This is a genomic window from Arthrobacter sp. C152 (assembly GCF_054890965.1).
The window spans coordinates 1-57,671 of the sequence record NZ_JBTZSU010000014.1; the positions used below are offsets into that span (position 1 = coordinate 1).

The 57,671-nt window shown below is 68.5% G+C and carries 45 protein-coding genes and 2 tRNA genes (1 of these 47 running past the window's edge); 14 read left to right on the plus strand and 33 right to left on the minus strand.

What is annotated here, in order from left to right; genetic code table 11:
• Window positions 1-80 precede the first annotated feature (80 nt).
• The 7 genes from ACYSM9_RS11585 to ACYSM9_RS11615 form a co-directional block, all read right to left on the minus strand.
• The gene (locus ACYSM9_RS11585) at window positions 81-1,796 is read right to left on the minus strand and encodes an ABC transporter ATP-binding protein (protein WP_461857109.1); all 1,716 of its coding nucleotides are present in this window, start codon (window positions 1,794-1,796) and stop codon (window positions 81-83) included.
• Window positions 1,793-2,809: an ABC transporter permease gene (locus tag ACYSM9_RS11590; RefSeq protein ID WP_461857110.1), complete on the minus strand. Its 1,017-nt coding sequence runs from the start codon at window positions 2,807-2,809 to the stop codon at window positions 1,793-1,795. The genes ACYSM9_RS11585 and ACYSM9_RS11590 overlap by 4 nt, the downstream gene beginning before the upstream one ends.
• Before the next feature lies 1 nt (window position 2,810).
• The gene (locus ACYSM9_RS11595) at window positions 2,811-3,902 is read right to left on the minus strand and encodes an ABC transporter permease (protein WP_461857111.1); all 1,092 of its coding nucleotides are present in this window, start codon (window positions 3,900-3,902) and stop codon (window positions 2,811-2,813) included.
• A gap of 127 nt (window positions 3,903-4,029) precedes the next feature.
• Complete coding sequence (locus ACYSM9_RS11600) at window positions 4,030-5,664, minus strand: ABC transporter substrate-binding protein (RefSeq protein ID WP_461857112.1); 1,635 nt, start codon at window positions 5,662-5,664, stop codon at window positions 4,030-4,032.
• Between the two features lie 238 nt (window positions 5,665-5,902).
• Window positions 5,903-7,033, minus strand: a complete 1,131-nt coding sequence (gene mnmA, locus ACYSM9_RS11605; protein ID WP_461857113.1) for a tRNA 2-thiouridine(34) synthase MnmA — start codon at window positions 7,031-7,033, stop codon at window positions 5,903-5,905.
• Window positions 7,034-7,148: 115 nt separating this feature from the next.
• Window positions 7,149-8,378 (minus strand): cysteine desulfurase family protein, encoded by a 1,230-nt coding sequence (locus ACYSM9_RS11610; protein ID WP_461857114.1) that lies wholly within the window; start codon window positions 8,376-8,378, stop codon window positions 7,149-7,151.
• A 9-nt stretch (window positions 8,379-8,387) separates the two neighbouring features.
• A complete protein-coding gene (locus ACYSM9_RS11615; protein ID WP_461857115.1) occupies window positions 8,388-9,062 on the minus strand; it encodes a helix-turn-helix transcriptional regulator in 675 nt (224 codons plus the stop codon).
• 87 nt (window positions 9,063-9,149) lie between these two features.
• Between ACYSM9_RS11615 and ACYSM9_RS11620 the strand changes: the two genes are divergently transcribed.
• The gene (locus ACYSM9_RS11620) at window positions 9,150-9,569 is read left to right on the plus strand and encodes a hypothetical protein (protein ID WP_461857116.1); all 420 of its coding nucleotides are present in this window, start codon (window positions 9,150-9,152) and stop codon (window positions 9,567-9,569) included.
• 90 nt (window positions 9,570-9,659) lie between these two features.
• Here the strand turns inward: ACYSM9_RS11620 and ACYSM9_RS11625 are convergent, their stop codons facing one another.
• The gene (locus ACYSM9_RS11625; RefSeq protein ID WP_461857117.1) at window positions 9,660-10,349 is read right to left on the minus strand and encodes a hypothetical protein; all 690 of its coding nucleotides are present in this window, start codon (window positions 10,347-10,349) and stop codon (window positions 9,660-9,662) included.
• Between the two features lie 209 nt (window positions 10,350-10,558).
• On the opposite strand from ACYSM9_RS11625, the gene ACYSM9_RS11630 reads away from it, so the two are divergent.
• The 4 genes from ACYSM9_RS11630 to ACYSM9_RS11645 all read left to right on the plus strand — a co-directional run bounded on the left by ACYSM9_RS11630 (window position 10,559) and on the right by ACYSM9_RS11645 (window position 13,667).
• Entirely contained in the window at window positions 10,559-11,509 is a 951-nt protein-coding gene (locus tag ACYSM9_RS11630) for a J domain-containing protein (RefSeq protein WP_461857118.1), read from the plus strand.
• Between the two features lie 21 nt (window positions 11,510-11,530).
• Window positions 11,531-11,998, plus strand: a complete 468-nt coding sequence (locus tag ACYSM9_RS11635; protein WP_461857119.1) for a tRNA (cytidine(34)-2'-O)-methyltransferase — start codon at window positions 11,531-11,533, stop codon at window positions 11,996-11,998.
• 183 nt (window positions 11,999-12,181) lie between these two features.
• Window positions 12,182-12,790: a sigma-70 family RNA polymerase sigma factor gene (locus ACYSM9_RS11640; RefSeq protein ID WP_461857120.1), complete on the plus strand. Its 609-nt coding sequence runs from the start codon at window positions 12,182-12,184 to the stop codon at window positions 12,788-12,790.
• A 1-nt stretch (window position 12,791) separates the two neighbouring features.
• Window positions 12,792-13,667: an anti-sigma factor gene (locus ACYSM9_RS11645; RefSeq protein WP_461857121.1), complete on the plus strand. Its 876-nt coding sequence runs from the start codon at window positions 12,792-12,794 to the stop codon at window positions 13,665-13,667.
• A 65-nt stretch (window positions 13,668-13,732) separates the two neighbouring features.
• On the opposite strand, the gene ACYSM9_RS11650 is transcribed toward ACYSM9_RS11645, so the two are convergent.
• The 4 genes from ACYSM9_RS11650 to ACYSM9_RS11665 form a co-directional block, all read right to left on the minus strand.
• Window positions 13,733-14,512: a PIG-L deacetylase family protein gene (locus tag ACYSM9_RS11650; protein WP_461857122.1), complete on the minus strand. Its 780-nt coding sequence runs from the start codon at window positions 14,510-14,512 to the stop codon at window positions 13,733-13,735.
• 4 nt (window positions 14,513-14,516) lie between these two features.
• Window positions 14,517-15,470: an electron transfer flavoprotein subunit alpha/FixB family protein gene (locus ACYSM9_RS11655; protein WP_461857123.1), complete on the minus strand. Its 954-nt coding sequence runs from the start codon at window positions 15,468-15,470 to the stop codon at window positions 14,517-14,519.
• A gap of 13 nt (window positions 15,471-15,483) precedes the next feature.
• On the minus strand, window positions 15,484-16,275 hold the full coding sequence (locus ACYSM9_RS11660) for an electron transfer flavoprotein subunit beta/FixA family protein (RefSeq protein WP_461857124.1): 792 nt from the start codon (window positions 16,273-16,275) through the stop codon (window positions 15,484-15,486).
• A 226-nt stretch (window positions 16,276-16,501) separates the two neighbouring features.
• Complete coding sequence (locus ACYSM9_RS11665; RefSeq protein WP_461857125.1) at window positions 16,502-18,166, minus strand: S1C family serine protease; 1,665 nt, start codon at window positions 18,164-18,166, stop codon at window positions 16,502-16,504.
• A gap of 282 nt (window positions 18,167-18,448) precedes the next feature.
• Here ACYSM9_RS11665 and ACYSM9_RS11670 point away from each other — a divergent pair, with 282 nt between their 5' ends.
• The 3 genes from ACYSM9_RS11670 (at window position 18,449) to ACYSM9_RS11680 (ending at window position 22,971) form a co-directional block, all read left to right on the plus strand.
• The gene (locus tag ACYSM9_RS11670) at window positions 18,449-20,503 is read left to right on the plus strand and encodes a TPM domain-containing protein (protein ID WP_461857126.1); all 2,055 of its coding nucleotides are present in this window, start codon (window positions 18,449-18,451) and stop codon (window positions 20,501-20,503) included.
• A gap of 108 nt (window positions 20,504-20,611) precedes the next feature.
• Window positions 20,612-21,400, plus strand: a complete 789-nt coding sequence (locus ACYSM9_RS11675) for a PspA/IM30 family protein (protein WP_461857127.1) — start codon at window positions 20,612-20,614, stop codon at window positions 21,398-21,400.
• Between the two features lie 143 nt (window positions 21,401-21,543).
• Entirely contained in the window at window positions 21,544-22,971 is a 1,428-nt protein-coding gene (locus ACYSM9_RS11680) for a cryptochrome/photolyase family protein (protein WP_461857128.1), read from the plus strand.
• 9 nt (window positions 22,972-22,980) lie between these two features.
• On the opposite strand, the gene ACYSM9_RS11685 is transcribed toward ACYSM9_RS11680, so the two are convergent.
• From ACYSM9_RS11685 to ACYSM9_RS11705, 5 genes are all read right to left on the minus strand, one after another.
• Window positions 22,981-23,913 carry a cytochrome b/b6 domain-containing protein gene (locus tag ACYSM9_RS11685; protein ID WP_461857129.1) on the minus strand — a complete coding sequence of 311 codons (933 nt, stop codon included), beginning with the start codon at window positions 23,911-23,913 and terminating at the stop codon, window positions 22,981-22,983.
• A gap of 139 nt (window positions 23,914-24,052) precedes the next feature.
• Window positions 24,053-24,126, minus strand: a tRNA-Met gene (locus ACYSM9_RS11690).
• A 165-nt stretch (window positions 24,127-24,291) separates the two neighbouring features.
• Window positions 24,292-24,365, minus strand: a tRNA-Met gene (locus ACYSM9_RS11695).
• Window positions 24,366-24,483: 118 nt separating this feature from the next.
• Complete coding sequence (locus tag ACYSM9_RS11700; protein ID WP_461857130.1) at window positions 24,484-27,468, minus strand: UPF0182 family membrane protein; 2,985 nt, start codon at window positions 27,466-27,468, stop codon at window positions 24,484-24,486.
• A 184-nt stretch (window positions 27,469-27,652) separates the two neighbouring features.
• Window positions 27,653-28,840: a YlbL family protein gene (locus ACYSM9_RS11705; protein WP_461857131.1), complete on the minus strand. Its 1,188-nt coding sequence runs from the start codon at window positions 28,838-28,840 to the stop codon at window positions 27,653-27,655.
• Between the two features lie 136 nt (window positions 28,841-28,976).
• On the opposite strand from ACYSM9_RS11705, the gene ACYSM9_RS11710 reads away from it, so the two are divergent.
• Window positions 28,977-30,404 (plus strand): zinc-dependent metalloprotease, encoded by a 1,428-nt coding sequence (locus ACYSM9_RS11710; RefSeq protein WP_461857132.1) that lies wholly within the window; start codon window positions 28,977-28,979, stop codon window positions 30,402-30,404.
• 38 nt (window positions 30,405-30,442) lie between these two features.
• On the opposite strand, the gene ACYSM9_RS11715 is transcribed toward ACYSM9_RS11710, so the two are convergent.
• From ACYSM9_RS11715 to nudC, 3 genes are read right to left on the minus strand one after another with little or no spacing between them, the layout of a single operon-like run.
• Entirely contained in the window at window positions 30,443-31,114 is a 672-nt protein-coding gene (locus ACYSM9_RS11715; protein ID WP_461857133.1) for a M48 metallopeptidase family protein, read from the minus strand.
• A complete protein-coding gene (locus ACYSM9_RS11720; RefSeq protein ID WP_461857134.1) occupies window positions 31,111-33,246 on the minus strand; it encodes an ATP-dependent DNA helicase UvrD2 in 2,136 nt (711 codons plus the stop codon). The genes ACYSM9_RS11715 and ACYSM9_RS11720 overlap by 4 nt, the downstream gene beginning before the upstream one ends.
• Window positions 33,247-33,301: 55 nt before the next feature.
• Window positions 33,302-34,324: an NAD(+) diphosphatase gene (gene nudC, locus ACYSM9_RS11725; RefSeq protein ID WP_461857135.1), complete on the minus strand. Its 1,023-nt coding sequence runs from the start codon at window positions 34,322-34,324 to the stop codon at window positions 33,302-33,304.
• A 142-nt stretch (window positions 34,325-34,466) separates the two neighbouring features.
• Between nudC and ACYSM9_RS11730 the strand changes: the two genes are divergently transcribed.
• Window positions 34,467-35,828 carry a macrolide 2'-phosphotransferase gene (locus tag ACYSM9_RS11730; RefSeq protein ID WP_461857136.1) on the plus strand — a complete coding sequence of 454 codons (1,362 nt, stop codon included), beginning with the start codon at window positions 34,467-34,469 and terminating at the stop codon, window positions 35,826-35,828.
• A 74-nt stretch (window positions 35,829-35,902) separates the two neighbouring features.
• Here the strand turns inward: ACYSM9_RS11730 and ACYSM9_RS11735 are convergent, their stop codons facing one another.
• From ACYSM9_RS11735 to ACYSM9_RS11745, 3 genes are all read right to left on the minus strand, one after another.
• Window positions 35,903-39,391 carry an ATP-dependent helicase gene (locus ACYSM9_RS11735; RefSeq protein WP_461857137.1) on the minus strand — a complete coding sequence of 1,163 codons (3,489 nt, stop codon included), beginning with the start codon at window positions 39,389-39,391 and terminating at the stop codon, window positions 35,903-35,905.
• The gene (locus ACYSM9_RS11740) at window positions 39,388-42,570 is read right to left on the minus strand and encodes an ATP-dependent helicase (protein ID WP_461857194.1); all 3,183 of its coding nucleotides are present in this window, start codon (window positions 42,568-42,570) and stop codon (window positions 39,388-39,390) included. The genes ACYSM9_RS11735 and ACYSM9_RS11740 overlap by 4 nt, the downstream gene beginning before the upstream one ends.
• A gap of 146 nt (window positions 42,571-42,716) precedes the next feature.
• Window positions 42,717-43,133 carry an MGMT family protein gene (locus tag ACYSM9_RS11745; RefSeq protein WP_461857138.1) on the minus strand — a complete coding sequence of 139 codons (417 nt, stop codon included), beginning with the start codon at window positions 43,131-43,133 and terminating at the stop codon, window positions 42,717-42,719.
• Window positions 43,134-43,196: 63 nt separating this feature from the next.
• Here ACYSM9_RS11745 and ACYSM9_RS11750 point away from each other — a divergent pair, with 63 nt between their 5' ends.
• From ACYSM9_RS11750 to ACYSM9_RS11765, 4 genes are all read left to right on the plus strand, one after another.
• Entirely contained in the window at window positions 43,197-43,907 is a 711-nt protein-coding gene (locus ACYSM9_RS11750; protein ID WP_461857139.1) for an exonuclease domain-containing protein, read from the plus strand.
• Between the two features lie 331 nt (window positions 43,908-44,238).
• Window positions 44,239-45,192 carry an ABC transporter substrate-binding protein gene (locus ACYSM9_RS11755; protein ID WP_461857140.1) on the plus strand — a complete coding sequence of 318 codons (954 nt, stop codon included), beginning with the start codon at window positions 44,239-44,241 and terminating at the stop codon, window positions 45,190-45,192.
• Window positions 45,193-45,204: 12 nt separating this feature from the next.
• Window positions 45,205-45,969, plus strand: coding sequence for an amino acid ABC transporter permease (locus ACYSM9_RS11760; protein WP_461857141.1), 765 nt, complete (start codon window positions 45,205-45,207; stop codon window positions 45,967-45,969).
• Window positions 45,966-46,703 carry an amino acid ABC transporter ATP-binding protein gene (locus tag ACYSM9_RS11765; RefSeq protein WP_461857142.1) on the plus strand — a complete coding sequence of 246 codons (738 nt, stop codon included), beginning with the start codon at window positions 45,966-45,968 and terminating at the stop codon, window positions 46,701-46,703. The genes ACYSM9_RS11760 and ACYSM9_RS11765 overlap by 4 nt, the downstream gene beginning before the upstream one ends.
• A gap of 143 nt (window positions 46,704-46,846) precedes the next feature.
• Here ACYSM9_RS11765 and hemL read toward each other — a convergent pair whose 3' ends face one another.
• The 10 genes from hemL to hemE form a co-directional block, all read right to left on the minus strand.
• Window positions 46,847-48,178, minus strand: coding sequence for a glutamate-1-semialdehyde 2,1-aminomutase (gene hemL / locus ACYSM9_RS11770; protein ID WP_461857143.1), 1,332 nt, complete (start codon window positions 48,176-48,178; stop codon window positions 46,847-46,849).
• A gap of 34 nt (window positions 48,179-48,212) precedes the next feature.
• Complete coding sequence (locus ACYSM9_RS11775; protein WP_461857144.1) at window positions 48,213-49,286, minus strand: LLM class flavin-dependent oxidoreductase; 1,074 nt, start codon at window positions 49,284-49,286, stop codon at window positions 48,213-48,215.
• The gene (hemB, locus tag ACYSM9_RS11780) at window positions 49,283-50,266 is read right to left on the minus strand and encodes a porphobilinogen synthase (protein ID WP_461857145.1); all 984 of its coding nucleotides are present in this window, start codon (window positions 50,264-50,266) and stop codon (window positions 49,283-49,285) included. Before hemB ends, ACYSM9_RS11775 begins: the two co-directional genes overlap by 4 nt.
• Window positions 50,267-50,321: 55 nt before the next feature.
• Complete coding sequence (locus ACYSM9_RS11785) at window positions 50,322-51,188, minus strand: uroporphyrinogen-III synthase (RefSeq protein ID WP_461857146.1); 867 nt, start codon at window positions 51,186-51,188, stop codon at window positions 50,322-50,324.
• A gap of 7 nt (window positions 51,189-51,195) precedes the next feature.
• Complete coding sequence (hemC, locus tag ACYSM9_RS11790; protein WP_461857147.1) at window positions 51,196-52,194, minus strand: hydroxymethylbilane synthase; 999 nt, start codon at window positions 52,192-52,194, stop codon at window positions 51,196-51,198.
• Window positions 52,191-53,453, minus strand: coding sequence for a ferrochelatase (locus tag ACYSM9_RS11795; protein ID WP_461857148.1), 1,263 nt, complete (start codon window positions 53,451-53,453; stop codon window positions 52,191-52,193). Before ACYSM9_RS11795 ends, hemC begins: the two co-directional genes overlap by 4 nt.
• A complete protein-coding gene (gene hemQ / locus ACYSM9_RS11800; RefSeq protein ID WP_461857149.1) occupies window positions 53,450-54,151 on the minus strand; it encodes a hydrogen peroxide-dependent heme synthase in 702 nt (233 codons plus the stop codon). The genes ACYSM9_RS11795 and hemQ overlap by 4 nt, the downstream gene beginning before the upstream one ends.
• 115 nt (window positions 54,152-54,266) lie before the next feature.
• The gene (locus ACYSM9_RS11805; protein WP_461857150.1) at window positions 54,267-55,112 is read right to left on the minus strand and encodes a hypothetical protein; all 846 of its coding nucleotides are present in this window, start codon (window positions 55,110-55,112) and stop codon (window positions 54,267-54,269) included.
• Window positions 55,113-55,218: 106 nt separating this feature from the next.
• The gene (gene hemG / locus ACYSM9_RS11810; protein WP_461857151.1) at window positions 55,219-56,673 is read right to left on the minus strand and encodes a protoporphyrinogen oxidase; all 1,455 of its coding nucleotides are present in this window, start codon (window positions 56,671-56,673) and stop codon (window positions 55,219-55,221) included.
• A 4-nt stretch (window positions 56,674-56,677) separates the two neighbouring features.
• Window positions 56,678-57,671, minus strand: partial view of a uroporphyrinogen decarboxylase gene (hemE, locus tag ACYSM9_RS11815; RefSeq protein ID WP_461857152.1) — the 3' portion only. 101 nt of this gene lie beyond the right edge of the window; 994 of the gene's 1,095 nt are visible here — the last part of the coding sequence; its start codon lies beyond the right edge, outside the window; its stop codon occupies window positions 56,678-56,680.

Genomic DNA, 57,671 nt, shown 5'->3' on the forward strand with positions numbered 1-57,671 from the left:
CCCCCCCCCCCCCCCCCTCCCCCCCCCCCCCCCCCCCCCCCCCCCCCCCCCCCCCGCCCCTCAGGTGTCTGCCGGCGTTATCAGGTGCCCAGCAGGGCGCGGTGCTCCTCGCGCCGCTTCGCCTGCTCCGCCGGATCCGGGACCGGGAGGGAGGCGATCAGGCGGCGCGTGTAGTCGTGCTGCGGGTTGCCCATGACCTGGCTGCCGATCCCCTGCTCCACCATCTTTCCCTTGTACAGCACCCCGACCCAGGAGGAGAGGATGTCCACCACGGCAAGGTCGTGGCTGATGAACAGGCAGCCGAAGCCGAACTCCTCCTGGATGTCCTTGAACAGCTCCAGGACCTTCGCCTGCACAGAAACGTCGAGGGCCGACGTCGGCTCATCCGCTATCAGCAGCCGGGGGTTCAGGCTGAGCGCCCGCGCCAAGGACGCCCGCTGGCGCTGGCCGCCGGACAGTTCATGCGGGTACCTTCCCGCGTACGACGCCGGCAGCTGCACTGATTCCAGCAGCTCACCGACGCGTTTGCGGGCCTGCGCCTCGCTTGGCCGGGTGTGGATCAGCATGGGTTCGGCGATGCATTCCCCGATGGTCAGCTGTGGGTTGAACGACGCGGCCGGGTCCTGGAACACGAAACCGATGTCCTTGCGCAGCGGCTTGAAGGTGCGTTCACGCAGGTTCAGCATCTCGTACCCGAGCACCTTGAGGCTGCCGCCGGTGGTGCGGTTCAGCCCGGCGATGGCCCGTCCGATGGTCGTCTTCCCGGATCCCGATTCACCCACGAGCCCGAAGACCTCGCCCCGGGACAGCGTGAAGCTGACCCCGTCCACGGCTTTGAAGGCCGGAGTCCCGAGCCTGCCCGGGTACTCGATGACCAGGTTGTCCGCCGCGACGAGGATTTCTTCCTCCTGGTGGGGCCGTGCGGTGAGGCCCTCGGAGGCCGAGTTGCGGCCCAGGTGCGGCACTGCGGCGAGCAGCCGGCGGGTGTAGTCCTGCCGGGGCTCGGCGAAGAGTTTCCGGGCGGGGGCCTCCTCCACGATGTCGCCCTGGTACATGACCACCACCCGGTCGGCGAGGTCTGCCACGACCCCCATGTTGTGGGTGATCAGCACGATCGAGGTGCCGTATTTGTCGCGGAGGTCACGGAGGAGTTCCAGGATTTCGGCCTGGACCGTTACGTCAAGGGCGGTGGTGGGTTCGTCGGCGACGATGAGCCCGGGGTTCAATGCCAGGGCCGCCGCGATCACCACGCGCTGCTTCTGTCCGCCGGAGAACTGGTGCGGATAGTAGTTGACGCGGTGTTCGGGGTCCGGGATGCCCACCTTTCCGAGGGCCTCGATGGCGCGCGCCTTGGCTTCCTTCGCACTGACGCGCCCGCCGCCGTCGCGGGCGGCATGGGCCCGGATGCCTTCGGCAATCTGCCAGCCCACGGTGAATACCGGGTTCAGCGCGGTGGACGGTTCCTGGAACACCATGGCGACGTCGCGTCCGCGGATCTGCCGCAGGCGTGCGGCGCTGAGGCTGATCACGTTGGTGCCGTTGATGAGGACCGCCCCCGAGCTGCTGGCAGTTTCCGGCAGCAGGCCCAGGATCGTTTTGGCCGTGACGGTCTTGCCGGAGCCGGACTCCCCCACGATGGCCAGCACTTCGCCGGCCCCGACCTCAAGGCTGACATCCTTCACGGCATGGACGTCACCGGTGTCGCTGGCGAAAGTGACCTGAAGGTGGTCGATGTCGAGAACCGGACGGCCGGCATCGGGTGTTGGGTCCGATGGCGGGTCGATGTGGACGGTCATGAAGTCCTCACTTCTGAAGTGCCGCCCGCGGTGCCGGCGGGCGCCGGGGAGCTGCCGCCGGCGGCGCGCTTGCGGCCGCGGAGGCGGGGATCGTTCAGGTCATTGATGCTCTCGCCCACCAGCGTCAGCCCGAGGACTGTCCAGACAATGGCGAGGCCGGGGAAAAGCCCGGTCCACCAGATGCCCGAGGTGGTGTCCGCGAGCGCCTTGTTGAGGTCGAAGCCCCATTCGGCCGCCGAGCTCGGTTCGATGCCGAACCCCAGGAAGCCAAGTGCGGCCAGGGTCAGGATGGCTTCCGAGGCGTTGAGCGTGAAAATGAGCGGCAGGGTGCGGGTGGCATTGCGGTAGATGTGCCGGGTCATGATGCGTACGTTTGAAGCGCCCACCACCTTGGCCGACTCGACGAAGGGTTCCGCCTTGAGCCGGATGGTCTCCGCCCGGATCACCCGGAAGTACTGCGGAATGAACACCACGGTAATGGAGATTGCCGCAGCCAGGATTCCGCCGAGCAGGCTGGACTGTCCGCCGCTGATGACGATGGCCATCACGATCGCGACCAGCAGTGACGGGAAGGCGTAGATCGCGTCCGCTATGACCACGAGGATGCGGTCCAGCCAGCCGCCGATGTAGCCGCTGACCAGGCCGAGGATGACGCCCGCGAAGATGGACAGGACGACGGCGACGATGATGACCAGCAGCGCCGTCTGGGTGCCCCAGATGACGCGGGACAGGACGTCGTACCCGCCGACCGTGGTGCCCAGGAGGTGCTTGCCGCCCGGTTCCTGCTGCGTGGGGAAGTTGCCGTCGGCGTCCGAGAGCTGCGCGAAGCCGTAAGGGGCGATCAGGGGTGCGGCCAGCGCTGTCAGCAGGAAGATGCCGGTGAGGACGAGTCCCAGTACCAGCATCAGCCGCTGCAGCCCGACGCTCTTGTTGAAATGGGAAACGACCGGCAGCCGCCGGAGGAAGGATGCCCGCGGGTTGGCGACGGGTTCCAGGGGTGTTTCGGCGGTCATGTCAGTACCTCACACGGGGGTCGATCAGCGCGGCAACGATGTCCACGATGAAGTTGGTGACGGCGACGATCACGGCCAGCAGCACCACGATGCCCTGGACAGCAACGAAGTCGCGCGCCGTGAGGTAGTTGGCCAGCTGGAATCCGAGGCCTTTCCACTCAAAGGTCTTTTCCGTCAGCACGGCCCCGCCGAGCATCACCGCGATCTGCAGGCCCATGACTGTGATGATCGGGATCAGCGCAGGCTTGTAGGCGTGCTTGGTGACCAGCCTGAACTCACTGACGCCGCGGGAGCGCCCGGCCTCGACGTAGTCCTTGCCGAGGGTGCCGATCACGTTGGTCCGGACCAGCCGGAGGAAAATGCCCGCCGTCAGCAGGCCCAGGGCCAGGGCTGGGAGGACTGCATGGGACATCACGTCGCTGAAGGCTGCCGTGTTGCCGCTGCGCAGGGCGTCCAGCCAGTAGATGCCGGTGGGCGCCTCCAGTGCGGTCAGGGACAGCTCGGTCCTGGTGCCGGCACGGCCGGCTACCGGGAGCCAGTGCAGCCACACCGAGAACACCAGCTTTAGCAGCATGCCGGCGAAAAATACCGGGGTGGCGTAAAACAGGATCGCCAGGATCCGGAGCACGGCGTCCGGCAGGTGGTCGCGGCGGTGGGCGGCGACCATGCCGAGCGGGATGCCCACCAGCAACGCGACGATCAGGGCGTTGATGGACAGCTCAAGCGTGGCCGCACCGTACGTGGTCAGCATTTCGGTGACCTGGCGGTTGTCGGAGAGCGTGGTGCCGAAGTTGCCCGTGGCCAGCTGGCCCAGGTATTCGAAGTACTGCACCATCAGCGGCCGGTCGTAGCCGGCGGCATGGATGCGCTCCTGGAGCTGGTCCGGGGGCAGGCGGCCGCCCATGGCTGCGGTGATGGGGTCACCGGTGATCCGCATGAGGAAGAACACCATGGTGACGAGGATGAGGATGGTTGGGAAGATCAGCAGGAAGCGGACCAGGATATATTGGCCCAGCCCTCCCCCCGCCGCTTTTTTCTTGGTGGGAAGGAGCGCGTCGGCGTCGCCGGGAGGCGCGTCAATCAAGGTTGTCATCGGTACCTGAATTCGTGGTGACCGGGAGCCAGCAGTCCCCTTGTTGCTGGCCGATGACCGGCAAAAGGCGGGACGCTTCTACGGCGTCCCGCCTCCGGCCGGTCAGAGCCCGATAGGGGTTTGCTGCTTACTTGGAAAGGACGCCGAGCCGGGTCTTGAACGAGGGGTCAAGGGTCTTCTCGACACCTTTGACATCCGATCCGGCCACCAGCAGCTGTGCGCCCTGGAGCAGCGGCAGCGTGGAAAGGTCCTTGGCGACCGCCGTCTGCACCTCGCCGAGCAGCTTGTTGCGCTCAGTCTTGTCCGGCGTCACGAGCTGCTTCTGGACCAGGTCCGTGACGGCCGGGTTCTCGTAGTGGTTCTTCAGGAAGTTGCCCGGGATGAAGAATGGCGTGAGGTAGTTGTCCGCATCCGAGTAGTCCGGGAACCAGCCCAGCTGGTACACGGGGTAGGCGTCGGCGGTGCGTGCCTTGGAGTACGTCACCCACTCGGTGGACTGCAGGTCGACGGTGAACAGTCCGGACTTCTCGAGCTGCTCCTTGACCATGGCGTACTCGTCACCGGAGGACTTGCCGTAGTGGTCCGGGTTGTACTGCAGCTTCACGTTGACCGGCCCGCTGATTCCGGCGTCGCTGAGGGCCTTCTTCGCCTTGTCCAGGCTCGGCTTGCCGCTGCCGTCGCCGTACATTTCCTTCATCGGCTGGGTTGCCCCGGGCAGCCCGTCCGCGACTACCGAGTAGGCCGGGACGTAGGTTCCCTTGTAGACCTGGTCGGAGATGGCCTGCCGGTCCACGATGTCGGCCATGGCCTGGCGGACGGCGAGGGCCTTGGCGGGATTGGCTTCCGGAGTCTTGGCGCCGAAGGGCATGGTGTCGAAGTTGAAGACGATGTACCGCAGTTCCCCGCCGGGGCCCTTGTAGACCTTGACCTTGGAGTCCTTTTCGAGGTCCGCGGCATCCGTGGCGGTGAGGCTCCGGCCGGCAACGTCGATGTTGCCGCCCTGGACGTCCAGCTTCAGGTTGTTGGAATCGGCGTAGTACTTGATGACGGCGCTGTCATTGGCCGGCTTGCCCAGCAGGCCGTTGTAAGCCGGGTTGCTCTTGAGGCTGACGAGTTCGTTCTTCTTGTAGGAATCGATCGTGTACGGACCGGCGAAGGGCTTCCCGGCGACGATGTCCTCGTCGCTCATCACCTTGTCGGCCGGGAAGACTTCCTCGTCAACGATGGGGCCCGTGTTGGTGCCCAGCACGCTGGGGAAGACCTGGTCATTGCCTGCCTTGAGGGTGAACACCACCGTGGTGTCGTCCTTCGCCTCAACCGATTTCAGGTTGGACAGCAGGGAGGCGGGGCCATTGGGGTCGTTGATCTTCATGACGCGGTCGTAGGAGAACTTCACGTCCGAGGCGGTCAGCGCATGGCCGTTGGCGAACTTCAGGTTGGGCTTGAGCTTCACCGTGAATTCGGTGGGGGTGGTGAAGGAGGCGGATTCCGCGATGTCGGGGCTGGCCTCTGCAGAGCCCGGCTTGGAGTTCATCAGGAAGGGGTAGACCTGGTTCATCACCAGGAAGGAGCCCGCGTCGTAGGAGCCGGCGGGGTCGAGGGTCACGACCTTGTCCGTCGTGCCGAAGGTGATGGCACCGCCACCGGCACTGCCGGTGGACGTTCCGCCGCCGCCCGAAGGCCCGGTGCAGGCCGTCAGGGCGAGGGCGGAGATTCCTGCGAGCGCGATGGCGCGGTGCAGGGTCGATGTGCTCTTGATCATCTGTGAGCCTTCTGTTCGATGAATACGCGCGTGCAGGTACCCGGGCGGGTTCGCGCGGGTGCCTGCACGCAATGCTGATGCCTAGATTCAATCAGAGAGTCAGCCCTCAGGACGGCCAATTCTGTGAGTTGAAACACAAAATTTATTTCCGGCCCGTCTCCTGCCGCTTTTCGGGGCCCGCAGAGGGCACAAAAAGCGCCGCCCCGGTGCATCCGGGGCGGCGCTGGCGGTATGTGCTTTAGAGGGCGGCGCGCTGAAGGGAGCGTGCGGCGTCGATGGTGGCCTGGCCAAGGACCCGGGTTCCCTGGTACAGGACCACGGTCTGGCCGGGGGCGACTCCGCGCAAAGGGGCCTCGAGCCGGACGACGAGCTGGCTGGCCGCACCTTCCGCTGACGCCTCCATGCGTGCCGTGGCCGGGACGGGGTCCCCGTGGGCGCGCACCTGGGCGTAGCAGTCGAACTCAGCACCCGTTTCCACCTCGGCGATGGGCAGGCCGGCCCAGGACACCTTGATGCCGCGGATCTCGTCGATCGCCAGGAGCGCCTCGGGCCCCACCACCACCTTGTTTTCCGTGGGCCGGATCTCCAGGACGAACCGCGGCTTGCCGTCGGCGGCAGGGGTGCCCAGCTTCAGGCCGCGTCGCTGGCCCACGGTGAACGCGTTGGCGCCGGGGTGTTCGCCGACCTTGGCGCCGGTTTCGTCCACGATGTCACCGGTAGTCATGTCGATCTTTTCGGCAAGCCAGCCGGCCGTGTCGCCGTCGGGAATGAAGCAGATGTCATGGCTGTCCGGCTTGTTGGCCACGGAAAGCCCACGCCGTTCTGCCTCCGCCCGGACCTCGGCCTTGGACGGGGTGTCGGCCAGCGGAAACATGGAGTGCTTGAGCTGCTCATGGGTCAGGACGCCGAGCACGTAGCTCTGGTCCTTGGCCCAGTCAGCGGCGCGGTGCAGTTCCCGGTTGCCCTCGGCGTCTTCGACCACTTTGGCGTAGTGCCCGGTGCAGACGGCGTCGAAGCCCAGGGCGATCGCCTTCTCCAGCAGGGCGGCAAACTTGATCCGCTCATTGCAGCGCATGCAGGGGTTGGGTGTGCGGCCGGCGGCGTATTCGTCGATGAAGTCCTGGACCACGTCCTCTTTGAAGCGCTCCGAGAAATCCCAGACGTAGTAGGGGATGCCCAGGACGTCGCAGGCGCGCCAGGCGTCGCGGGAGTCCTCAATGGTGCAGCAGCCACGGCTTCCGGTGCGCAGCGTGCCGGGCATCCTGGACAGCGCCAGGTGGACCCCGACGACGTCGTGGCCGGCTTCCACTGCGCGGGCGGCGGCGACGGCGGAGTCAACTCCGCCGCTCATGGCTGCTAGTACTCGCATGCTGGCTTTCTGTCGGGGATGTAGTGGGGGTACCTGCCCGGGCAGGGGAAACGATCTTCGCCTATCTATTCTACCGGGCGGCGCAAATCAATCCCGGCCCGGGGAACCTGCCCGGTCAGCTGCCGCGCACCGCCTGGCGCGCCACCGTTCCGGCGGTCTGGATGGACGACTCGTGCCCGGCCATGCCGGCCTGCCGGGCACGGGCGTAGGCGCCGGGGAGCGCCTCAAGCAGCGCATCGACGTCGGCTTCCGTGGACGCGTGCCCGAGGCTGAAGCGCTGGGCACCGCGCGCGGTCTCTTCATTAAGGCCCATCGCCAGCAGCACGTGTGAGGGCCGGGGCACGCCGGCCGTGCAGGCCGATCCCGTGGAGGATTCGATGCCCGCCAGGTCCAGCAGGAAGAGCAGGGAGTCCCCTTCGCAGCCGGGGAAGGTGAAGTGGGCGTTTCCGGGGAGCCGGCCGTCGCCCGGCGCGCCACGCAGGACCGCTTCGGGGACCTTGCCGCGGACGCCGTCGATCAGCCGGTCGCGCAGGGCGGCGATGCGTGCCGCTTCCGCAGGGAGTGAAGCCGCGACGGCCCCTGCGGCGGCGGCGAAGGCGGCGATGGACGCGGTGTCCAGCGTGCCGGAGCGGACGTCGCGTTCCTGGCCGCCGCCGTGCTGTACGGGCGTGAGCTTGACCGACCGGCCCAGCAGCAGCGCGCCGACACCGACGGGGCCGCCGATTTTGTGCCCAGAGATGGACATGGCATCCAGGCCGGAGTCCTTGAAGCCGACGGGGAGCGAGCCGAACGCCTGCACGGCGTCCGAGTGCACGGGTACCCCGGCGGCGTGGGCCAGCTCGACGATCCGCCTGATTGGCTGGATGGTCCCCACCTCGTTGTTGGCCCACATGACCGTAACCAGCGCCACGGTGCCGGGGTCGCGCGAGAGCTCGGCCTCAAGGACATCGAGGTCCAGCACACCCTCGCTGTCCACGGGAAGCCAGGTCACCTCGGCTCCCTCGTGGCGTTCCAGCCATTCCACGGTGTCCAGCACGGCATGGTGTTCGACGGCGGAGCAGAGGATGCGCCGCCGCGCCGGGTCCGCTGCCACGCGGGACCAGTAAAGGCCCTTCACCGCAAGGTTGTCCGATTCAGTCCCTCCGGAGGTGAAAATGACTTCCGAGGGGTGGGCGCCGACGGCTGCGGCAAGCGTCTCGCGCGCATCCTCCACGGCACGGCGGGCGCGGCGGCCGGACGCATGCAGCGAGGAGGGATTGCCGGTGCGGGCCAGTTCCCGCGTCAGGGCAGCCAGCGCTTCGGGCGAAAGCGCGGTGGTGGCGGCATGGTCGAGATAGACAGGCACCCTGTAATTCTAGGCCGTCCCGCCCGGGCCGGTGATCCTGGCGCAGCAATGCCCCGCCTCGCCGTCGCCTGCGACGCGGTCTTCGGAACTGCCGCAGCCGGCCGTGGCTCCCCGGAGGAACGCGCCATTCATGCCGCACACGACCGCCGGATGCTGCTGCGAGAGCCGGTGGAAGGGACAGTTGGGGAGCAGGAAGCCGCCGTCGCCATCGGGCCGGGGCTGGTAACCCGCCTGCACCAGGAAATCCTCCAGGGACCTGGCGGCCTGCGCCAGCTCGCTGCCTTTCCGGTAGGAGGCTGCCTCGAGCGCGTCGGCCACGGCTTCTCCGCCGGAGAGCGAGGTTTCGATCGCGTCCGCCATCAGCTCACCGGCGAGATCGTAATTCCGGTCCGGAACGGAAGCCCCCACTTCGCCCGCCACCGGCCGGTACATTTTCGCCGGCCGCCCCGAGCCGGGGCCCACCCTGCCGGGCGGTTTATGGAACTCGACCGCCAGCAGCCCGTCCTGGACCAGCCGGTCAAGGTGGAAAGACACGGTGCTCCTGGGAAGGCCCGCCGCCTCCGCCACGTCATCGCGGCCGAGGGGCCGCGGCGAGGCGGCGACCACCTCGAACAGCTGCAGCCGCTTGTCATCGGTCAGCGAGGCGACGGCGGCAATCCGGTCCGCCCACGGCCGTCGGTTCATGTCCCTCCAATCCAAAGTCAAGATCTCTTGATTATAGACCATGATGCTCTCTAAAATTGGCATACCTACTTTTAGAAGGAGCGAGCCATGAAAACAGCATCCGCAGTACGCGCCCACCACGTGCCCACGGCTGAACCGGCACGGCAGGCGTTCCTGCTGCTGCGCACTGTCTTTACCGTTGCGCCAATCCTCTTCGGGCTGGACAAGTTCACGAACCTCCTCACCGACTGGACCGTCTACCTGGCGCCGCAGGCAACGGCCATCGTGCCGCTGACACCGCAGGCATTCATGTACGTCGTCGGCGTGGTGGAGATCGTCGCAGGCATCGCGGTGGCAGTCAGGCCGAAGTTCGGCTCGCTGCTGGTGGCCGCGTGGCTGGCGGGCATCATCATCAATCTCCTGCTGCTCGGCAGCTTCTACGATGTCGCCCTGCGCGACTTCGGGCTGCTGGTGGGCGCCCTCGCCCTTAACCGGCTCTCGATCCGTTCGGTCCCGGCCACGGCCTGAGATCCCGGAACACCCGCCGCATGGAACCAGGAACGCCGGCAGCTGAGCCCTCCAGCGCCGGCGCTTCCTGCTGTGGAAGTCCCGGGCAGGTCAGGCCGACGGCGGCAGCACCGGCAGGAAGCGGTTCACGTCCGTACGCGCGGCACCGAGCGAGGCGGCATCCGGACAGGACACCGACACGTAGACGGACGACTGGGCGGCGGCGAAGACACGCGCGAGGACGGCGGTCGCGCGCCCCCCGGGCGCCGTCTGCTCAAGCGCCAGCACTTCCACGTTCCGGCCGGGTTCTTCCGCGGTCCCGCCCCAGTGAAGCGTCGCCGTCTTCAGGTAGCCGGGCTGGATGGTGGGGTCGAGATACTGGTAAAGGGCCACCGTGGATTCCCTGTCGTCACCGCGCAGCAGGGGAGCCTGCCCGGTGCTGGCCCTGGCCGCCACCAGGCAGCCGTCCGACTTCAGGTACTGGCTGAGGCCGGCCACGTCCTCCTTGACCGGTTTCCAGCCCGGCGCGCGCTTCAAGTCGTCCGAGATGCCGACAGGCACGCCCGGCGCCAGGACACCGCCGGCCGAAAAGGGAAGGTCCTGGACCGCGACGGCCGCGGCATCGTGCCCCGGTGTGATGGTGGGAGTGGAAAGAACCGGTATCTCCGTCGGGGCCTCGGTCACAGCGGGGTCCCGGACGTCCACGCTGCAACCACCCATCAGCACCGCTGCCAGGCCTGCGGCCATGAGCGGCACTCCCCTGCGCCATCCGCTGCCGGCCGGTCGCGCCGTCGTCGGCATGTCCTTCTCCATTCCGTCGCTTCCCCCGGCCGTTCTGCGGCCACGCCACCACGAGTCTAGACTCCGGCCCGGCGGGGAACCCGGAGGGCCCCGGCAGTCGTTGTCACTGCAGGCCGGCACACCGGGCGGACGGGGCATGCTCTGCTGGCTAGACTGGGCGGGCACGTGGATCCACCACTCCAGGTGCGCACAAGGATAAGGAAAATTGCTTGACTGAGAGCAGCAGCTCCCACTACCAGGTCCTGCGCGTGGCAGTCACGGCCACCGAGAAGGAGATCAAGGTGGCGTACCGGCGCGCTGCCAGGAGGGCGCACCCGGACCACGGCGGCGACGCCGCCACATTCCGCCGTGTCACTGCGGCGTACGAGACCCTGATCGATCCGCAGCGCCGGCGTGCTTATGACCGCTCCTACGCCGCCGGTACCGCCGGTGGCCCCGCGTCCGGCGGCGAACCGCATTTCGATGCTCCTGCCGCCGGAAGCCGCGCTTCCGCCACCGTCCACCGGCCCGGCACTGCCCGGAATACAGCAGGCGATCCTGCCATCTACGTCCCGCCATACGACGAAGGCACTTCGGCCGGTGTTCCCCTGATCCCCCTTGCCCAGGCCCGCCAACAGGTTCACGGGATACCGCGCAAACGCGGGATTTTCGGCGCGGAAGCCCGTATCCAGCGCGAGATGCGTACTGTCCAGCTGGTGTCGCGGCAGGTCCTGCCAGCCATCCCGGCCGCCCGCCTCATCAACGGCCTGCAGTCGCCCGCCGACAACAGCCACATCGACCATGCGGTGCTGTCAGGCTACCGGCTGGCCCTGGTGAACTCGATGCTCCTGCCCAAGGGTGCCTACGCCTGGGACGGCCGCACGCTCAACCACGGTGAACGGGCACTGGCACCTCCGCAGCTGGCCGGAGTGGTGCGCGCCATGCAGGACATCTTTCCCGAACTCAACATCACGGGCTGGACGGTGGTGCTCAGCCCCGACGGCAATCTCCACGAGCCCGTGATCGACCATCACCGGCGGACGGCCGGGGGCCTGGAGACCGTGCAGATCGTCAACGCCGCGGGCCTGGTGCGCGGCCTGAAGGAATTCCTGGCCGCGGGGCCGGCCCCCAACACCGTCAACGTTCCGGTGCTGGCCCGGCTGCTGCGCGGCATGCACTGACACGGTGGCTAGGATAGGGAGGTGTTCCGCATCCTGTTCCATGCCCCCGAAATCCCCGGCAACACCGGCAACGCCATCCGCCTCGCCGCCATCACCGGCGCCGAGCTGCACCTTGTGGAACCCCTGGGGTTCGACTTCTCCGACGCGAAACTGCGCCGGGCCGGGCTCGACTACCATGACCTCGCCGTCGTCACGGTGCACAAAAGCATGGAAGACGCCTGGGAGCACCTCAAGCCGGAGCGCGTCTACGCCTTCACCTCGGACGGAACCACCAGCTACACGGACGTCGCGTACCAGCCCGGCGACGTACTGATGTTCGGCCGCGAATCTGTCGGCCTGCCCGAGGAACTGAAGACCGACTCCCATGTCACGGCAACCGTGCGGCTGCCCATGCTGCCGGCGCTGCGCTCGCTGAACCTCGCCAACGCTGCCTCGATCGCGGTGTACGAAGCCTGGCGCCAGCAGGGGTTCGCCGGCGCCCGGCTGTAGCCGCAAAAAGAATTCCCGGCCGGACCCATCCCCGCGGCCTGCCGTTCCGAATGCCTTGTGGAACCATTCGGCGGGATCGAGGAGCGGCAGGTGACATTACTTGAGCGGGGTCCCGGCACCGGGTACCGTCCCCTGCCCGGCGCTGCCGACGATCCACCGCGGGGAGACTTATGCTTGGGAGTAATGGAAACTCCCAACGCGCCGAATGCCGAGTCCGCCGCGGCGGTGACCGAACCGCCGGTGGACCCCGGACAACACCTGTCGGACCTGCTGGGACGGATTGCCCGGGGGGACCAGGCAGCGTTTGCCGAGTTCTACCAGCTGACCTCGCGCCGGGTTTTCGGTATGGCCCGGCGGGTCCTGATAGATCCCGAGCTCAGCGAGGACACCACGCAGGAAGTCTTCCTGCAGGTCTGGCAGAACGCGGCGAAGTTCGACCCCCGGTCAGGGAGTGCGCTTTCGTGGCTGATGACCATCTCGCACCGGCGGGCGGTGGACCGGGTCCGGTCTTCGCAGTCCTCCACCGACCGGGAAGCGAAGTACGGGGCCAGCACCCAGGACGTTGACCACGACACCGTTTCCGAAGAGGTCGGCAGCCGGCTGGAGGCCGAAGCGGTGGTCCGCTGCCTGGAAACACTGACCGAGACGCAACAGGAGTCCGTACGCCTCGCCTACTACGGCGGCCTCACCTACCGGGAGGTCGCGGAGCGGCTGAATGCCGCAGTTCCCACCATCAAGTCCCGCATCCGCGATGGACTGATCCGATTGAAAACCTGTCTGGGGGTGAGTTGAGATGAGCGAAATGGACCATGGACGCAGCGGCCGCTCCAGTTCCTTCGGCGACACCGTCGCCATGGACCTGGCTTCCGGACGTGCCGTCGACCTCGCTGAACTCTATGCCCTCGACGCCGTCACCGAGCAGGAACGCAGCGCCATCGACGCCTACATGGCCGCCGCGCCGGACGCCGAGCGCCTCGCATTCCTCGAACGGGTCCGCCAGGCCCGGGAGACGCTGGCCCGCACCTTCCGCGCGGAGGAGGAGCCGCCGTCGGACCTGTTTGAGCGGATCATCTCCCAGTTGCCCGCCCAGTTGCCCCTGCAGGGTGAACGGCCGGGCGGCAGCGCCCCGGGGCCGGCCACCGGGCCCGCCGCTGCGGTGGACGGACGGCCGGGTGCGGCAGACGAACTCGCCGCGGCGCGCCAGCGCAGGGACGAACGACGCCGGCTGTCCGGGACACGCCGCTGGCTCGCGGGCGTGGCCGCCGCGGCGGTCATAGCCCTGGGCGGCGTGGGCGTCGGGGCCTACCTTGCGGACCAGAACGACCCCGTCAACCAGGTGGTCCGTGCCTCCGACCTGAGGGAAGCTTCAGTGGACGTGGCAGGCGGCGGCAAGGCCACAGTCTTGATTTCGTCCTCGCACGATGCCGCCGTGGTGAAGATGAGCGGGGTACCTGCACCGCCCTCGGGCAAGGTCTACCAGATGTGGCTGATCCCCAAGGATGGGTCCGCTCCCGTCTCCCAGGGGCTGATGGACGAACAGGCGTTGTCCAAGCCGGCCGTGGTGCAGGGGATCCACTCCGCCGCAGCACTCGGCATCACAGTGGAGCCGGTCGGCGGATCGGCCGCACCCACGCTGCCCACCGTCGCCGCCGCCCCCTTGGGCGCGTAGCGGACTGGTGCACGAAGAAATGCCCCGGCTCCTTCGAAGGAAGGCGCCGGGGCATTTCTTGTTGGTCAGAAACCCGCGATGGTGCCGGGACCGTTGACGGATACTACGTGGAAGGCTTCGGCGCTGCGGCCTTCGGGCAGCCCGGCCCGTGCGGCGTTGGCCTGCATGCCGCGCCGCACCGTCGCCTCCATCGCGTCCACGTCCGGATGCTGGCTGACGTGGACATGGATGGCTTCCAGCTTTGCCGCCACGTGGTCCGTGACATCCACGAAGTGGTTCTCGCGTTCCTCCGGCCCGGCGTACAGCCACAGCCACGACAGCTTGTAGGCAGCAAGCCCCGCTTCGGCCAGTTCAGGGTAGGCGAAGGGGTTCTCCAGGGCGGGGTACACGGCACGGGTCACGGCCTCCCCCACTGCGAGGTGGTCGGGATGGCTCTTCTGGATCCGTTCCCAGTTCCGTTCCGGGTGCATGGAAAGAACGACGTCGGGCCGGAGCCGGCGGATCAGCCGCACCACCTCCTTCATCACCTCGTGGGAGGGTTCCAGGTAACCGTCGCGCTGGTGCAGGTAGTGGATGTCCGTGACACCCACGAGCTCCGCGGCGCGGCGCTGCTCGGTCTCCCGCATGGCGATGATGTCCGGCCGGTGCGCCGGATCGAAACCGCCGGCGTCGCCATCGGTCATGATGCAGTAGCTCACCTCGACGCCGGCCGCCGTCCAGGCCGCGATGGTCCCCGCCGCCCCGAAGTCGATGTCGTCCGGGTGGGCCGCAAAACAGAGCACCCGCCCAACCCGGTGCGTGTCCGGATTGAACGGGCCCTGTGCCTTTGTGGTGGAGGCAGTCAAAGAGTCAGCCTTTTCGCTTCTTGATCTCGGCCGTGGCCTGCGGCAGGACGTCGAAGACATCCCCGACGATGCCGAAGTCGGCGATTTCGAAGACCGGGGACTCGGCGTCCTTGTTGATGGCCACAATGACCTTGGAGGTCTGCATGCCGGCCTTCTGCTGGATGGCACCGGAAATGCCGGCCGAGATGTACAGCTGCGGGGACACGGTCTTGCCGGTCTGGCCCACCTGGGCGTCGTGGCTGATCCAGCCGGCGTCCGTGGCTGCACGGGAGGCGCCCACGGCAGCACCCAGGGCATCGGCGAGCTCTTCCACGGGGCCGAAGTCGCCGTCCATGCCGCGTCCGCCGGCCACCACGATGCGGGCGTCCGTCAGGTCCGGCCGTCCGGTGGCAACCTTCTGCTCCCGCGCGGTAATGCGGGCCGCTGCGGTGCTGCTTCCGGCGGGAACCTCCACGGTTGCGGTTTCCGGGGTGGTGGGAGCGGCGGCTGGCTCCGGCGTGACGTTGTTGGCCTTCAGGGTCAGCACGGAGACCGCCGTGGTGGCCTTGCAGGCGGTGTTGTAGGAGCCGGCCAGGACCGACTTATGCGCGGTGCCGTCCGCGTCCACCGCGACGACGTCCGTGATGACGCCGGCGTTCAGGCGGATGCCCAGCCGCGCGGCGATCTCTTTGCCCTCGGGCGAGTTGTCCAGCAGGACGATGCCCGCGCCGGTGGATTCAGCGGCGGCGGCCAGGTAGGCGGCCTTGGGAGCCACCAGGAAGTCGTCCAGGTCATCGGTGGAGGGACGCAGGACCGTGCCCACGCCGTACTCGCCGAAAGTGGCTGCGACGCCGTCGGTAAGTTCTCCGTTGAGCGCCACGGCGCTTTCACCCAGGGAACGCGCCAAGGTCAGCAGCTCCAGGCTGCTCTTCTTCAGCGACGCGCCGGGGTTGTCAATGAATACAAGTACTTTTGCCATGTCGGGGTTCCTCTTAGAGCAGCTTCTGTGCGGCCAGGAAGTCAACCAGCTTGATGCCGGCGTCGCCTTCGTCGGTGATGATGGTGCCGGCAGTCCGCGGCGGCCGCTGCTCGGCGTTGGTCACGGTGGTCCAGGAGCCGGAAAGACCCACCTGCGCCGGGTCCACGCCGATGTCGGACAGGGACAGCGTGGTGATGCTCTTGCGCTTGGCGGCGATAATGCCCTTGAAGTTGGGGTACCGGGGTTCGTTGATCTGGTCCGTGACGGATACGACGGCGGGCAGGGCCGCCTCCACCGTTTCCGAGGACGTGTCGGCGTCGCGCCGGGCCGTCAGCCGGCCGCCGTCGACCGCCAGCGACGAGGCAAAGGTGACCTGGGGCAGGCCGAGCCGCTCTGCCAGCTGCGCCGGGACGAGCGAGGTTTCACCGTCGGTGGACGCCATGCCCGTGATGACCAGGTCGACGTTGCCCAGGTGCCGCACGGCGGCGGCGAGGGCAAGCGACGTTGCGGCGGCGTCCGAACCGGCCAGGGCGTCGTCCGTCAGGTGGACGCCCTCGGTGGCGCCGATCTGCAGCGACTTCTTGATGGCGTTGACGGCGCCGGACGGCCCCATGCTCAGCGCGATGACCTGGTTGCCGGCCTTGCTGCCGCCGCGGGCCTCCGCCAACTGCAGGGCCGCTTCCAGCGCGTACTCGTCAAGCTCGGACAGAATGCTTTCGTCGCGGTCGGTGGTGAAGCCCTCGCCGGTGAGGTGGCGGTCGAATTGGGCGTCCGGTACATGTTTGACCAGGACTACGATCTTCAATGTCTCTTCCACGGTATTTACAGCAGCCTTCCATGCTTGTGGACAGCCAGCCGGGTGGGTCATGGCCTCGTGAATGCCCGGCAAACGGGTAAACCCTAGCTAACCATATCGGCGCACCCCGGCGCCCTCTTCCGTTAACGCCTGTGTCAGGCACTCCCTTACGCCCAACATGCCAACGGCGGCGCCCCCGGGGTGGGGACGCCGCCGTCGTGCCGGCCAGGGCGGGTCAGCTCGCCGCTGCACCCAGCGTTACGTCGAACGTCTGTTCCTTGCCGCCCCGCAGGACGGTGATTTTCACCGTGGATCCCGCGGCCTGCTCCCGGACCGCCGCCGTCAGCTCGTTCGGCTCGCCGATGGTCAGGTCGTTGAACTTGGTGATGACATCGCCGACCTTGATCCCGGCTTTACCGGCTGCGGAGTTGGCGTCCACCGAGGCGACGTCGGCGCCGACCGAGAACTCGGAAGCCGCGCCGGAGGAGGTCTTCGGTTTCACGCTGACTCCGAGCTGGCCATGCGACACCTTGCCGTTGTCGATCAGTTCCTGTGCCACGCGCTTGGCATGGTCGATGGGGATGCTGAAGCCGACGCCGATGTTGCCGCTCTGTGACGACGTGGTGTTGGATCCGGCGGAGGCGATGGCCACGTTGACGCCGATGATCTCACCCTTGCTGTTGACCAGGGCGCCGCCGGAGTTGCCCGGGTTGATCGCGGCGTCGGTCTGGATGACGTTGATGGCGATCGAACCTTCGCTGCTGCTCTGCTGGCTCTGGCCGCCGTTCGGAGGTGCGAACTGGAAGCCCTGGTCGCCGCCCTGCGTGTCATCGCCGCCCTTTGGAGCGGCCGAGGAGGCCACGCTGATGGTGCGGTTCAGGGTGGAGACGATGCCGTCTGTCACCGTGCCGGTCAGTCCCAAGGGGGAGCCAATGGCGATGGCGGTGTCACCGACGTTGAGCTTGCCGGAGTCGCCCAGGGTGGCGGGGGTGAGGCCGGAGGCGTTGTCCACCTTGATGACGGCCAGGTCAGACAAGGGATCCGTGCCGACGAGCTTGGCCGCGAGGACCCTGCCGTCGCTGGTACGGATTTCGAGGCTGGCGTTGGCGGTCTGGCCGTCGAGGGTCACCACGTGAGTGTTGGTCAGGATATGACCCTGGTCGTCCAGGACGATGCCGGAGCCGGTGCCCCCGGAGGTGCCGCTCGTGGCGCTGATGGTGACCACGCTCGGAGAGGCCTTCACGGCAGCGGCCGTGATGGCGTTGACGTCATCCTTGTTGTTGACGATGACGGTGCCGGGCTGGCTGTTGCTGCCAATGGTCGATGCGCTGGAGCCTGCATTACCGAACAGTTCCCCCGAACCGACCGTTGCCACTCCCCCGCCGACGAGCCCGGCGGCGAGGATGCTGGCCACGAGGGTCCCGACGCCGAACGTCGCCTTCCGGCGCGGGGCGTCCTTGGGGTTATGGGCCAGTCCGGGGCTGCCGTGCGGTGCTTCATGGCCGGGCTGGGGGCCGTACGCGGTGGGGCCGGACAGGTGCGGACCGTTCGCCTGGTCAGGGCTGGAGGGCTGCCCGTAGTGCTGGCCCTGGCCGTAGGAACCCGACTGGCCGTAGAACGGCTGGCGCTGCGGATACACCGGGCGGGGCGCGCCGGGGCGATCCTGCGTGGCGCCGACGACGGCCTGCGGCTGGTCCAGCCGTTCGGTGGGGTGGCCCGCTTCAGCGGGGTGGTGGCCTGCGGGGTCGCCGCCGGCGGTACCGGGCCTGGCGTCCCCGTCCGCATGCTGAGTGGACCCCTGGCGGTCGCCGGGCTGCTGCGGATCGTGCTGCGGCCAGGGATTGCGGCTGCCCGGGCGGTCGCCCTCCGGGACCGGCCCCGGGGTGTGGTTCTCAGTCATGGGACTTCCTTTCATCCTTGTCTGCCATTAATCATGGACCGTGCCGCTGGAACAAGTTCGGATGTTTGCTGGGAGCTTCCTGAACGCCGCCGGGCCGCCCCGACCATGCGGATCTTGTTTCGCTGGGGGCATATTCGCCCGCATGGACTGGGTGTGGGGTGCACCATAGAATCAAGATGAATTGCCACAGCGACCTGCGGCTTCACACTAAGCGTGGGGGCGCTGCTGGATTCGACGACTGATTCGTCCCGAATCGGTGTCAGGCGTGCTGAAGGGTTGCACATGCGGTCAAAGTTCAAACGTATCCTCGCCGTGATCGGCCTGGCCGGACTGCTGGCGGTACCCGCCGGCACGGCCTGGGCCGAGGACCCGGTGACCATACCTTCGGGGACCAACATCGTTGATAACGCCAACGTGCTGGGCAGCCGCAAGGGTGAGGTCCAGGACGCCATCCAAAAACTCCTGAAGGACCACAAGTACAACCTGTACGTGGTCACGGTGAAGTCCTTCGAGAACCCCAGCGACCCTGCCCAGTGGGGCCAGGCCGTGGCCAAGACAAAGGGCATGGGCAACGCCGACGTCATCCTTGCCATCGCCACTGACCAGGGTAAGTACTACTTCTCTCCCAGCAGCGCCAGCAGCATCTATTCCAAGCGCACCAACATTACGCAGAACGCCATCGCCGCCAACCTCGGTGCCGGCAAGCGCGATTTTGCCCAGGCGGCCATCGACACCGCCTCCGCAGTTGGCGATGCTGCCGGTGGCGGCAGCGGCACGGTGTCCTCCGGAGACGGGGCCGGCGCGGCGGTGCTCGTGGGTGCCGGAGTTGTCGTAGCAGGCGGCGGCGCATACCTCTACTACCGCAACCGGCGGAAGAAGGCTGCCGCCGGCCAGGCATCCGGCGGCAGCTACGGCCCCCAGGGTGCCGAGCTGGACCCGCTGGCCTCCCTCAGCGTGGAGGAGCTGCGGCGCAAGAGCGGCTCGCTGCTGATCGAGGCGGACGACGCCATCAAGTCAAGCGAGCAGGAACTCGGCTTCGCCCAGGCACAGTACGGAGACTCCGCCGTCGGCAATTTCACCAAGGCGCTCGAAGAGGCCAAGGCCCACATGAGCGAATCCTTCAAGCTCCAGCAGCAGCTCGATGACCACATTCCGGACACCGAGGAGCAGCAGCGCACGTGGCTGGGCGAAATCATCCGCCGATCCGAAGCCGCCCTGGCCTCGCTGCAGGAGCAGAAGGCGGACTTCGACTCCCTGCGCGAGCTGGAGAAGAACGCCCCGCAGGCCCTGGCAGCCGTCAACGCCGGAGCGCAGCAGGCTGACGCGAAAATTGCCAGCGCTGAACAGTCCCTGGCGGACATGCGGTCAAAGTACGCGGACAGTGCCTTGGCGCAGGTGGCGGACAACATCGTGCAGGCCAAGGAACGCCTGGCCTTCGTGCAGAACGCGACAGCAACGGCGCAGCAGAAGCTGGGCGAAGGTGAAGCCAGCATGGCCGCAGTAGCCGTCCGCGCCGGCGAAGAGAGCCTGCACCAGACCAACGTCCTGCTCGACGCCATCTCCAAGGTCGCCGGCAACCTCGACGAGGCCCGCAACAGCCTCGAAGGTGCGGTGGTTGACACGTCGCAGGACCTGGCCCAGGCAAAGGCCATGATCCAGTCCGGCGCCCACCCCGAGCTGGCCGGGCCGGTGGCAGCCGTGGAGGCGGCACTCGCGCAGGTCAAGACCGAAATCCAGGGCGGAAAGATCGACCCCATCGCCACCCTCCAGCGGGTGGAAGGCGCCCACCAAACACTCGACCAGGCCCTCACCGGCATCCGTGACCAGCAGGAACAGGCCCGGCGTGCACAGGCTTCGCTGCAGCAGACCATCATGTCAGCCCAGGCCCAGATCAGCGCCACCTCCGACTACATCACCGCCCGGCGCGGCGGGGTGGGCACCGAGGCCAGGACACGGCTGGCTGAGTCGCAACGGAACCTCGACTACGCCCTGTCGATCGCACGCACCGATCCCGTCACGGCCCTCACCTACGCACAGCAGGCCCACGCACTGGCTGCACAGGCTGCACAGCTGGCCCAGGCAGACGTGGACCACTTCGATGGCTACGCCAACCAGGGCTACGGCCGGGGCGGCATGTTCGGCGGCGGCGGAGGCGGCGGCCTGGGCGGCGCCATCCTCGGCGGCATCCTGATCAACTCCATCCTCAACGGCGGCCACGGCGGCTGGGGCGGCGGAGGCGGCTGGGGTGACGGCGGCGACGGCGGCTGGGGCGGCGGCGGCGACGGCGGAGGATTTGGGGGCGGCGACTTCGGCGGCGGCGACTCCGGCAGTTTCTAGTAGATACTCCAATGCGCGCCGGAAGATCCCAGCGCGTGGAACGAAGCAGTACACCACTGTGCACCGGTTCCCAGTGGTCAACACAGAGCAGGACGAAAGGCAAACACCATGGTTAAGCAGTCCATTTTCGGCCGGATCGCGCAGCTGGCGAAGGCGAACATCAACTCCCTGCTGGACAACGCCGAGGATCCGCAGAAGATGCTGGACCAGATGGTCCGCGACTACACCAACAACATCGCTGAGGCCGAGTCCGCTGTGGCGCAGACCATCGGCAACCTCCGCATGCTCGAAGACGACTACAACGAGGACGTCAAGAACGCCCGCGACTGGGGAAACAAGGCCCTCGCCGCGTCCCGCAAGGCCGACGAGTTCCGTGCCGCCGGCGACAATGTCGACGCCGAGAAGTTCGACAACCTGGCCAAAGTGGCCTTGCAGCGCCAAATCGCGGCCGAGAACGAAGCCAAGGGCGCGGAGCCGAGCATCGCGTCGCAGCGCGAAGTGGTGGACAAGCTCAAGACCGGCCTTGAGCAGATGAAGAACAAGCTCAACCAGCTGACCAGCAAGCGCAACGAACTGGTGGCCCGCTCCAAGACGGCCGCGGCGCAGGCACAGGTCCACGACGCCATCAAGAGCATCGACATCATGGACCCCACCAGCGAGGTTGGCCGCTTCGAGGAAAAGATCCGCCGCGAAGAGGCAAAGGTCCGTGGGCAGCAGGAACTCGCCGCCTCCAGCCTGGACGCGCAGTTCAACCAGCTCGAAGACCTGGGCGAGCAGACGGAGATCGAAGCCCGCCTGGCCGCCCTCAAGTCCGGAGGCGCCAAGCCCGCCCTCGGCGCCGGCAGCCCCGCAGCCGCCGACTCCACGGTGGACGAAGCCGACTTCGACAAGCTCTGACGCAGCAGGAGCACGCCTCCCTGCAACACCCCTGGGGGCCGGGACCGGATGTCCCGGCCCCCACCCATGTCCTGGCTCCCACCCACGTCCCAGTCCCCACCTATGTCCCCGGCCTCTGCCGCACCACTGTGTACCGTGGTGGCATGGCTTCTTCCGATGGAACGTCCCTGGTCTGGCTGCGCGATGACCTGCGGCTGGACGACAATCCTGCCCTGGCGGAGGGGGCCCGGCTGGGCCGGCCCCTGACCGTGGTCTACATCCTGGATGAGGAGTCCGAGGGGATCCGGCCCCTGGGCGGAGCAGCCCGCTGGTGGCTGCATCATTCCCTCGACGCCCTGGCCGCCGGGCTGGAGGCCAAGGGTTCGCGCCTGGTGCTTCGCCGGGGCGCCGCCGCCGATGTCATCCCGAAACTCGCCACGCAGACAAAGGCCGAAAACCTCTTCTGGAACCGCAGGTACGGCCTCCCCGAGCGGAACATCGATGCCGGCCTCAAGGAATGGGCTGCGGAGAACGGCATCGAAGCCTCCAGCTTCCAGGCCAACCTCCTGTTCGAACCGTGGACGGTCCGCACGGGGGCCGGCAGCTACTACAAGGTCTATTCCCCGTTTTGGCGGGCCTGCCTGGCTTCGGAGGATATTCGAGACCCCCTGGACGCCCCAAAGTCACTGCCCGGACCGGCAGCCTCGGGGCGCGGCCTGCCCGCCAGCGACACACTTGCCAGCTGGAAACTGCTGCCCTCCTCCCCTGACTGGAGCAGGGGCCTGGCCGGCACCTGGGAGCCGGGCGAAGACGGCGCGCACAGCCGCCTGGCGGACTTCCTGGACGGTCCCATCGAAGAGTACGGGACCGGCCGGAACATACCGGGCACCGAAGGGACCAGCCGGCTCTCACCCCACCTGCGGTTTGGCGAGGTCAGCCCGTTCCGCGTGTGGCATGAGATCCGCCGCCGCCACCCGCGCAAGGTCCCCGCCGACGTCGGAATTTTCCGTTCCGAGCTGGGGTGGCGGGAATTCAACTGGCACCTGCTTTACCACAACCCGCACCTGGCCACGAAGAATTTGCGGCCGGCGTTCGACCAGTTCCAGTGGGAGTCGCCAAGCCGGCAGGAACTGGACGCCTGGCAGCAGGGAAAGACCGGCTACCCTCTGGTGGACGCCGGGATGCGGCAACTCTGGCAGACCGGATGGATGCACAACCGGGTACGCATGGCTGCTGCGTCCTTCCTCGTCAAGAACCTCCTGGTGGACTGGCGCATCGGCGAGGAATGGTTCTGGGACACCCTGGTGGACGCCGACGCCGCCAACAACCCCGCCAACTGGCAGTGGGTGGCAGGATCGGGCGCGGACGCCTCACCGTACTACCGCATCTTCAACCCCGTGACGCAGAGCAGGAAGTTCGACCCCGACGGCCGGTACCTGCGCCAGTTCATCCCGGAGCTCGCCGGCCTTGAGGGCAAGGCAGTTCACGAACCCTGGACGGCCGGGATTGAAGGCTACCCCCAGCCCCTCGTGGACCTGCCGGAATCCCGGGAGCGGGCCCTGGAGGCCTACCGGAAGCTCAAGGACGGCTGAGCGGGCGCGTCAGCGGCTGACTTTGCCCATGAGCGAGGCGATGGGCCGCAGGAAGATCGGCCGGGCGAGGAACCAGGCGGCAACCATGACCGCCACCGAGGCAAGGAACACCCAGAACCCTAACCAGCCGTCGTCGTCGCTCACGCCGTACATGTGGTTCAGGTTGCGCAGTGCACCCGTGGCGAGGACCAGGAAGACGTGGATCACGATGAAGGCCACGAAGTAGACCATGACCGGGAAGTGTACGGCCCGGGCCCATTCGATGGGGTACGCCTTGTTCAGGCCGGCGGCCTTCTTGGGCCAGGCGGAGGACATCCGCAGGCCCGTGACAAACGCCAGCGGCGCGGCAATGAAGACGGTGGCGAAGTATGCCAGGAGCTGCAGCGCGTTGTAATTGATCCAGCCGTCTTCCGTGGGCCAGTCCAGCGACGCGTACTGCAGCGCGGCCGACAGGGCGTTGGGGAAGATGTCCCAGCTGGTGGGAACGATGCGGGTCCATTGGCCGGTGGCGAACAGCAGGACCGCGAAAACCAGCCCGTTCAGGACCCACAGGGCGTCCAGGGTGAGGTGGAACCACAGCTCCAGGGTGATCTTGGTGGGGGCGTTCTTCGTGCGGAGGAAGCCCTTGTTGTTCCGGGTCCAGTGGCCGCTTGGCTTGGTGGTGGTGCGCACCTGCCACCCCGTGCGGATGATCAGGAGCAGGAAGAACGCGTTGAGGAAGTGCTGCCATGCCAGCCAGGCCGGGAACCCGACCGGAGCGTTGTCCGGCAGCTCGGAGTGGCCCGGGTAGGTGTCGAGGAAAGAGGCGACGGCGGGAAGCCCCACGAGGAGCCTCGCGACCAGCACCACGACAACCAGCGCCACGAGGACGGCGGGAACCGCCCAGTAAAGCCGGTTCCGCTTACCCGTCGCGGTGCCGGGCTTTTTCGTGGATGTGGCCATCGAACAACTTACCTCTCAGGAACGGCTGCAGGCTGCCCACAGATCGTGGAGCCCTGCGAAAGAGAATACTAGGAACTGCGTACATCCAAGGAAAAAGAAGACCCCGCCCGGCGTAACTGCCGGTCGGGGCCTTCATAAGTTGCGGGGACAGGATTTGAACCTGTGACCTCTGGGTTATGAGCCCAGCGAGCTACCGAACTGCTCCACCCCGCGTCGCTCGAATAACACTACCCTACTTTTCGGGCCGCTCTGACCACCGCCGTGCCGGCCGGGGCCGGGGACCGCCGCGGCGGCCCTCCATACGGCCGCTCCGGAGGAAAGCAAGGAGGCAAAGCAAAAGACCCGGACATTGTTGCCAATGTCCGGGTCTTTCTCCAGTTGCGGGGACAGGATTTGAACCTGTGACCTCTGGGTTATGAGCCCAGCGAGCTACCGAACTGCTCCACCCCGCGTCGCACCAACTACTTTACCGGCAGGTGAACGTGGGGCCAAATCGGGGCGGCGTGATGTCCGTTACGCCGCCCGGCACCCGCTCCCCCTGGGCGCGGATACCGGGCGGCCGCCGTCGTACTACTGGCTTGCTGACGGCGACGACGACGGCGACGGCGACGGCGACGCTGACGGGGCAGGCGTGGGCGACGGAGCCGTCGCCGGGATCTTGGCCTCGGCGTCCATGGCCTTCTGCAGGGCCGCCGCGACCTTCTTCTGCGCCTCCCCATACGCCGCAAAGTCTCCCGCGGCCAGCGCCGACTGCCCCGCCTGGATGGCGGAGTTCGCTTCATCGAGGGCCGCCTTCAGCTGGGCCTTCGCGTCCGCTTCCGCAGGCGTCGCCGGGGCCGCCGGACCGGCAGGAGTCTGTCCATTGTTGGCAGAGTCACCGGCCGAAGCACCCGAGTCGCCGCCGAAGAGCTGCTTCAGCGCGGCGTCGAGCGTCGGCGCAAAGCCCACCTTGTCGCCGAAGGCCACCAGGACCCGCTGGAGGGTCGGGTAGGAGGTCTCGCCGGTCGATTTCAGGTACACCGGCTGGACGTAGAGGATGCCGCCGCCGACGGGCAGGGTGAGCAGGTTGCCGTTCAGCACGTCCGACGCGCCTTGCCGCAGCAGGTTGAGGGCCTGCGACACGGTGGGATCGGAGTTGAACTTGTTCTGTGCCTGGCCGGGGCCGGGCACCTGCGTTTCCGGCGGGATCTGCAGCAGCCTCAGCTTGCCGTAGCCTTCAGCCTTGACGCCGGCCTGGTTGCCGGCGTCGGAGTCGGCGGCGAGGAAGCCGTAGAGGACGTTGCGGGCGTTGCCGTTGACGATCTGCGGGATGAACGACGAGGTCAGCTGGAATGCGGGCTTCTCCTGGTCCGGCATCTGCAGCGACATGTAGAACGGCGGCTGCTTGACGTCGGTGTTGGAGTTCACCGTCGGGTCGGCGGGTACGCTCCAGGCGTCGTTGTTCTTGTAGAAGCTGGTGGGGTCCGTCACGTGGTACTGGCCCAGCAGTTCACGCTGGACTTTGAACAGGTCCTCCGGGTACCGGACGTGGCTCATCACGGCGCCCGACATCTCGGTGTACGGCTTCACCGACGCCGGGAAGACCTTCTGCCAGGCCTTCAGCACGGGATCGGTGTCGTCCCAGGCGTACAGCGTGACGGAACCGTCGTAGGCGTCCACGGTGGCCTTGACCGAGTTGCGGATGTAGTTCACGGTGCTGTTGGGCAGCGCCACGGCCCGGCCGGATGTGGTCTGGGTGTCCGCGGTGGCTTCCGACAGCTGCTTCTGCTGCGAGTACGGGTAGTACTGGCTGGTGGTGTAACCGTCCACGATCCACTTCACCCGGCCATCGACCACGGCCGGGTAGGCGTTTCCGTCAACCGTGAGGTAGGGGGCCACCTTCTGGACGCGTTCGCGCGGGTTGCGGTCGTAGAGGATCTGCGAGTCAGGGTTGACGCCGTCCGAGAGCAGCAGGTCCGAGGACTGGAACTTGATGGCGTAGAGGACCTTGTTGAAGAAGGAACCCACGTTCGGCCCGCCGTTGCCCTGGAAGGTGTACTGGGTTTCACCCTCGCCCTCCCTGCCGGACGGCCGGTCCTGCTCACGCGGCGTGGCGCCCTCGGGCGCGCCGACGATGGAGTACTCCGGCGATGATTCGCCGAAGTAGATCCGGGGCTCGTAGGTGGAGTCGTTGCCGAGAACACCGGTGGACGGGATGCCGGACTGCAGGAAGTCGGGCTTGCCGTCCACGGTGAACTTGTTGCCCTTGGCGGCCACGACGCCGTATCCGTGCGTGTACACCACGTGCTGGTTGAGCCAGCCCTGCTGGTTGCTGGCAACGTTGGCCGGGTTCAATTCACGCACGGCGATCACCGTGTCCTGGATCTTGCCGTCCACCTCGTAGCGGTCCACGTTGAGGGCCTCGGGAAACTGGTAGTACGGGCGGTACTGTTCCAGCTGAGCGAAGGCGTCCGAGATCAGGTTGGGGTCAAGGAGCCGGATGTTGGCCGTGGTCTGGGCGTCCGGTGCCAGGGCGCCGGTGTTGGCCGTGTTCGTGGCCTGGTACCGGGTTTCCTGGATGCCGTCCAGGCCGTAGGCCCTGCGGGTGTTGTCGATGTTGCGCTGGATGTACTGGCTTTCCAGGGTTTGTTCCGATGGGCGGACCTGGAACTGCTGGATCACCCAGGGGTACACACCGCCGGCCAGGATCGAGGTAATGATCAGCATCGCGGTGCCGATGACCGGCAGGCGCCAGCGCCCGATCACCGCGGCAACGATGAACAGGACCGCGACCAGCACGGCGGCCACGGCGAGAATCGCCTTGGTGGGAATGACGGCGTTGACGTCCGTATAGAGGGCGCCGGCCCACCGGCCGCCGTTGTTCTGCACCGAGGAGAACCGGTCAAGCCAGAAGTTCACGCCCAGCAGCACCAGGAACGCGGCACCGGTCACGGCGATGTGGATCTGCGCGGCGCGGCTGGTGAACACGCCCCGCTCCATCAGCCGGATGCTGCCGTACAGGTAGTGCGTGAGGATGCCGGCGATGCCAGCGATGACCACCACGCTGATCAGGAAGCCTGTCACGAAGCCCAGGAACGGCAGGGTCATCAGGTAGAAGCTGATGTCCATGTTGAACTGCGGGTCCGCCTGGTTGAAGCCCACCTGGTTGAAGAAGAGCAGCACCTTCTGCCACTGGCTGGCGGCGGCGCTGCCGGCGAACAGGCCAAACAGGATGGGCAGGCCCACCATGACCACCCGGCGGACGGGCTCAAGCTGCGCCTGGTAGCGGTTCAGGTTGTCCCGGATCTCCGAGTCCGGCGCGTAGACCGGCCTGGCGTTGTAGGCGATGCGGATCGCGAAGAACACCGCGGCGAACATGACGGCGAAGCCCGCCACGAAGGTGGCGATCTTCGCCAGGTTCTCCGTGAGGAACACCTCGATGAAGCCCAGTTGCCGGTACCAGAGGACGTCGGTCCAGACATTGGCGAAGAAGATGAAGCCCACCACCACCAGGGCAACAACGATCAGGGTGGGGGTCAGCGCGCCGCGCCGGGAAGGGGGTCTGCCTGTGGACATTGTGCTGGCGGGACGGGACAAACTGGGTACCTCATAGCTGGTCGTCAGAATATTCGAAGCGTGCGTGCGAGCGACGTCCGGTACCGGTGAAACCGCTGGTCACGTCCGTCATCTTTGCCACGAGTGGCGGTAAAGCTTAGTTCCTGTCGAGTCTAGTTGGGCCCAGTCTAGTTCCGCGCCGGGCCTACTTGCCCGCGCAGGCAGGCAGCCCGGCTGTGTCCTGGCCGCTGCCGGCAACCTCGACGGCGTGGCGGGCTTCGGCCAGGTTTTCCACCCGGACCACCTGGAGTCCGTCGGGAACATGGCCTGCCACCTCATCGCAGTTGGCCGCGGGCGCGAGGAAGAGGGTGGCACCTGCCGACCGCGCGCCCCGCATCTTCTGGCCGATGCCCCCGATGGGTCCCACAGCGCCGTCCGGGGAAATGGTGCCCGTGCCGGCAATGTGTTTGTCGCCCGTGAGGTCCCCCGGCGTGACGGTATCGATGATGCCCAGCGAAAACATCAGCCCTGCGCTGGGGCCGCCCACCTTGTCCAGGGAGATCTGCACGTCGAACGGGAAACTGAACAGGTACTTCAACATGACGCCGAGGATGAAGCGGCCCTGGCCGTTGTCCTTGGGGCTGACCTCGACCGTGACAGGCTGCCCGCCGCGGTCCACCGTCACCGAGGCGGGGGCACCCTTGCCCGCGGCCAGTTCGTCCTGGATGACCGCCAGCGACGTGATGTCCTTGCCATTGATCGATCTAAGGACGTCGCCCTGTTCGATTTTGCCGGTGGAGGGCGAATCCTTGGACAGGCCCGCAGCCTGGAGTTGCTGGCCGAAGGGGATCTTCAGTTCATTCAAAGCGGAGGCCACGGCGTTTTCCTGGGAGGTGGTCATCGCCACCGCGCTCTGCTCCTGGGCCTCCTCCTTGGTGGTGCCCGTGGGGTAGATCAGCTCCACCGGGTACACCGCCTTGGAGCTGTCCAGCCAGGCGGAGAAAGCGCCGAGGATGCTGACCGGGCCGTTCGGACCGCCGTCGACGTACACGGTGGTGAGGTCGAGGCTTCCGGCTGCCGGATAGGTTTCGTGGCCGGTGACGTGGATGACCGGCCGCCCCTGGCTTTCGCCGAGGGTGTTGTAGGTGGGGCCCGGTGACTCAATGACATACGGCACCGGCAGCGTGCCCGCAGCAATGCCCAGCCCCAGCGCAGCCAGCCCGGCAACCATCATGGTGGAAACACGCCTGCCCCGGCCGCCGCCGTCGTCCGTTCCTGCCTGCACGGCCTGCGTCTCCCCGGGGTTGCCGGGGGTGAAGGGCGGTGGACCTGCGGGCGAAGAAACGTCGGGAACCTGGTCCTCGGAGGGGTGGCCGCCACGGGTTGTAGTCACCCATCAACAGTACGCGGTGGGCGGGGCGCCGGGGTGCTTTGCCTAGAGCGAACGACGGCGGCGGGCGGCAGACAGCCGACCGGCACCGGGGTACCGTGAAGGTTGATTAACAGTCACACCGACGATCGGCGGGATCATGACCTCCAACCCACTTAATCCGTCCAACGGCGACGACAACCCCAAGGATCCGCTGGCCGAGATGCTGCAGAACCTCATGGGGGGCAAGGGGATGGAGAACTTCGACCCCGCGGAACTCGCCAAGGCTGCCGGCCTGCCGAACGATCCCAACCTGCTGGCGCAGATGTTTTCCCAGGTCCAGGCCATGATGAGCGCACCGTCGGAGGGCCCCGTCAACTGGACCCTCGCCCACGACAATGCCCGCCGGGTGGCTGCCAGCAGCTCCGACCCATCGGTGACGGCGCAGCAGTCCCGGGAGGTGGACGAGGCCCTGCGGCTCGCGGAACTCTGGCTTGACCCCGTCACCGACCTGCCCGCCACCGGGCTGATCGGCCGTGCCTGGTCGCGCGCCGAATGGGTCGAGGCCACGCTGGGCACCTGGAAGCGGCTGACGGAGCCCGTGGCGAACAGCATTGCCAATGCCCTCTCCTCCGCCATGACCGAGCAGATGCCCGAGGAAATGAAGTCCATGATGGGCGGCGCCTCCTCGATGCTGCAGAACATGGGCGGCGCCATCTTCGGCATGCAGCTGGGCCAGGCCATCGGCGCGCTGTCCGCCGACGTCGTCAGCTCCACCGACATCGGCGTTCCGCTCGCCGACCTCGAAATGGCCCTGCTGCCCACGAACGTGGCCGCGTTCGGCGAGGGGTTGTCGCTGCCCGAGAACGACATCCGCCTTTTCCTTGCGGTCAGGGAAGCAGCCCATGCGCGCCTCTTCGTCCAGGTCCCGTGGCTGCGCGGCCATCTGCTCGGAGCCATCGAGGCTTATGCCCGCGGCATCCACATCGACACCTCCCGGATCGAGGAACTCGCCCGCGACCTTGACCCCAGCAACCCCGAGGGCATCCAGGAGGCCCTGTCGCAGGGCGTCTTCATGCCGCAGCGGACCCCGGCGCAGGACCAGGCACTCGAAAAGCTCGAGACCGCGCTCGCCCTGGTGGAGGGCTGGGTGGATGAACTCACCGCTGCCGCCACCGAAAAGGTGCTGCCGTCCGCGGGCGCACTGCGGGAAACGGTGCGCCGGCGCCGCGCGACGGGCGGCCCTGCCGAGCACGCCTTCGCCTCCCTGGTGGGCCTGGAACTGCGCCCGCGCAGGCTGCGCGATGCCGCCACCTTGTGGGCTGCGCTGAAGGAAGAGCGCGGCATCGAAGGGCGTGACGCCATCTGGCACCACCCCGACCTGCTGCCCACCGCCGAGGACCTGGACGATCCCAAGGGCTTCAGCTCCCGCCGGAAACTCGCCGAGGCGAGCGACAGCGAGGTGGACGACGCCCTGCAGAAGCTGCTCAGCGGCGGCTTCGACACCGCCCCCGGCGATGATGGGGCCGGCGGTTCAGATGACAAAGACCAGGACGACGACGGCGGGACGGACCAGCCCAAGGCCTGAAACTTTCGCTGGGGCCCAGCGTCCGCGGGGCCGGCGCCTTAATCGGCGTCGCCCCGCCAGGCGTCCCCGTCCCGCCCGTTCTCATCTTCCTGCCCCTGCCGGGCCGTTCCGGCAGGGGCAGTTTCATCCGCGTTAAGGCCCCGGGACGTGGCGAAGGCAACACCTTCCAGGAAGGCCTTGGCGCGCTGGGTCTCCGGGTAGGCCTCCAGCAGCTTCCAGAACGCCGCATTGTGGCCCGCCACGAGGAGGTGGGCAAGTTCGTGCAGCAGGACGTAGTCGATCACCCACTGCGGCATGGTGCGCAGTTTGTCCGACAGGCGGATGGTGCCCTCCGCCGGGGTGGCCGAACCCCACCGCGAGTTCTGGTTGCTGACCCAGCGGACCGTCGTCGGGACCGCCCGGCCGCCAAAGTACTTCGCGGAAAGGTGCGCTGCGTGGGCTGCCAGCGCTTCATCGCTGGCCGGGCGCCTGCGGCCCGGCGCAGCCCGCCGCTCCCCCTGCCGCTGGAGCTTCGCCAGCATCCGGTGGACCCATTCTTTCTCCTGGGCCGCAGTGAACCGGGCCGGGATGGCCACCACAGCTGTCCCGTTCTCCCAGAAGGCGGCCACCGTCCGCGTCCGCCGCGCCGAACGGCGCACCTCCACGGGAGCCCCGCCGGGTGTCGTCAGCCCGGCGGTCTGCTGCCGGGCACGCCGGGCCGCCCCGCTCACAGGACGGAGCTCTCGGTAAGGACCCGGAGAACGTCTTCGCCGTACCGTTCGAGCTTGGATGGGCCGACGCCGGCAAGGGCGGCGAGCTCCTCCAGTGACGCCGGCCTGGCCTCGGCAATGGCAGTCAGGGTGGCGTCCGTGAAGACGACGAACGCGGGCACATCCGCGGACAACGCCACCTCGCGGCGCCAGTTCCGCAGGGCGTCGAAGGTCTGTTCCTCATAGCTGGGCGGGCATGCGTTGCAGCGGCCCACCTTGCGTTCGGCGCCCGTGGCCAGCATGCTGCCGCAGACCCTGCACATGGCGGGGGCTGCTGCCTTGCGGCGGGGTGCGGGGCCTTTGCCGCGGGCGCTGGAGCTGGCGACCGAATCGGGGCGCAGCCCGTCCAGGAACCGGGAGGGCTTCCTGTTGGCCCGGCCGCCCGGGGTCCGCGCGGTGCTCCAGGAGAGGGAGAGGTGCTCGCGGGCCCGGGTGATGCCGACGTACAGGAGCCGGCGTTCCTCGTCGACGGACTCCGGTGCGTCGGCGAAGGAGATGGGCATCAGCCCCTCGCTGAGGCCCACGAGGAAAACTGCATCCCATTCCAGGCCCTTGGCTGCGTGCAGCGACGCGAGCGTCACGCCCTGCACCGTGGGGGCGTGCTGGGCGAGTGAACGTTCCTGAAGTTCGTTGACGAAGTCCGCGAGGCCGAACTGGGGTCCGCGGTTCTGCACCAATTCGTCGGCAAGGGCCACCAGTGCCGCCAGGGACTCCCACCGCTCCCGCAGGGCCCCGCCGCTATGGGGGGCGGAGTCCGTGTAACCCAGGGAAGAGACGATGTCGCGGACCAGCTGGCCCAGCGGCTCCGGTGCATCAGTTTCAGCCACGGCCCGGGTGGCGGCCCGCAGCTGCAGGATGGCGTCGCGGACCTCCTTGCGGGCGAAGAACCGTTCCCCGCCGCGCAGCTGGTAGCCGATTCCGGCAGCTGCCAGGGCCTGTTCGTAGGCTTCGGACTGGCCGTTGGTCCGGAACAGGACAGCGATCTCGCTGGCCGGCGTGCCGGCGTCGAGCAGGACTTTGACCTTCTGCGCCACCATGGCGGCCTCGGCCTCATCATCGGAGCACTCCGTGAACTGGGGTGCCGGGCCTGCGGGGCGCTGCGCCACGAGCTGCAGGGGCGTGGCCCAGGCGGCGTCGGCGGCAGGGCCTCCGCTGCGCCGTCCGGCCAGGAGCTCGTTGGCGAGTTTCACCACCTGCGGGGTGGAACGGTAGTCCCGGATGAGTTTGACCACGTTGGCCTGCGGGTAGCGGGCCTTGAAGTCGAGCAGGTGCCGGGGCGAGGCCCCGGTGAAGGAGTAGATGGTCTGGCTGGCATCGCCGACGACGCACAGTTCGTCCCGGCCCCCGAGCCAGAGCTCCAGGAGCCGCTGCTGCAGCGGGGAAACGTCCTGGTACTCATCGACCACGAAGTGCCGGTACTGTTCCCGGACGGTGGCCGCAACTTTCTCGTCCTCCTGCAGGATGCCCACGGTGATCAACAGGACGTCCTCGAAGTCGATCACGTTTCGGTCCGTCTTGACGTCCTCGTAGGACTGGAAGACGCGCGCGACGGCGGTCAGGTCGAAACCGCCCGGCGCTCCCCTGCCCTGGGCATTCTCCAGGTAATTGGCCGGAGTCAGCATGGACACCTTTGCCCATTCGATTTCCGATGCGAGGTCCCGGATGGACGCGCGGTCGGTGCTGAGCCGCAGCCGGCGGGCAGCCTCGGCAAGGGTCTGGGCCTTGTGGTCCAGGAGGTTGGGCAACGCGCCGCCCACGGCCTGCGGCCAAAAGAACTGCAGCTGGCGCAAAGCGGCGGCGTGGAACGTGCGTGCTTGCACGTTCCCGGCACCAAGGTCCCGCAGCCGGCTGCGCATCTCCGCCGCGGCGCGGGCCGTGAAGGTCACGGCGAGCAGTCGCTGCGGACTGTAGACGCCGGAGTGGACGCCGTACGCGATGCGGTGGGTGATGGCCCGGGTCTTGCCGGTCCCCGCTCCGGCCAGTACGCAGAGCGGCCCGTTGAGGGTGCTGGCCACCTCACGCTGCTCGGCGTCCAGCCCGCCGAGGATCCGGTCCTCCAGGGATGCTGCTCCGTCAAAATTCTCTGTAGTCACTTCTGCTGCTCTGTGTCTCGACTACCGCGTGCTGGAGTCTGGTGGATGGAATTGCTTAGGCGCCGGCCCGGTCCTGGATCCGCCCGCCGAACCAGTGCTCAATCAGGGAGCGGGCAATGGAGAGCCTGCTCGAAATGGTGATTTCGCCGCTAAGCACCGCTTCCTGCAGTTCCTCGCGGCTGAACCAGCGGGCCCTGGTGACCTCCACGCCGTCGGGCGTTGCCTGGGCGTCCTCGGTGACGGCGGTAAATCCAAGCATAAGGGAGGCCGGGAACGGCCACGACTGGGAGCCCAGGTACTGGCACGCGGAAACCCGGACACCCACCTCCTCCTGGATCTCCCGGACGACGGCCTCTTCCAGCGATTCGCCGGGCTCAACGAACCCTGCCAGGGTGGAATAGTTGCGGGCGTCCACGGGTCCGCCTCCGCCCAGCAGCAGCCGCCCGTCCGGGCCCACCACGGTGACGATGATGGCCGGGTCCGTGCGGGGATAGTGCTCGGTGTTGTCCGCGGGGCAGCGGCGCATCCAGCCGCCGGCTTCCACCACCGTTGGCGTGCCGCAGCGGGGGCAGTGCGTGTGCCCGGCGTGCCAGTTGGCGATGGCGCTTGATTCCACAAACAGCGCCGTGGACGTGGCAGTCAGGCCCGCCGCGACGTCACGGAACCCGGCCCACGAGGCCCCGCCGGGGATACCCGCTGTTCCGGGCTCGACAGGCTCAGGCAGGACAAAGAGCAGCAACTCCGTGCCGGCGGGAAGGTCCGCGGCGGGCAGCGCCGATCCGAGATACACCACCAGTTCCGGCCCCGTTCCCGCCTGCGCGAGCTCCGCCAGGAGGTCCTTCGCCCCGGCCAGGACCATCCGGCCGTCCTGCACCAGGCCCTGGCGGCCGGAGAGGATGAGCGCCCTGGCATCAGGATCGGCCAGCAGTTCATCCACCATGCCGGGCCTGGTGCGGGCCACTGATCCGCGGTCGACCAGCGCCGGACGGACCGGAAGCAAGGTATCCACCAGGTGGTTCGCCGGCGGCCCTGCCGGAATGCCTCGGTGGACGGGTATGACAGACTCCGCATGGCTCATGAGTCCACCGTACTGACTGGTGCCGACATTTCGCATTTCCTCCCTGCCTCCCCGCAGGAACCGCTTGAAGGAAATGCACCTATCTGGGGACTCGCCGCCTGCGGACCGCGCTGCGGGGCAGCGGGCAATCTACCGTGGAATGGTGAGAAGAAAACCGATTGAACTGGCGGCCATTGCAACCGCGGCAGTCCCCGGACTGACCCCGACGGCCGTTAGCTCTGCCCCGGATGATCCCGCGGACTTCGATGCGGCACTGCTGCTGGATTCCGAGGGCAAACGCTGGCGGGTAAGGTCGCCCCGCCATGCCGAAGCTAGTGCACGGCTCGAAACCGAATTCCTGGTCCTGCGCGCCTTCGCCCCGGCCGTCCGGGCCGAGCTGCCGTTCCTGATGCCCACAGTGGCTGGAAGCGTGCGGCTGGGTACGCTGAGCACCTTCGTCTACTCACACCTGTCCGGAAGCACCCGCAGCGTCGAGGAACTGACGTCCGGGCCGGAAAGCCTCGCCCGGGAAATCGGCTCTGCCCTTGCCGCGATCCACGACCTGCCCCGCGCCCTGGTCAGCAACGCCGACCTGCCCAGCTACACACCCAATGAATTCCGCCAGCGGAGGCTGAATGAACTGGACCAGGCGGCTACTACAGGGAAGATTCCTCCGGCACTGCTGCGGCGCTGGGAACATGCCATGGAGGACGTGTCACTGTGGCGGTTCAACCCCAGCGTGGTCCACGGCGACCTGCACGAGGACAACCTGCTGGTGGAGGCTGGCCGGGTGACGGCGGTGACCGGGTGGACGGACCTGCGCATCGGCGACCCCGCGGACGACTTCGCCTGGCTGGTGGCGTCCAATGAGCAGGACTTCGTGGACGCGGTCCTGAAGTCCTACACCGCCAGCCGGCGTGACGCCCCGGACCAGCACCTGCTGCGCCGGGCGGCCCTGTCCGCCGAGTTCGCGTTGGCGCAGTACCTGGTCAAGGGCCTCGCCGCCGCCGATGATGCCATGGTCTCCGAAGCAGAGGGCATGCTGGAGAGCCTGGCCGGCGACATCGCCGAATTCGGCGGCCAGCCCATCAGCGTTGAGCCCCTCCCGGCGGCAGGCAAGCAAAGCGCATCGGGGCCTGCGGCATCCGCCGGCACGGGCCTTGGCGGTCCTGGCGATGCCAGTACGGGCCATGCCGCCGCAAAAGTCCCGGGCGCAGGCGGCAGCAGCGCCGTGACGCCTGCGGTCACCGTGTCCGCCGTGCCCGCCGATCCTGCGGTCACCGTGGTTCCCGTACCCGCCCAGCCTGCGGTCACCGTGGTTCCCGTGCCCACCCAGCCTGCGGTGCACGTCGCGCCGATTCCGGCGGACCCGGCACCTTCCGCCTCCGCGTCCGAGTCCGGAGCCGCGTCCGTATCTGGAACCGGCAGCGCCGGTAGCGCCGCCGGCGCCCCGGAGGCCGAGGCCAAGGGCCCGGATGACACATCCACTGCGGCGATCTCGGTCGTCAACGTGCAGCAACGCTGACCACATCCCGCGTCGGCGGGAACCCGGCCCGCGTGCCGGCACCGGGCTGGCGCCTGCACCGTACTGGTGGCGGCTCATGCCCGGGACAGCGCTGCCGCCACAACTGCCTCCAGTTCGGCGGCGGTGCCGAGGTCATGCGGACGCACCACGGCGTTGTCGGCAACATAGAAGAACGCAGCCCGGACCTCCTCCAGCGGAACATCCTTGAGGCGCGCCCAGGCCAGGCGGTATGCGGCAAGCTGGATTGACCGCGTCTTCAACTGGGCGGCGGAAGGACGGCGTCCCGTCTTCCAGTCCACGAGGTCCCAACGGCCGTCGGCATCGCGGAAGACGGCATCGATCCGCCCGCGGACCACCACCTCCCCCACGCGCGTCTCCACCGGGACCTCGACGAACGCAGGCGACCTGTCGGCCCACGGCGAGGCACGGAAGGTGGCAACCATGGCATCCAGGTCATAGGCGGCGTCGATATGGTCGTCGGACCCGGGGGCTTCGCCAAGGTCCAGCATTCCTGCGGTCCCGAAGTACTCCTCCACCCAGGCGTGGAACGCCGTTCCCTTCCGCGCCGACATGCCGGGCTCCCGCGGCACGGGGCGGCGCAGCCGTCCGAGCACCGCTGCCGGGTCCTCCCCCAGGTCCACCAGGGTGGACGCCGAGATATGGCTTGGAAGGTGGACATCCTGACCGCGGGACCTGCGCGCCCTGCGCTCGAGCAGGAGGGCAGCTTCCCTGGCCCATCCGGCTGCCGGGCCGGTCAGCAGAGGCGCCGATCCGTCGTCCGGCTGCAGTTCCGTGGCACCCGAATCCAGTGCCCTGAGCACACGCTGGGCCGCTTCTTCCATGGCTTGCCGGCGGCCACGGGTGAGGCGCAGGCGGTGACCGGTGCGGGGGTCCACGGGCCCCTCGAGGGGATCGTAGGGCCACCCGGCCATTTCCGTTTCAAGCGTCAGCGGGCTGTCCTCGGGCAGCGCGGCTTCTTCCTGTGACAGCGGATGGACCACGGCGTTGGCAACTGACGGCCCCCCGGCACCCTGGACCAGCACCTCAAGCCCGGCAAGGAAGGGCGACATGTCGGTGCGCCCCGCCCGGGAGCCCGCCCAGGCGCAACTGGACGCCCAGAGGACGTGCTTGGCCCTGGTGTAGGCGACGTAGGCGAGCCGCCGCTCTTCCGATTCTCCATGCGCCTGCACGGCCGCCTTGTAGTCCTTTTCGGCGTCCAGCCAGCCCTTCTGGTCCGGCTGGTCCAGGTCCCACTGCGGCAGGTCCGCGCGGTCGCCGCGCAATGGCCAGGGCAGCGCGGCAGCGCCGCTGCTCCAACGGGAATCCCTGTCGCTGGGAAAGGCGCCCGCATTCAGGCCCGGGACGAAGACGACGTCCCATTCAAGCCCCTTCGACGCATGGACCGTCAAAAGCTGCACGGCGTCCCTGTTCACGTCGCTGGCAGGTGCTTCAAGCCCGTTTTCCTCGGCGGAAGCAGCCTCCAGCCAGGACAGGAAGGCAAGAACGTCCACCCGCTGGGAGGTGCGCAGGAATCCGGCGGCGGCGTCCTGGAAAGCGTCAAGGTTACGCCTTGCCTGGTGGATGCTGACTCCCGGCCGGGCCGCAACTTCGATGTCCAGCAACATCGCCCTCTCCACTTCGCCAAGCAGGGTGGTGAGGTCGTCGCCGAGGTAGCCGCGCAGTTGCCTCAGTTCTGCCGAAAGGCGCGCCAAGCGGCCGCGGGCCTGGGGGCTGAGCGTCCTGCCGTTGGCCGATACCCACCCCTCCCGCGGCAGGAAGTCCAGGGCCTCGACCAGGCTGGCGGCGTCAGTCATGTCACTTTCCAGGACGGTGCCTTCTGCGTCATCGCCGCCCTCGGCCCCGGCGTCACCCTCTTGCCCTGGCCCTGGGGGCGCCGCGCCGCGGCGGCGCGCAAGCTGGCCCGACCAGTCACGCAGGGCCATGAGGTCGGCCGGGCCTATCCGCCACCGGGCCCCGGCAAGCAGCCGCATGAGGGCATCGGACCGGCCAGGGTCGGCAAGGACCCGCAGCGTGGCCACAAGGTCGACGATTTCGGGGGTGTCCAGGAGTCCGCCGAGACCGACGATTTCGTAGGGGATGCCCCGGGCTTCAAACTGCCGGCGGATTGTTTCCATCTGGGCCCGCCGGCGGCACAGCACCGCAAGGGCCGGGGGCACTGCCGAGCCGTCCGGGTTTCTCTCGAAGTCGGTGACCCGGTACTTCAGGACATCGTCGGCGAGCGCGGCGGCCTCGTCCACGTCGCTGGCAAATCGTCCCAGCACCACCGTCCCGTCCACGGCGTAAGGGCTTGGCTGCAGGGGCGGCACGTCGGCAGCAGCGCCCCCGCTGCCGGGGGCCCCCTGCCGTGCCGCTTCCTTGCCGAGCGCCTGCGACATGACGTTGGCGGCCGCAAGGATGGAGCGGCCATTCCGCCAGGCGGTGGTGAGGTATGACGTGGGCGCCGGAGCCCAGCCCCGTTCGTCACCGGGTTGGCCTGTACGGACAGGGAACTCGCGGACGAAGTGGAACAACTGGCCGGCGGAGGCGCCGCGGAATCCGTAGATGGACTGGTTGGGGTCGCCGACGGCCGTCACTGCGTGGCCGCCGCCAAAGAGCCGCGAAAACAGGACCAGCTGCGCGTACGACGTGTCCTGGAACTCGTCGAGCAGGACCACTTTGTACCGTTGACGTTCCATCGTGGCGGCTAGCGGAACCTCCCGGGCCACACGCGCCGCAAGTGCCACCAGGTCGCCGAAGTCGAGGGCACCGCGGGCACGCTTGGCGGCAGCGTAGCGGCCAACCATGTCAGCAACGCTGGCCCGGGTCCGCAGCATTCCGGTGAGGTCGGCGGCGGCCTGGGACGGGTTCTTCTTCTTGTCCGCCAGGTATGGGAGTGCTTCGAACTCGGCGAGCCTTGCCATCAGCCATGCCTCGACGTCTTCCGGCTCCTGGAGGTGCTCGGCGCACTCGCCTGCGAGTTGGATAACGGCCTTGACGAGCGTGGACTTGGCTGCCCGGAAGTGGGCGTATTCGCCGTCGTAGGCCTCTACCACCTCGCTGGCGAGCTGCCAGGCCTGGGCACCCCCGAGCAGGACGACATCGCGTTCGACCCCAAGCCGCAGGCCATAGTCGGAGACGATGCCGCTGGCGAAGGAGTGGTACGTGGAGACCTTGGGTTCAAGGGCGTCGCTGCTGAGCAGGCCCTCGGGGAAGACCCGGTGTGCGGTGTCCTTCGCGCCAAGCCGCTGCAGGGCCAGCAGCTTGGCCCTGATGCGGGTGGCCAGCTCACCGGCGGCTTTCCGGGTGAACGTAACTCCCAGGACCTCCTCCGGACGGACCCAGCCGTTGGCCACGAGCCACACCACCCGGTCCGCCATGGTGGCCGTCTTGCCGGAGCCGGCCCCGGCGATAACCAGCCGCGGTGCCAGTGGAGAGGAGATAATGGCGGACTGCTCGGCCGTCGGCGTATTCTTCTCGCCAAGCAGTACCGAAAGCTCTTCGGGACTGAATCGGGGCGCAGGGGGCGCCACCGGGCTGATGGTTGCTTCCACGGCCCCGCTCACTCCGTTACCTGCCTTCCGCGCACGCACAGCGGGCAAACTTCGGGAAGCCTGCAGCCGTGGCCGCCATGGCCGCCCTTGGCGGGATCGTGCCGTGCCATGAATTCACTGCCACCCATGACGCCTGCCGCTTCCTTGACCATGTCAAGCGCCCAGTTCTCCCCGGGGTCGATCGGTTCCTGCTGCTGGATGGCCGGGCTCTTCGCTCCGGTCCCCAGCTGGGCCAGCACCGCCCCGCCGGGCAGGCCCGGCCCGTCCCCGGGGGCGGCAGCGAAGCCGCCGCCGAGGACGGCCGCCTGGTACGCGCCAAGCTGGGGGTGCCGGGACAGCTCGGCCTTGCCGGGCTGCCGTTTCCCGGTTTTGATGTCAACGATGACCAGCCGGCCCTCGCGGTCGATCTCCAGCCGGTCCACCTGGCCCCGGAGGATGGCCGGGCGTGTGGATTCGTCCCCGACGTCCACGCCGCCCAGGCCCATTTCAAAGTCCTGTTCGACTCCCAGCAGGCTGCGGCCCTCGCTCCTCATCACCAGCACGTACTGGGCGAGCTTGCGTACCATCGCTTCGGCCCGCTGGAAGTCCAGCCGTCCCTCCCAGTTGTCCTTCATGCCGAGGGCCGGCCAGCGGCGGACAAGCTCGCCGACGTACTCGGAGCCGGAGGCATCGGGCATGTCCTGGGCGATGGCGTGCACCAGCGTTCCCAGGCTCCTGGCAAAATCGGTGGCCGCTTCCCCGCCCGCCGCCTGGACGAACCAGTCCAACGGGGACTTCTGCACCGTCTCGACTTTGGAGGGAGACACGAAGACCGTGCCCCCGGGAGGAACCACCGCCTCCCGGGACGTCAGCGGCGCCAGCCCCCACCAGCTGTCGGGGTGGGCCCCGGCGGCGGCCGGCTCGGCGGCGGCCAGGTGGGCGAGGACCCTGGCCGCCTCTTCCGCCTCGGGCACCCGGGCCGGATCCAGCTGGGCGCACTGCCGCAGCTCCGCGACAAGGGCCCGCAGGGTCATGGGGCGCTCCACCCGGGTGAAGCCCCTGGCCTCCTCCCCCGGTGCAAGGGGTGCAACGAAGTCCAGGAAGGACGACGGCTGGTCGTCCTCGGATGAGACAGCGGTACAGATGAGCAGTTCGCCCGCCCTGGAGACGGCGGTGGAGAAGCTGCGGAGCTCGTCGTAGCGGATGTCACGCAGGCGGCTGAGCGGGTCACGCTGCAGGGCGTACTCGGGCCCGTGCTCCACGGCGTCCGTGTACAACGTGCTGCCCAGCAGTTCACCGCGGAGCCTCGTGTTGGGCCATACCCCTTCCTGCAGGCCCGCGATGATCACCACCGGCCATTGCCGCCCGGCAGCACTGGCCGGCGTCATCAGTTCGACGGCGTCGTCCAGCTGCGCCCGGGCGGCGAGGGTGTCCATGGGAAGCTCCTGGTTCAGGAGGTACTCCAGGAACTGTTCCGGCCCGGCCCCCGGCATCTGGTCCACATAGCGTTCCGCGGTATGGAACAGTGCCATCATCGCGTCGAGGTCCCGGTCCGCGCGGGAGCCGTGCGGACCCCCGGCGAGCGCCGTTTCAGTCCAGGCCGCAGCCAGCCCGGTCGAGTTCCACAGCGCCCACAGCACCGACTCCGCGTTCGCGCCGGGCAGGGCGGCTGCCTGCCGTCCGGCGTGGATCATCCGCGCCGTGCGGCGGGCGGCCCGGCCCTCGATCCCGAGTGCCCCCAGCGCGCCCGGCTCCAGCAGCGCTTCGACGAGGAGGGCGTCGCTGCTGCGTCCTCCGCCGCCCAGCAGTTCCTCGCGCCGCAGTGACTGCCGGAGCCTGCGCAGCTCGATGGAGCTCGCGCCGCCGATCCTTGACGTCAGGAGCGATACTGCTGTTTCCGGGGTGAGCAATGCCGGGTCCAGCGCAATGGCGAACGCATCCAGGAGGGGACGTACTGCCACCTCGTCCCGGACCGCGGACTCTGCCACCGGTACCCGCGCGGGGATCCCCTGGCCGGACAGGTAGCGCTGCAGCTCACTGACCTGGCCGCCGTTGCGCACGATCACCGCCATGTCCGCCAGGTCCCGCCCGTGGTTGATGTGCTGGTCCAGGATGCGCTGCGCGACGTAGCGCAGTTCATGGACCGGGGTGGGCACCAGGTGGGCTTCAACGGCGCCCCGTGGCCGGGCGGTTACGGGCTGGTCCAGCTGCCGGGCCGACTGCCCGCCGGCGCGCTGCGAGATCCGCCCGGCAACAGTGAGCCAGGCGTCAGCGACGGCGGGCGCCGGACCGTGGGCGTACCGAAGGGGACGGTCGACGGCGGGCTGCCGGGTTGAGAGCAGCCGTGGCAGCTCAGCCACCAGGTCAGGGCGCGCGCCACGGAACCCCTGGACGACGGTGTCCGGGGAGAACGTCACGTAGCAGTCCCTGCCCGCGGCGATATCCGCGAGCAGTTCAAAGATGGCCGGGTTCGCCTCCTGGATGTCGTCCACCAGGACGAGCTGGAGCCGGGCGCGTTCGGCCGCGAGGAAATCCGGAGCGTCCTGGAAGATATGCCGGGCGGCCGTGATGATGCCTGCGGGGTCAAAGGCTTCAGGCATGCGAAGGTCCAGGACGTCGCGGTACTCCGCGTAGAGGGCAGCTGCCGCTTTCCAGTCGGGCCGGCCGCACTCGCGGCCCAGCTGTTCGAGGTCTGCCGCGGTCCGGCCTGACTCGATGATGCGGTCGAACAACTGCCGTACCTCGTGGCGGAATCCGCGCGTCTCCAAGGCCCCGTCAAGGTCCGGGGGCCAGGGCAGTTCCAGTCCCGGCAGCCGGTGGCCGTCGAGGAGTTCCCTGATGATGAGGTCCTGCTCCGGCCCTGAGAGCAGGCGGGGCGGTTTGGGCAACGGGATAACGCCTTCGGCCCTGGCACGCCGGATCAGGTCAAACGCGTAGGAGGCCCAGGTCCGGGCCGGGGTGGTGCTCAGGCTCCTGTCCAACCGGGCGGTGAAACGGTCCCGCAGGAAATCCGCCGCGAGCCGGGTCGGCGCCAGGATCAGCATCCGTTCGGGATCCACGCCGTCGCGGAACACACGCTGGACGGCTGCCTCGATCAGGACGGTTGTCTTGCCGGTGCCCGGCGCCCCTGGAACCAGAACCGGCCCGGATCCCTGGGGGACGTCCACGGCGGCCTGCTGGTCCGGCGTCATGATGATGTCCTGCGCGTGCATGCGCCGGGGCGGCAGCAACCGCAGCGCTGTTCCCGCCGCGGCACTGTGCGCTGCGGCGCCGAAGGACGCGTCCGGGGGATGCGGGTCCTGGCGGTATTCGTCCTGGCGATATTCGTCCTGGGGACCGGTCAAAGGCAGTGTTACCGTCACAACGCCATTCCATCATCCGGCACCGACAATTGATGGACGTGGCGCTCCAGCCGCCCGGCGATCGCATCGATGCCGTCAAAGTCGTCGTCGGTGGGCGCCCAGCGTGCCGCTGCCAGGTCAACCCGCCACCGCCCCTCCCCGGTCCGAAGGAAGGCCTCGTACGCACCCATGAGCGGCGTACCCTCCTCGACGTAGCGGAGCAGGGCCCCGGCCTCATGGCCTTCGGGGGCGTGCCCGCTGGCCTTCAGGACCCGCCACCATGGCACCCCGCTGCCGTAGTGGCTCATCACGGAACCCACCTGCCGCGGCCCTCCTGAGCCGAGCAGCTCGGCGACATCCCCGTACGAGACTGCGGATCCTGCCGGCACCAGCTCTACGATGGCCAGGACCGCCTCCACGTACTCAATCCGCATTGATCCAATGTAGCCGCAGTGGCGTTCCCCGGAATTGTCGGACGGTCCCCGTAGCGTGGAACCATGAGCACCTGGAACACCCTCCCCCGCGCAGCATTCGACCTCGAAACCACGGGCCGCAACTCGCGTGCGGCAAGGATCGTCACCGCGTCAATCACGGTGGTGGACCACCGGGGCGAAGTCATCAGGGAGCACGAGTGGCTGGCCGATCCGGGCGTTGAGATCCCCACCGAGGCAAGCGACGTCCACGGCATCACCACCGAACAGGCACGGCGGGAGGGCCGGCCGGCGCACGAGGTGACAGGCGAGGTTGCCGCGGTCCTTCAGGAGCTCTTCGACTCAGGCATTCCGGTCATCGCCTTCAACGCCAGCTACGACTTCACGGTCCTTGCCGCTGAATCCGCCCGGTACGGCATTCCCCAGCTCAGCCGGTTCCCGGTACTGGACCCCTACATCATGAACAAGCAGGTGGACCGGTACCGGAAGGGCAAGCGGACGCTTACAGCGCTCTGCGAGGAATATGGTGTAGTCCTCGACAACGCCCACACCTCCGCGGCGGATGCCCTGGCCACGCTGCGGGTCCTTGATGCCATGGCGGGCAAGTTCCCCAAGCTGATGATGCCGGCCAGCCAGCTGCACCAGCTGCAGGTGGAATGGGCGGTCAGCCAGGCCGCGGATTTCCAGGGCTACCTCCGGAAGACCAAGCCGACGGCGGTCATCGAGGGAGACTGGCCGGTGCTGCCCCCGCAGGATGCCACCACCGGCGGCTTCTAGGCCGGTTCCAGGCCTCCCGCCAGCTATTGGGACGCATGTCACAGTCGCACCGCTTCACAAACAGCACGCCGGCGGCGCCGCCCCGTTCGCCCTGATGCCGCGAGACCCCTCTCGGCTGCGCCCGGAACGCCAATCCACTAAAGGTTCTTCGGCTATGTCCCCCACGCGCCGCCTGTTCTTCACCGGCGACCCTAAATTCACACAAGTGAGACAATAAAGTTTTGCGGTCGCCCCCTGCCCCGGCCTGCTGGACCAGCACCGGGCAGGGCCAGGTGCCACAGCGCAGCCTTGCGGCCCGGTCGACTTATGACTCAATGAAAGTGACAACCTGATGAAAATCAAAGCGTTGAAGTGGCTCACGACCGCTCCCGTTGCCCTGGCCCTCGCGGCGTCGCTGGCAGCCTGCGGAGGCGGCTCCTCCCAGCCCAGCGGCACTCCCACGGACGCCCTCAAGGGCAGCGACCAGCAGACGCTGGACAAGTACACCACCGCCGAGGTCACCCCGATCGACAAGATCGACAAGACCAAGCTCGGCCTGATCACCGAGGGCACCCTGCGCGTCGGCACGCTGTCCGATGCGCCGCCGAACATTTTCATCGACCCCTCCGGCAAGTTCACCGGCTACGACAACGAACTGCTGCGCGCCATCGGTGACAAGCTGGGCCTGAAGGTCGAGTTCGCCTCCACCGATTTCTCCGCCCTGCTGTCCCAGGTGGCCAACAAGCAGTTCGACGTCGGGTCCTCCTCAATCTCCACCACCGACGCACGCCGCAAGACCGTTGGCTTCACCAACGGCTACGACTTCGGCTACATGGCTGTTGTCACCAAGAACGATGCCAAGGTCACCGGCTTCGCCGACCTCAAGGAAGGCGTCCGCATCGGCGTCGTCCAGGGCACCGTCCAGGACGACTACGTCACCAACACCCTGGGCCTGGAGCCTGTCCGCTTCCCGGACTACAACACGGTCTACGGCAACGTGAAGAACGGCCAGATCGACGCGTGGGTTGCCCCGTCGCAGCAGGCCACCGGCCAGGTCAAGGAAGGCGACAACACGAAGATCGCCGAAAAGGTCGTCAACACCCAGAACTTCACCGCCTACGCCGTGAACAAGGACAACCAGGCCCTGATCGATGCCCTGAACTCAGGCCTCGACGCAGTGATCGCTGACGGCACGTGGACCAAGCTGACCGCCGAGTGGTACAAGGACCGTCCCACCGCCGCCGAGCAGACCCCGCAGGGCTGGAAGCCGGGCAGCAAGGCCGTCCAGATCCCGGCCGCCAAGTAACCAGGGCGTTCCATGGATATCCTCAAGCAACTCGCTGATACCTTCCTTGACTGGAAGGCGATGGGCGAAGTCATCCCCAAGATGTTCGCCGTCGGTTTGCCGAACACCCTCGTGCTCGCCATCATCTCAGGCATCATCGGGACAGCCCTCGGGATGCTGCTCGCCCTGATGGGGATCTCCCGGAACGCAGCAGCGCGCTGGATCGCACGGGTCTACACCGACATCCTGCGCGGCCTGCCGCCGGTCCTGACCATCCTGGTCATCGGATTCGGATTCGGACCGATCGTGCGTGAGTTCACTGGTTCCACGAGCCCCTACCCGATGGCCATCGCCGCCCTGTCCCTGATGTCCGGCGCCTACATCGGCGAGATCTTCCGTTCCGGCATCCAGAGCGTGGACAAGGGACAGCTCGAGGCATCGCGGGCCCTGGGGTTCGGCTACGGGGCGTCGATGCGCCTCGTCGTCGTCCCCCAGGGCATCCGCCGGGTCCTCCCGGCCCTGGTCAACCAGTTCATTGCGCTGATCAAGGAATCCTCCCTGGTGTTCCTCCTTGGCCTGCTGGCCAGCGAACGCGAGATCTTCCAGATCGGCAAGGACGCGGCCGCCACTACGGGCAACCTGTCGCCGTACGTGGCGGCGGCGGTCTTCTACCTGGTGCTCACCATCCCGCTGACGCACTTCGTCAACTGGATCGACGCCCGCCTGCGCACCGGCCGGCCTGAAAAGAAGGAACCGGACGAGGCCGCCGCCGTCGTCGGGAAGGGAGCACAGGCATGAGCGAGTTTGCGTCAGGAACGCTGAGCGCCAAGAACATCCATCTTTCCTTCGGCAGCAACCATGTCCTGCGGGGCATCGACCTGCACGTCCCCCAGGGCACGACGGCGTCGGTCATCGGCCCGTCCGGCTCGGGCAAGTCCACGCTGCTGCGGGTCATGAACCGGCTGATCGAGCCGGACCAGGGCGACATCCTGCTGGACGGCCGTTCCGTCCTGAAGGACAACCCGGATGAACTCCGGCGCCGGATCGGCATGGTGTTCCAGCAGTTCAACCTGTTCCCGCACAAGACCGTGGAGGAGAACATCTCGCTGGCGCTGCGGAAACTGCGCAAGCTTTCCAAGGAGCAGGCGCGCAGCGAAGCGCTGGAGCAACTGGACCTGGTGGGCCTGAAGCACAAGGCCGAATCCCGCCCGGCCAACCTCTCCGGTGGCCAGCAGCAGCGCGTGGCCATTGCCCGGGCGCTGGCCATGAAACCCGAAGTGATGTTCTTCGACGAGGCCACGTCCGCCCTGGACCCGGAGCTGGTCAAGGGGGTCCTGGCACTCATGACCGACCTCGCCAAGGGCGGCATGACCATGGTGGTGGTGACCCACGAAATGGGCTTCTCCCGCAACGTTTCCGATTCCGTGACGTTCATGGACGCCGGTGTGGTGGTGGAGTCCGGCGCGCCGGAACAGATCTTCACCGAACCCCGGACAGACCGGCTGAAGGGCTTCCTCGCGGACGTCCTCTAGCCACCGCCAGATACAGGAAACCCCGGTTGCATCTGCAACCGGGGTTTCCTGCGTTCAGGCCCCGCGAAGTGGCACTTAAGGGCAGTGCGGCGCGGCAACATCGCCCTTGGGTGCCATCTCGCGGAGGGAGAACGACGGCGGCGCTAGCCCTGGGCGGCAGCGGCAGCCTTGGCGGCGGCGGGCAGGGCGTCGTAGATGCGGTTCATGGCATCGTCGTCGTGCGCGGCGGAGAGGAACCAGGCCTCGAAGACGGACGGCGGCAGGTACACGCCCGACTCCAGCATCGAGTGGAAGAACGGTGCGTACCGGAACGCCTCCTGGGCCTGGGCGTCGGCGTAGTTGTGGACGCCGTGCGCCGAGGTGCCGAACGCCACCGAGAAGAGGTTCCCGGCGAACTGGATGGAGTGGTCCACACCTGCTGCATCCAGCGCGGTGGAGACGGCGGAGGACAGCTCCAGCGACCGGACGTCGATGAACGAGTAGACGTCGCGGGTGGCGTGGGTCAGCGTGGCGACGCCGGCCGCCATCGCCACCGGGTTCCCGGACAGGGTGCCGGCCTGGTACACCGGCCCGGTGGGCGCGAGGTGGTCCATGACGTCGGCACGCCCGCCCAGGGCCGCCGTCGGCATGCCGCCGCCGATGACCTTCCCGAAGGTGAGCAGGTCCGGGGTCCAGGGATCTTCGGCGTCCGGCGCGCCGCCGGTGAGGCCCCAGTAGCCTGAGTAGCCGGTACGGAACCCGGTGAGGACTTCGTCGACGATGAGCAGGGCGCCGTGCTCACGGGTGATGCGGGAGAGGCCGGCGTTGAAGCCCTCGGCCGGAGTGACAACGCCCATGTTGGCGGGAGCGGCCTCGGTGATGACGGCAGCGATGTTGGGTCCGTGCGAGGCGAAGGCCTCCTTGACGGCCTGCAAATCGTTGTACGGCAGCACCAGGGTTTCAGCGGCGGTGGCCTCGGTGACGCCGGCGGACCCGGGCAGTGCGAGGGTGGCCACGCCCGAGCCGGCGGCGGCCAGGAGCCCGTCGAGGTGGCCGTGGTAGCAGCCGGCGAACTTGATGATGAGGTTGCGGCCGGTGAAGCCGCGGGCCAGCCGGACGGCGGTCATGGTGGCCTCGGTGCCGGTGGAAACCATCCGCAGGCGTTCGACGGCGGGGACGCGTTCCTGGACGATGGCGGCCAGGTTGGCCTCGTCCGGGGTGGAGGCGCCGAAGGACAGGCCACGGTCAACGGCGGCGTGCACGGCGTCGAGAACGGCCGGGTGGGCGTGTCCCAGCAGGGCCGGCCCCCACGAGCAGACGAGGTCCACGTATTCCTTGCCGTCGGCATCCGTCAGGTAGGGGCCTTTTGCCGAGACCATGAAGCGCGGCGTTCCGCCGACGGACCCGAAGGCGCGTACCGGCGAGTTGACCCCGCCCGGCATCAGCTGGCGGGCGCGGTCGAAGAGTGCCTCGTTGCGAGGATTACTGGAAGTCATGGTTCCTATTCTCTCAGGTAGCCGGACAGCAGGGTTAGCCGGCCAGCAGTTCCGCCACGCGCGGGGCCACGGCGGTGCCCATCAGTTCAATCGAGCGCATCATGGCGGAGTGTGGCAGCGGCCCGTTGCTGTATTTGAGGTCGAAGCGGTCCACGCCGAGGTCCCGCTTCAGCCGGACGATCTTTTGCGCCACCGTCTCCGGGGATCCGACGTACAGGGCGCCTTCCGGGGCGCACAAGGCATCGAATTCGCCCCGCCCCGCCGGGCCCCACCCGCGCTCGGCCCCGAGCTTGTTCCGCAGCTTCAGCCAATGCGGGAACAGTTCCTCCCGGGCCTGTTCGTCGGTTTCGGCGACGTGGCCCGGCGAGTGGGTGGCGACCTGCTGCATGGGGTGGCCGTACTTGGCCATCGCTTCCCGGTAAAGGTCGGCCAGCGGGCGGAACCCGCGCGGTTGGCCGCCGATGATGGCGAAGATGATGGGATAGCCGTACTGGGCGCACCGCAGCACCGATTCCGGGGTTCCGCCCACCCCGATCCAGGTGGGCAGCAGGTGGTGTTCCAGCGGCGGGTAGACACTCAAGCCGTGCAGGGCGGGGCGGGTGCGGCCCTCCCAGTGCACCGGCTTTTGCGCCCGCACCCTGTCGAACAGTTCCAGCTTCTCTTCGAAGAGGACCTCGTAGTCGGCGAGGTCCAGGCCGAACAGGGGGAAGGATTCGATGAACGATCCGCGGCCGAGCATGACTTCCGCCCGGCCGTTGGACAGGGCGTCCACGGTGGAGAAGCGCTGGAACACCCTGATGGGATCGTCCGAGCTGAGGACCGTGACTGCCGAGCCCAGCCGGATCCGGGTGGTGCGCGCCGCGGCGGCGGCCAGGAAAACCTCCGGCGCGGACACGGCGTAGTCCTTGCGGTGGTGCTCCCCCACGCCAAAGGCGTGGAGTCCGACGGCGTCGGCCAGTTGGGCCTGTTCCAGCAGCTGGCGCAGGACTTCGGCGGCCTCCTGCGGACTTCCGTCCGCGTGTTCGCCGACGTCGCCGAAGGTGTTGAGGCCGAGCAGGATGCGCCCGTCCCCCACCGGGGCGGTGGGGGACGCCGGCACGGTGGTCACCGGGCTTCCTTCAGCCAGCCGGCAAGCTCGGCGGCCCAGTAGGTCAACACGGTGTGGGCGCCCGCCCGGCGGATGCCCAGGACCGATTCGGTGATGGCGGCGCGCCGGTCGATCCAGCCGTTGGCGGCCGCGGCCTCGATCATCGCGTACTCGCCGGAGATCTGGTACGCGGACACGGGCACGGGGCTCATGGCGGCGACGTCGGCGACGATGTCCAGGTAGCTCATGGCTGGCTTGACCATGACGATGTCGGCGCCCTCCGCCAGGTCGAGTTCCACCTCGCGCAGTGCTTCAGTGCGGTTGCCGGCGTCCATTTGGTAGGTCCGCCGGTCACCCTTGAGCTGTGAATCCACCGCTTCACGGAACGGGCCGTAGAACGCTGACGCGTACTTCGCGGCATAGGCGATGATGGAGGTGTTGACGTGGCCGGCCTGGTCCAGCGCGGACCTGACGGCGGCGATCTGGCCGTCCATCATCCCGGAGGGACCCAGCATGTGGGCGCCGGCGTCGGCCTGTGCAACGGCCATCCGGGCGTAGATTTCCACCGTGCGGTCGTTGTCCACGTAGCCGTCGGCGTCGAGCACGCCGCAGTGGCCGTGGTCGGTGAATTCGTCGAGGCAGACGTCGCTCATCACCACCAGGTCGTCCCCCACCTCCGCCCGTACGTCGCGGATGGCTTTGTTCAGGACGCCGTCCGGGTCGAGCGAAGCGGTGCCTTCGGCGTCGCGGGTTTCGGGGATGCCGAAGAGCATGATGCCGCCCAGTCCCAGTTCCACGGCCTGGGCGGCGGCCCGCTTCAGGGTGTCCGTGGTGTGCTGGACCACGCCGGGCATCGACGTGATCGGGTTGGGTTCGGTGAGCCCCTCGCGGATGAAGGCCGGCAGGATCAGTTCGGCCGGGGACAGCCGGGTTTCGGCGGTCATCCGGCGCATGGCGGGTGTGGTGCGCAGGCGGCGGGGGCGTTGGCTGGGGAAAGTCATGGGTCCTGTCCTTCGCGGGGTTCGGGGGATGTGGGTGGTTCAGGACGGCGGGGCGTCAGGGCGGGTTCAGGGCCTTGGCGACGGCGGCCACCAGACCTTCCGGGGTGGGCTCAGCCGCGACGGCGGCCACCGGAAGGCCGAGCGCGGTGGCCTGGTCCGCCGTCGAACGCCCTATGGCCACCAGCTTGCAGGCGGTCAGCGGGGCGAGGCGGGAGATGCCGCGCACTGCACTTGGCGAGGCGGCGATGACGGCGTTGATCCGGCCCGAGGCGACGTCCGCCGCCGCCGTGTCCGGCGTCAGGAGCGGGTACGACGCCGGCTGCCGGGCGTCGTCGGCAGCCACTACGGGCACGGCGAGCCTGCGCTCCGCTGCCGCCGGGTAATCCACGGTCCGGTAGGCCGTCACCGCGGTCACGGCGCTGCCGGCGGCCGAGAGGCCTTCGGCCAGGCCGGGGGCGGCGATGTCGGCCTGGGGCAGGAGCACCCTTCCCCCGCCGGGCCAGACCGCGAGGAGCCCGGCGGCGGACTGTTCGCCGGCAGGGGCCAGCGCCACCGCCAGCCCGGATGCCTCCAGCAACTTCCGCGTGGCCGGCCCAATGGCGGCGACGCGCGTGGCGGCGGGGACGAGCTGGCCCAGGCCGAGGCCGCGTTCCTTCGCCTTGCCGGCGAGGACGTGGATGGTGGTGGCGCTGCTGGCCACCAGCCAGTCGAAAGCGCCCGCTGCGAGGGCGTCGCAGGCAACGTCCAGCGCGTGCTGGTCGGGGGCCCGTTCAAAGTCGATGAGCGGCAGCAGCACCGGTTCGGCGCCTGCCGCGGACAGCGCCTCCAGCAGCGCGGCCGAACGCTCCGGGCTGCGCGTGACCAGGATCCGGGCCCCGCTGAGCGGGGCGCCGGATCCGGACCTGCTGGAAGGCTCTGCCATTGCCAGGTCAGGACGCCTGGAGGTCCGCGATGTCGGCGGCCCCGGCAGCCAGGAGCACTTCGGCCAGTTCGATGCCCAGGAGCGTGGCGCCCACGTCCGTCAGGCCGTCCGTGGCGCGCTTGTCCCGGACCGTGGCGGTACCGTCGACGGCGCACACCACGGCTTCGAGGTGGAGCATGCTGCCTTTGCGGTAGGCGTAGGCACCCACGGGGGCGGCGCAGCCGGCTTCGAGCCGTGCGAGCAGGGCCCGCTCCGCGGTGACGGCCAGGCGGGTGTCGGGGTCATCCAATGCGGCCAGGGCCTGGGCGAGGACGCCGCGGGACCCCTCGCCGGAACCCGGCCTGGGCGGCGCATCTGCAGTGCGGCACTCGATGGCCAGCGACCCCTGTCCGGCAGCCGGCAGCATCACGTCGGTTTCCAGGTATTCGCTCACGGCATCCAGCCGGCCGATCCGCTCAAGGCCGGCGGCGGCCAGCACCACGGCGTCCAGGTCGCACGACTTGCCGGGCACCACGTCGTCCGTGGCGTTGCCGGGCAGCCCGGGAACACGGCCGAGGCGGGTGTCGACGTTGCCGCGGATGTCCACGATGTCCAGGTCCGCGCGGGCTGCGCGCAGCTGGGCTGCACGCCGCGGGGAGCCCGTTCCCACTTTGGCGCCGGCGGGCAGGTCGGCAAGCTTAAGGCCGTCCCGCGCGCAGAGGACGTCGCGGACATCCACGCGGCGCGGCGTCGCGGCCAGGCTAAGGCCAACGGCGGCACCCGTGGGCAGGTCTTTCAGGGAGTGGACGGCGACGTCGCACTCGTCACGCAGCAGTGCGTCGCGCAGGGCGGCGACGAAAACGCCGGTGCCGCCCATCTGCGACAGCGATCCGGTGAGGACATCGCCGTCGGTCCTGATGTGCACCAGCTCAACCGGGAAGCCACCCACGGCGGCCAGCTGGTCGGCGGTCTGCTGGGTCTGGGTCAGCGCCAGCTTGCTGGCGCGGGTCCCGATCCGGACGGTCACGGCTGGACCGCGTCCCCGGTGGTGCCCGCCGCGTCCCCGGAGTTGCCCGGGTACGGGTCGTGGCCGGTTCCGACGGTGGTGTCGGCGCCCGCGATGGTGGGCTTTTCGCCACGGAAGTTGGCACAGCATCCGGGGCGGCACACGTCGTACCAGGGGCCCAGGTCCGTGACGGCGGGCCGGTCGCTGATGTTGTTGGACACCGTGCGTTCGCAGATCAGGTCCACCAGCCCGGCCACGAACGTGCGGTGCGTTCCGGGCGTGGGCACACGCGTGGCTGCCAGGCCGAGCTTGGCACAGGTTTCCAGGGCTTCGGTGTCCAGGTCCCAGACAACTTCCATGTGGTCGCTGACGAAGCCGAGGGGAACGATGACGATGCCCTTGACGCCCTGGCCGGCGAGTTCTTCGATGGCGTCGTTGATGTCCGGTTCCAGCCACGGCACGTGCGGGGCGCCCGAGCGGGACTGGTACACCAGGGACCACGGTGCGGTCAGCCCGGATTCCTGCTCCACCCGGTCGATCACTGCGGCCGCGTTGGCGAGGTGCTGCGCCACGTAGGCCGAGCCTTCATCGAACTCGCGCGGCTCTCCCTCGGACCGGCCGGCCGCCTCTGCATCCCGGGTGGGGATGGAGTGGGTGGCGAACAGGATGTGAACGGGGGCGTCGGGTGTTCCGGCTTCGGCGAGCTTGGCACGGACGCCGGCGAGCCCGGCGGCCGTTCCCTCGACGAACGGCTCCACGAATCCGGGGTGGTCGAAGTACTGGCGGACTTTGTCCACCTCGAGCTTGCCGTCCAGTCCGGTTTCCGTCAGTGCCATGCCGATGTCCTCGCGGTACTGGCGGCAGCTGGAGTAGCAGGAGTAGGCGCTGGTGGTGAGCATCAGCACCCGGCGGTGGCCGGCGTCGTACGCATCCTGCAGGGTCTGCGGGATGTAGGGGGCCCAGTTGCGGTTGCCCCACAGCACCGGCAGCTCGATGCCGCGGGCTGCAAGCTCGCCTTCCAGCGCCGCCTTGAGCTCACGGTTCTGCTGGTTGATGGGGCTGATGCCGCCGTTGGCGCGGTAGTGGTGTGAGACTTCCTCAAGCCGCTCGTCCGGGATGCCGCGGCCGCGGGTGACGTTGCGGAGGAACGGGATGACGTCGTCCTGTCCCTCGGGGCCGCCGAAGGAGGCGAGCAGGACGGCGTCGTAGTCCTTCGGTGCCATGCGGCCGGCCTCGGTGACGGGGTTGATGGCCGGCGCCTGCGGATCGAGCGGGCTCATGCGAGGACCTCGGCAACCTCGTCGGCGGTGATCCGGCGGCCGGTGTAGAAGGGAATCTCCTCGCGGACGTGGTTGCGGGCTTCTGTGGCGCGCAGGTGGCGCATCAGGTCCACCAGGTCAACGAGTTCGGGAGCCTCGAGGCCAAGGATCCATTCCCAGTCGCCCAGCGCGAACGACGAAACGGTGTTGGAGATGACCTGCGGGAAGTCGCGGCCCAGCAGGCCGTGGTCGCGGAGCATCTTGCCGCGCTCCGCTTCGGGCAGGATGTACCACTCGTAGGAGCGGACGAAGGGGTAGACACAAAGCCATTCGGCCGGTGCCACGCCGCGGGAATACGCGGGGGTGTGGTTCTTGGCGAACTCTGCCTCGCGGTGGACGCCCATGGCGGACCACACGATTTCGGTGCCGGCAAAGAGGGGGCTGCGGCGGATGTCACGGATGGCCTGCTGCAGGGCCTCGGGCTTGGGTCCGTGGAGCCACACCATGACGTCGGCGTCGGCGCGCATGGCGGAAACGTCGTAGCTGCCGCGGTGGGTCACGCCGCCCTCGGCGAGCCGCGCCAGCAGCGCTTCGAAGTCGGCGGCGGCGTCGGCGCTGCGCACCACCGGCTGCGACCGCTTGAAGACCGTCCAGAGGGTAAAGAACTGCTCGGCTGATTCTTCGGTTTTAGTGACAGATTCGGCAGAAGTGTGGCTCATGGTTACAAGTTTGCCCCTTCGTTACCCCCAAGTCGAAACCGAGAACTTCTACAACGCGTAGAAGTGATTAAAGTCACCGTGCGCCGGGACCGCGCCGCCGGCGCACGGCGTTCTGTCAGGGCCTGCGGAGGCGGAAGAAAACCAGGCCCGCAGCCGTTCCCACACCCACCAGGCCAACTCCCAGCCAGACCATCGCGCCCGGCAGTGCCGGCAGCGGGCCGATGGACGATACCGCGCTGTGCGCATCCGCCGGCACTCCGGCGGCCTGCGGTGTTCCGGCGGGATGCGGCTGGCGCGCGAACGCCGTCGGCAGGGCGCTGCCCGTGGTGCCCGGGACCGCAGGGGAGGCTTCCCCGGGGGCGGCCGTTGGGCCGGCCTCAGTGCTTTCGGTCGGCGCGGATCCCGCCTGCGGGTCGGTCCCGGCGGCTGTTGGAACGGTCGCTGCCGCGGCGGCCGGCGGCGCGGCCGCCGCGTCGGGTGCCGCCGGGGCGCCGGGGCCCGCCGTGGTGGGGGCAGGCGCTGCGGGCGGGGCCGGGGCTGCCGGGCCGGCGGACGCCGGCGACGACACGGGTGCGGCCGTCGGGGCGGCGGGCGCCAGCGGAGTGCCCGACGGCGTGGGCAGGGGAAGGTCCGGGAGGGGCAGCGCGGTGGCCAGTGACGTCTCAGGCGCCGCTGCGGTGGTCTGTCCCGCCGTCGTTCCCGCTGCGAGGGAGGCCTTGACCGCCGGAAGCAGCGGCACCGGCACGGACAGGGTGGCCCGCGGGGCCGGCTGCGGCCGGTCGGAAGCCTGCGCCGCAGGGTCGCGGGGCGGAGAACCAGGATCGTCGGCGAAAGACGCCGGGACGCCGGTGGAAAGAACCAGTACCGCTCCGACGGCCGCAGCTGCGGTCCCGCGTCGGAGCCCCCCATGGATACCGGTCCGGGACATGGAAAGCTCGGACCTGTGTTGAACCATAGTCATCGACACTATCCAGTCCACGGGTCCGATTGGAAACCGGCCAGCCCGCCCGAGGCGCCCCGCAGCGCTGCCCGCAACCATGGTTTGGGCGGCTGGCCTGCGGCGATGTTCAGGCTGCCAGCAGGGCGCGGATTTGTTCCCGTGTGTCCGCCACCACGGCGGCCAGGCCGTTCCCGGCCACCCAGCCGCCGACGACGGCAAGGCTGCCGGCAGCGGTGCACGCCCGCCGGATGTCAGCCACCCGGGCACGGTGCCCGACTGCGGCAAAAGGCAACGACCCGCGCCACCGCACCACATCCCAGCCCAGCACGTCCCCGCCGCTGAGGCGGACGTCCAGGAGCGTGGCGGCGTCCCGCATGGCGGCCGCCAGCAGCTCGTCGTCTGTTTCCGGTCCACCGGTCCGGGCCGCGGCACCGTCAACCCTGCCGTAGGAGAGCCGCACCACATGCCGTCCCGGCCCCGCGGCGGCTGCCAGCCAGTCCCATTTGCCAGTGGCGTGCGTCAGCGCCTTCGCTTCGATGCCGGGCGTCTGCGGTGCCACCAGGATTCCCGTACCCCGCGGCCGCCGGTCAAGCTCCGGCTTGTCCAGCACCAGGGTCACCAGCTTCACGTCCGGCCCGGGTGAGGGCTTCTTCCCGGCGATGGCGGGGACCGCACCCTCCAGCAGCCCGACGGCGGCCGGGCCGTCGACGGCGACCACCAGCAGGCCGGCGTCGAACGTCTTCCCGGGGGCGGTGACCCGCCAGCCTGACGGGGTGCGCGCGGCGGACGTGGCGGGAGTGCCGGGCAGCAGCGTGACGCCCCGGCCGCGGAGGTCGGCCACCAGGGCGGCCACCAGGGTGTGCATGCCGCCGGAAAGGCCTGCGACGGCGGAGCCCGCCTTCGCGGGCTGTCCTGCCTGGGGTGCTGCCCCCGGGACCGCGGCGGAGCGGCGGCGTTGGGCCGACACGGCACCGGCGAGGGAGCCATGTTCCTTCAAACCGGCGCGCAGGCCCGGTGCCACCATGTCGACGTCGAGCAGGCCGGGGTCTGCGGAATGGACGCCGCCGACAACAGGGGAAACGAGCCGTTCCAGCACGCGGGCGCCCATCCGCGCCCTGACCAGGGCGGAGACGCTGGTGACGCCGTCGCCTGCCCCCACGGAGGCGGGCAGGATCCGGTCCATCGAGGCGCGCAGGGCACCGAGCACGCCGAGCGACCGGCGGACCTCAGGGTCCCAGGGGTTCGCGGGGATGCCCAGGACTCCGGTCTTGGGCAGTTCGCGGGGGCCGCCGGGCAGCTGGACCCAGGCACCGCCCGGGCGCGGAGCGACGATCCTGTCGGCAAGGCCCAGTTCGGCGGCGAGGCCGGAGACGGCGTCGGAGCGGGTGGCGAAGGATTCGGCACCGCTGTCCAGGGTCAGGCCGGCCACCTCGTGGCTCCCCACGCACCCGCCCCACTCCGTGGCCGCGTCAAGCACCGTGACCGGGTGGCCGGACGCGGCCAGTTCCCGGGCCGACAGCAGCCCGGAGATCCCGCCGCCGACAACGATTGCGGGGCCGGGCGTGGCCGCAGACGTGCCCATGGGACTATTCCGGCGCGATCGAGTGGATCAGTTCCACCACGCGGGTGAGCACGGCGGGGTCCGTTTCCGGCGGCACGCCGTGCCCCAGGTTCAGCACATGGCCCGGGGCTCCGGAACCGGCGGCGATCACGTCGCGGACGTGGGCCTCCAAAATGTCCCACGGCGCGGCCAGCAGTGCGGGGTCGATGTTGCCCTGCAGCGGAACGGTCCCGCCCAGGCGGCGGTTGGCCTCATCCAGCGGCAGCCGGTAGTCGACGCCGACGACATCCACGCCGACGTCACGCATGGCAACGAGCAGTTCGGAGGTTCCGGTGCCGAAGTGGATCAACGGGGCGCCGAGGTGCCGGACGTGGTCCAGGGCGCGGGTCGACGCCGGCGCGACATATTTGGTGTAGTCGGCCAGTCCCAGCGAGCCCGCCCAGGAGTCAAAGAGCTGGCCGGCGGAGGCACCGGCCTCAAGCTGGGCCTGCAGGAACATGCCGGACGCATCCGCGGCCCAGTTGGCCAGGGCGGCCCAGGTCTGCGGGTCCGCGTGCATCATGGTGCGCGGGCCGAGGTGGTCGCGTGACGGCTTGCCTTCAACCATGTAGGCAGCGAGCGTGAAGGGCGCACCGGCGAAACCGATCAGCGGGGTCCTGCCCAGCTCGGCCACCGTGAGGCGGACCGCTTCGCGGATGGGTTCCAGGGCCTCCCACGTCAGACGGGGCAGGGCGGCGACATCCGCCGCGGTCCGCACGGGCTTGTCCAGGACGGGACCAACGCCGGGGACGATGTCCACACCCACGCCGGCCAGCTTCAGCGGAATGACGATGTCGGAGAAGAAGATGCCGGCGTCGACATCATGGCGGCGCACGGGCTGCAGCGTGATCTCGGACGCCAGTTCCGGCCGCAGGCAGGAGTCCAGCATGGCGATCCCCTCACGGACCTTCAGGTATTCCGGAAGGGACCGCCCGGCCTGCCGCATGAACCAGACGGGACGGCGGGAGGGCTTGCCCCCG

Coding starts and splice junctions, on each gene's coding strand:
- hemG (WP_461857151.1), bottom strand. CDS start 56,673: ATGGGCACGTCTGCGGCCACGCCCGGCCCCGCAATCGTTGTCGGCGGC.
- ACYSM9_RS11595 (WP_461857111.1), bottom strand. CDS start 3,902: ATGACAACCTTGATTGACGCGCCTCCCGGCGACGCCGACGCGCTCCTT.
- ACYSM9_RS11585 (WP_461857109.1), bottom strand. CDS start 1,796: ATGACCGTCCACATCGACCCGCCATCGGACCCAACACCCGATGCCGGC.
- ACYSM9_RS11740 (WP_461857194.1), bottom strand. CDS start 42,570: ATGCACGCGCAGGACATCATCATGACGCCGGACCAGCAGGCCGCCGTG.
- ACYSM9_RS11675 (WP_461857127.1), top strand. CDS start 20,612: ATGGTTAAGCAGTCCATTTTCGGCCGGATCGCGCAGCTGGCGAAGGCG.
- ACYSM9_RS11755 (WP_461857140.1), top strand. CDS start 44,239: ATGAAAATCAAAGCGTTGAAGTGGCTCACGACCGCTCCCGTTGCCCTG.
- ACYSM9_RS11750 (WP_461857139.1), top strand. CDS start 43,197: ATGAGCACCTGGAACACCCTCCCCCGCGCAGCATTCGACCTCGAAACC.
- ACYSM9_RS11795 (WP_461857148.1), bottom strand. CDS start 53,453: ATGAGCCCGCTCGATCCGCAGGCGCCGGCCATCAACCCCGTCACCGAG.
- ACYSM9_RS11765 (WP_461857142.1), top strand. CDS start 45,966: ATGAGCGAGTTTGCGTCAGGAACGCTGAGCGCCAAGAACATCCATCTT.
- ACYSM9_RS11805 (WP_461857150.1), bottom strand. CDS start 55,112: ATGACTATGGTTCAACACAGGTCCGAGCTTTCCATGTCCCGGACCGGT.
- ACYSM9_RS11625 (WP_461857117.1), bottom strand. CDS start 10,349: ATGCCGACGACGGCGCGACCGGCCGGCAGCGGATGGCGCAGGGGAGTG.
- ACYSM9_RS11700 (WP_461857130.1), bottom strand. CDS start 27,468: ATGTCCACAGGCAGACCCCCTTCCCGGCGCGGCGCGCTGACCCCCACC.
- hemB (WP_461857145.1), bottom strand. CDS start 50,266: ATGACTTTCCCCAGCCAACGCCCCCGCCGCCTGCGCACCACACCCGCC.
- ACYSM9_RS11600 (WP_461857112.1), bottom strand. CDS start 5,664: ATGATCAAGAGCACATCGACCCTGCACCGCGCCATCGCGCTCGCAGGA.
- hemL (WP_461857143.1), bottom strand. CDS start 48,178: ATGACTTCCAGTAATCCTCGCAACGAGGCACTCTTCGACCGCGCCCGC.
- hemQ (WP_461857149.1), bottom strand. CDS start 54,151: ATGAGCCACACTTCTGCCGAATCTGTCACTAAAACCGAAGAATCAGCC.
- ACYSM9_RS11710 (WP_461857132.1), top strand. CDS start 28,977: ATGACCTCCAACCCACTTAATCCGTCCAACGGCGACGACAACCCCAAG.
- ACYSM9_RS11760 (WP_461857141.1), top strand. CDS start 45,205: ATGGATATCCTCAAGCAACTCGCTGATACCTTCCTTGACTGGAAGGCG.
- ACYSM9_RS11680 (WP_461857128.1), top strand. CDS start 21,544: ATGGCTTCTTCCGATGGAACGTCCCTGGTCTGGCTGCGCGATGACCTG.
- mnmA (WP_461857113.1), bottom strand. CDS start 7,033: ATGCGAGTACTAGCAGCCATGAGCGGCGGAGTTGACTCCGCCGTCGCC.
- nudC (WP_461857135.1), bottom strand. CDS start 34,324: ATGAGCCATGCGGAGTCTGTCATACCCGTCCACCGAGGCATTCCGGCA.
- ACYSM9_RS11655 (WP_461857123.1), bottom strand. CDS start 15,470: ATGGCAAAAGTACTTGTATTCATTGACAACCCCGGCGCGTCGCTGAAG.
- ACYSM9_RS11645 (WP_461857121.1), top strand. CDS start 12,792: ATGAGCGAAATGGACCATGGACGCAGCGGCCGCTCCAGTTCCTTCGGC.
- ACYSM9_RS11745 (WP_461857138.1), bottom strand. CDS start 43,133: ATGCGGATTGAGTACGTGGAGGCGGTCCTGGCCATCGTAGAGCTGGTG.
- ACYSM9_RS11620 (WP_461857116.1), top strand. CDS start 9,150: ATGAAAACAGCATCCGCAGTACGCGCCCACCACGTGCCCACGGCTGAA.
- ACYSM9_RS11615 (WP_461857115.1), bottom strand. CDS start 9,062: ATGAACCGACGGCCGTGGGCGGACCGGATTGCCGCCGTCGCCTCGCTG.
- ACYSM9_RS11785 (WP_461857146.1), bottom strand. CDS start 51,188: ATGGCAGAGCCTTCCAGCAGGTCCGGATCCGGCGCCCCGCTCAGCGGG.
- ACYSM9_RS11685 (WP_461857129.1), bottom strand. CDS start 23,913: ATGGCCACATCCACGAAAAAGCCCGGCACCGCGACGGGTAAGCGGAAC.
- ACYSM9_RS11640 (WP_461857120.1), top strand. CDS start 12,182: ATGGAAACTCCCAACGCGCCGAATGCCGAGTCCGCCGCGGCGGTGACC.
- ACYSM9_RS11590 (WP_461857110.1), bottom strand. CDS start 2,809: ATGACCGCCGAAACACCCCTGGAACCCGTCGCCAACCCGCGGGCATCC.
- ACYSM9_RS11665 (WP_461857125.1), bottom strand. CDS start 18,166: ATGACTGAGAACCACACCCCGGGGCCGGTCCCGGAGGGCGACCGCCCG.
- ACYSM9_RS11670 (WP_461857126.1), top strand. CDS start 18,449: ATGCGGTCAAAGTTCAAACGTATCCTCGCCGTGATCGGCCTGGCCGGA.